Annotated in this window: 60 protein-coding genes and 1 tRNA gene (1 of these 61 running past the window's edge); 29 read left to right on the forward strand and 32 right to left on the reverse strand. The window is 51.5% G+C overall.

All coding sequences use genetic code 11. From position 1 onward, the window contains the following. Window positions 1–40: 40 nt before the first annotated feature. Window positions 41–126: transfer RNA gene (locus AB1K62_RS13785), tRNA-Tyr, on the reverse strand. 175 nt (window positions 127–301) lie between these two features. On the opposite strand from AB1K62_RS13785, the gene rlmB reads away from it, so the two are divergent. Further along, window positions 302–1,054: a 23S rRNA (guanosine(2251)-2'-O)-methyltransferase RlmB gene (gene rlmB / locus AB1K62_RS13790; protein WP_367004389.1), complete on the forward strand. Its 753-nt coding sequence runs from the start codon at window positions 302–304 to the stop codon at window positions 1,052–1,054. Further along, window positions 1,055–1,975, forward strand: coding sequence for a hypothetical protein (locus AB1K62_RS13795; RefSeq protein ID WP_367004392.1), 921 nt, complete (start codon window positions 1,055–1,057; stop codon window positions 1,973–1,975). 80 nt (window positions 1,976–2,055) lie between these two features. On the opposite strand, the gene AB1K62_RS13800 is transcribed toward AB1K62_RS13795, so the two are convergent. Beyond that, window positions 2,056–2,373 carry a 2Fe-2S iron-sulfur cluster-binding protein gene (locus tag AB1K62_RS13800; RefSeq protein ID WP_367004394.1) on the reverse strand — a complete coding sequence of 106 codons (318 nt, stop codon included), beginning with the start codon at window positions 2,371–2,373 and terminating at the stop codon, window positions 2,056–2,058. Window positions 2,374–2,476: 103 nt separating this feature from the next. Between AB1K62_RS13800 and AB1K62_RS13805 the strand changes: the two genes are divergently transcribed. Beyond that, a complete protein-coding gene (locus AB1K62_RS13805; RefSeq protein WP_367004395.1) occupies window positions 2,477–3,094 on the forward strand; it encodes a DNA-3-methyladenine glycosylase 2 family protein in 618 nt (205 codons plus the stop codon). Between the two features lie 4 nt (window positions 3,095–3,098). Here AB1K62_RS13805 and AB1K62_RS13810 read toward each other — a convergent pair whose 3' ends face one another. From AB1K62_RS13810 to AB1K62_RS13820, 3 genes are read right to left on the reverse strand one after another with little or no spacing between them, the layout of a single operon-like run. Further along, complete coding sequence (locus AB1K62_RS13810; protein ID WP_367004398.1) at window positions 3,099–3,626, reverse strand: hypothetical protein; 528 nt, start codon at window positions 3,624–3,626, stop codon at window positions 3,099–3,101. A gap of 3 nt (window positions 3,627–3,629) precedes the next feature. After that, complete coding sequence (locus AB1K62_RS13815) at window positions 3,630–5,231, reverse strand: ABC transporter permease/substrate-binding protein (protein WP_367004400.1); 1,602 nt, start codon at window positions 5,229–5,231, stop codon at window positions 3,630–3,632. After that, complete coding sequence (locus AB1K62_RS13820; protein ID WP_367004402.1) at window positions 5,228–6,022, reverse strand: ABC transporter ATP-binding protein; 795 nt, start codon at window positions 6,020–6,022, stop codon at window positions 5,228–5,230. The genes AB1K62_RS13815 and AB1K62_RS13820 overlap by 4 nt, the downstream gene beginning before the upstream one ends. Before the next feature lie 127 nt (window positions 6,023–6,149). On the opposite strand from AB1K62_RS13820, the gene AB1K62_RS13825 reads away from it, so the two are divergent. Next, entirely contained in the window at window positions 6,150–6,983 is an 834-nt protein-coding gene (locus tag AB1K62_RS13825; RefSeq protein ID WP_367004403.1) for an SDR family oxidoreductase, read from the forward strand. Window positions 6,984–6,999: 16 nt separating this feature from the next. Here AB1K62_RS13825 and AB1K62_RS13830 read toward each other — a convergent pair whose 3' ends face one another. Then, entirely contained in the window at window positions 7,000–7,323 is a 324-nt protein-coding gene (locus tag AB1K62_RS13830; protein ID WP_367004553.1) for a 4a-hydroxytetrahydrobiopterin dehydratase, read from the reverse strand. Window positions 7,324–7,374: 51 nt separating this feature from the next. Between AB1K62_RS13830 and ccmA the strand changes: the two genes are divergently transcribed. Together ccmA and AB1K62_RS13840 are read left to right on the forward strand one after the other, a co-directional pair. Continuing rightward, window positions 7,375–8,013 (forward strand): heme ABC exporter ATP-binding protein CcmA, encoded by a 639-nt coding sequence (gene ccmA / locus AB1K62_RS13835; RefSeq protein ID WP_367004405.1) that lies wholly within the window; start codon window positions 7,375–7,377, stop codon window positions 8,011–8,013. After that, on the forward strand, window positions 8,010–8,660 hold the full coding sequence (locus AB1K62_RS13840; RefSeq protein WP_367004407.1) for a heme exporter protein CcmB: 651 nt from the start codon (window positions 8,010–8,012) through the stop codon (window positions 8,658–8,660). Before ccmA ends, AB1K62_RS13840 begins: the two co-directional genes overlap by 4 nt. Window positions 8,661–8,663: 3 nt before the next feature. Here AB1K62_RS13840 and AB1K62_RS13845 read toward each other — a convergent pair whose 3' ends face one another. Further along, complete coding sequence (locus AB1K62_RS13845) at window positions 8,664–9,422, reverse strand: molybdopterin-binding protein (protein ID WP_367004408.1); 759 nt, start codon at window positions 9,420–9,422, stop codon at window positions 8,664–8,666. Between the two features lie 157 nt (window positions 9,423–9,579). Between AB1K62_RS13845 and map the strand changes: the two genes are divergently transcribed. From map to glnA, 4 genes are all read left to right on the forward strand, one after another. Next, a complete protein-coding gene (gene map / locus AB1K62_RS13850) occupies window positions 9,580–10,407 on the forward strand; it encodes a type I methionyl aminopeptidase (protein ID WP_367004411.1) in 828 nt (275 codons plus the stop codon). Window positions 10,408–10,498: 91 nt separating this feature from the next. Beyond that, window positions 10,499–12,691, forward strand: a complete 2,193-nt coding sequence (locus tag AB1K62_RS13855; RefSeq protein WP_367004413.1) for a PQQ-dependent dehydrogenase, methanol/ethanol family — start codon at window positions 10,499–10,501, stop codon at window positions 12,689–12,691. Between the two features lie 384 nt (window positions 12,692–13,075). Beyond that, window positions 13,076–13,414, forward strand: a complete 339-nt coding sequence (locus AB1K62_RS13860) for a P-II family nitrogen regulator (protein ID WP_367004414.1) — start codon at window positions 13,076–13,078, stop codon at window positions 13,412–13,414. Window positions 13,415–13,567: 153 nt separating this feature from the next. Further along, window positions 13,568–14,980: a type I glutamate--ammonia ligase gene (glnA, locus tag AB1K62_RS13865; RefSeq protein ID WP_367004416.1), complete on the forward strand. Its 1,413-nt coding sequence runs from the start codon at window positions 13,568–13,570 to the stop codon at window positions 14,978–14,980. Between the two features lie 60 nt (window positions 14,981–15,040). Here glnA and AB1K62_RS13870 read toward each other — a convergent pair whose 3' ends face one another. Further along, a complete protein-coding gene (locus AB1K62_RS13870; RefSeq protein WP_367004418.1) occupies window positions 15,041–16,261 on the reverse strand; it encodes a CoA transferase in 1,221 nt (406 codons plus the stop codon). Window positions 16,262–16,354: 93 nt separating this feature from the next. Here AB1K62_RS13870 and AB1K62_RS13875 point away from each other — a divergent pair, with 93 nt between their 5' ends. Next, on the forward strand, window positions 16,355–17,860 hold the full coding sequence (locus AB1K62_RS13875) for a hypothetical protein (protein ID WP_367004421.1): 1,506 nt from the start codon (window positions 16,355–16,357) through the stop codon (window positions 17,858–17,860). Window positions 17,861–18,185: 325 nt separating this feature from the next. Here AB1K62_RS13875 and AB1K62_RS13880 read toward each other — a convergent pair whose 3' ends face one another. The 6 genes from AB1K62_RS13880 to AB1K62_RS13905 form a co-directional block, all read right to left on the reverse strand. Beyond that, on the reverse strand, window positions 18,186–19,196 hold the full coding sequence (locus AB1K62_RS13880) for a fumarylacetoacetate hydrolase family protein (protein WP_367004423.1): 1,011 nt from the start codon (window positions 19,194–19,196) through the stop codon (window positions 18,186–18,188). An 81-nt stretch (window positions 19,197–19,277) separates the two neighbouring features. Then, window positions 19,278–19,829, reverse strand: a complete 552-nt coding sequence (locus AB1K62_RS13885; RefSeq protein ID WP_367004424.1) for a VOC family protein — start codon at window positions 19,827–19,829, stop codon at window positions 19,278–19,280. Continuing rightward, complete coding sequence (hppD, locus tag AB1K62_RS13890) at window positions 19,829–20,929, reverse strand: 4-hydroxyphenylpyruvate dioxygenase (protein WP_367004425.1); 1,101 nt, start codon at window positions 20,927–20,929, stop codon at window positions 19,829–19,831. The genes AB1K62_RS13885 and hppD overlap by 1 nt, the downstream gene beginning before the upstream one ends. Window positions 20,930–21,099: 170 nt before the next feature. Beyond that, window positions 21,100–21,384, reverse strand: a complete 285-nt coding sequence (locus AB1K62_RS13895; RefSeq protein ID WP_367004428.1) for a DUF1971 domain-containing protein — start codon at window positions 21,382–21,384, stop codon at window positions 21,100–21,102. A 5-nt stretch (window positions 21,385–21,389) separates the two neighbouring features. Beyond that, window positions 21,390–21,854, reverse strand: a complete 465-nt coding sequence (locus AB1K62_RS13900; RefSeq protein WP_367004429.1) for a hypothetical protein — start codon at window positions 21,852–21,854, stop codon at window positions 21,390–21,392. Then, window positions 21,844–22,320: a group III truncated hemoglobin gene (locus AB1K62_RS13905; RefSeq protein WP_367004430.1), complete on the reverse strand. Its 477-nt coding sequence runs from the start codon at window positions 22,318–22,320 to the stop codon at window positions 21,844–21,846. Before AB1K62_RS13905 ends, AB1K62_RS13900 begins: the two co-directional genes overlap by 11 nt. Window positions 22,321–22,401: 81 nt before the next feature. On the opposite strand from AB1K62_RS13905, the gene AB1K62_RS13910 reads away from it, so the two are divergent. After that, window positions 22,402–22,845 (forward strand): Rrf2 family transcriptional regulator, encoded by a 444-nt coding sequence (locus AB1K62_RS13910; RefSeq protein WP_367004432.1) that lies wholly within the window; start codon window positions 22,402–22,404, stop codon window positions 22,843–22,845. Between the two features lie 24 nt (window positions 22,846–22,869). Here the strand turns inward: AB1K62_RS13910 and sugE are convergent, their stop codons facing one another. The 5 genes from sugE to AB1K62_RS13935 form a co-directional block, all read right to left on the reverse strand. Further along, entirely contained in the window at window positions 22,870–23,187 is a 318-nt protein-coding gene (gene sugE, locus AB1K62_RS13915) for a quaternary ammonium compound efflux SMR transporter SugE (RefSeq protein ID WP_367004433.1), read from the reverse strand. A 115-nt stretch (window positions 23,188–23,302) separates the two neighbouring features. Further along, on the reverse strand, window positions 23,303–23,722 hold the full coding sequence (gene ribH / locus AB1K62_RS13920; RefSeq protein WP_367004434.1) for a 6,7-dimethyl-8-ribityllumazine synthase: 420 nt from the start codon (window positions 23,720–23,722) through the stop codon (window positions 23,303–23,305). Window positions 23,723–23,780: 58 nt separating this feature from the next. Next, the gene (gene ribB, locus AB1K62_RS13925; RefSeq protein WP_367004436.1) at window positions 23,781–25,076 is read right to left on the reverse strand and encodes a 3,4-dihydroxy-2-butanone-4-phosphate synthase; all 1,296 of its coding nucleotides are present in this window, start codon (window positions 25,074–25,076) and stop codon (window positions 23,781–23,783) included. Between the two features lie 163 nt (window positions 25,077–25,239). Beyond that, the gene (locus tag AB1K62_RS13930) at window positions 25,240–26,112 is read right to left on the reverse strand and encodes an alpha/beta hydrolase (protein WP_367004438.1); all 873 of its coding nucleotides are present in this window, start codon (window positions 26,110–26,112) and stop codon (window positions 25,240–25,242) included. Between the two features lie 126 nt (window positions 26,113–26,238). Beyond that, window positions 26,239–27,477: a potassium/proton antiporter gene (locus AB1K62_RS13935; RefSeq protein WP_367004440.1), complete on the reverse strand. Its 1,239-nt coding sequence runs from the start codon at window positions 27,475–27,477 to the stop codon at window positions 26,239–26,241. 169 nt (window positions 27,478–27,646) lie between these two features. Here AB1K62_RS13935 and AB1K62_RS13940 point away from each other — a divergent pair, with 169 nt between their 5' ends. Beyond that, complete coding sequence (locus AB1K62_RS13940; protein WP_367004442.1) at window positions 27,647–28,381, forward strand: TorF family putative porin; 735 nt, start codon at window positions 27,647–27,649, stop codon at window positions 28,379–28,381. A 15-nt stretch (window positions 28,382–28,396) separates the two neighbouring features. Further along, entirely contained in the window at window positions 28,397–29,242 is an 846-nt protein-coding gene (locus tag AB1K62_RS13945; protein WP_367004444.1) for a hypothetical protein, read from the forward strand. Window positions 29,243–29,551: 309 nt separating this feature from the next. Here AB1K62_RS13945 and AB1K62_RS13950 read toward each other — a convergent pair whose 3' ends face one another. Beyond that, entirely contained in the window at window positions 29,552–31,210 is a 1,659-nt protein-coding gene (locus tag AB1K62_RS13950) for a SpoIIE family protein phosphatase (RefSeq protein WP_367004446.1), read from the reverse strand. A 231-nt stretch (window positions 31,211–31,441) separates the two neighbouring features. On the opposite strand from AB1K62_RS13950, the gene AB1K62_RS13955 reads away from it, so the two are divergent. Genes AB1K62_RS13955 through AB1K62_RS13970 form a run of 4 tightly spaced genes read left to right on the forward strand, consistent with a single transcriptional unit; the run spans window position 31,442 to window position 36,861 of the window. Next, complete coding sequence (locus AB1K62_RS13955; RefSeq protein WP_367004448.1) at window positions 31,442–33,922, forward strand: MFS transporter; 2,481 nt, start codon at window positions 31,442–31,444, stop codon at window positions 33,920–33,922. Beyond that, window positions 33,912–35,243 carry a histidine kinase gene (locus AB1K62_RS13960; RefSeq protein WP_367004451.1) on the forward strand — a complete coding sequence of 444 codons (1,332 nt, stop codon included), beginning with the start codon at window positions 33,912–33,914 and terminating at the stop codon, window positions 35,241–35,243. Before AB1K62_RS13955 ends, AB1K62_RS13960 begins: the two co-directional genes overlap by 11 nt. Then, window positions 35,240–35,641 carry a Crp/Fnr family transcriptional regulator gene (locus AB1K62_RS13965; RefSeq protein ID WP_367004452.1) on the forward strand — a complete coding sequence of 134 codons (402 nt, stop codon included), beginning with the start codon at window positions 35,240–35,242 and terminating at the stop codon, window positions 35,639–35,641. The genes AB1K62_RS13960 and AB1K62_RS13965 overlap by 4 nt, the downstream gene beginning before the upstream one ends. After that, entirely contained in the window at window positions 35,638–36,861 is a 1,224-nt protein-coding gene (locus AB1K62_RS13970) for a hypothetical protein (protein WP_367004454.1), read from the forward strand. The genes AB1K62_RS13965 and AB1K62_RS13970 overlap by 4 nt, the downstream gene beginning before the upstream one ends. Here the strand turns inward: AB1K62_RS13970 and AB1K62_RS13975 are convergent. Further along, complete coding sequence (locus tag AB1K62_RS13975) at window positions 36,856–37,188, reverse strand: STAS domain-containing protein (protein WP_367004456.1); 333 nt, start codon at window positions 37,186–37,188, stop codon at window positions 36,856–36,858. The genes AB1K62_RS13970 and AB1K62_RS13975 overlap by 6 nt on opposite strands. A 141-nt stretch (window positions 37,189–37,329) precedes the next feature. On the opposite strand from AB1K62_RS13975, the gene AB1K62_RS13980 reads away from it, so the two are divergent. The 5 genes from AB1K62_RS13980 (at window position 37,330) to AB1K62_RS14000 (ending at window position 41,350) form a co-directional block, all read left to right on the forward strand. Further along, window positions 37,330–37,746 (forward strand): ATP-binding protein, encoded by a 417-nt coding sequence (locus AB1K62_RS13980; protein ID WP_367004457.1) that lies wholly within the window; start codon window positions 37,330–37,332, stop codon window positions 37,744–37,746. 90 nt (window positions 37,747–37,836) lie between these two features. Further along, window positions 37,837–38,334, forward strand: a complete 498-nt coding sequence (locus AB1K62_RS13985; protein WP_367004459.1) for an SET domain-containing protein-lysine N-methyltransferase — start codon at window positions 37,837–37,839, stop codon at window positions 38,332–38,334. 26 nt (window positions 38,335–38,360) lie between these two features. After that, complete coding sequence (locus AB1K62_RS13990; protein WP_367004462.1) at window positions 38,361–39,578, forward strand: diaminopimelate decarboxylase; 1,218 nt, start codon at window positions 38,361–38,363, stop codon at window positions 39,576–39,578. Between the two features lie 304 nt (window positions 39,579–39,882). Further along, a complete protein-coding gene (locus AB1K62_RS13995; RefSeq protein WP_367004463.1) occupies window positions 39,883–40,965 on the forward strand; it encodes an HWE histidine kinase domain-containing protein in 1,083 nt (360 codons plus the stop codon). A 37-nt stretch (window positions 40,966–41,002) separates the two neighbouring features. Beyond that, window positions 41,003–41,350: a hypothetical protein gene (locus AB1K62_RS14000; protein WP_367004466.1), complete on the forward strand. Its 348-nt coding sequence runs from the start codon at window positions 41,003–41,005 to the stop codon at window positions 41,348–41,350. A gap of 697 nt (window positions 41,351–42,047) precedes the next feature. Here the strand turns inward: AB1K62_RS14000 and AB1K62_RS14005 are convergent. From AB1K62_RS14005 to AB1K62_RS14025, 5 genes are all read right to left on the reverse strand, one after another. Continuing rightward, the gene (locus AB1K62_RS14005) at window positions 42,048–42,305 is read right to left on the reverse strand and encodes a hypothetical protein (RefSeq protein ID WP_367004468.1); all 258 of its coding nucleotides are present in this window, start codon (window positions 42,303–42,305) and stop codon (window positions 42,048–42,050) included. Window positions 42,306–43,022: 717 nt separating this feature from the next. Continuing rightward, on the reverse strand, window positions 43,023–43,652 hold the full coding sequence (locus tag AB1K62_RS14010; protein WP_367004471.1) for an SOS response-associated peptidase family protein: 630 nt from the start codon (window positions 43,650–43,652) through the stop codon (window positions 43,023–43,025). A 12-nt stretch (window positions 43,653–43,664) separates the two neighbouring features. Continuing rightward, window positions 43,665–43,916 (reverse strand): hypothetical protein, encoded by a 252-nt coding sequence (locus AB1K62_RS14015; RefSeq protein ID WP_367004473.1) that lies wholly within the window; start codon window positions 43,914–43,916, stop codon window positions 43,665–43,667. Next, window positions 43,913–45,157: a type VI secretion protein ImpB gene (locus AB1K62_RS14020; RefSeq protein ID WP_367004475.1), complete on the reverse strand. Its 1,245-nt coding sequence runs from the start codon at window positions 45,155–45,157 to the stop codon at window positions 43,913–43,915. Before AB1K62_RS14020 ends, AB1K62_RS14015 begins: the two co-directional genes overlap by 4 nt. Window positions 45,158–45,387: 230 nt before the next feature. Then, complete coding sequence (locus AB1K62_RS14025; protein ID WP_367004476.1) at window positions 45,388–46,065, reverse strand: hypothetical protein; 678 nt, start codon at window positions 46,063–46,065, stop codon at window positions 45,388–45,390. 302 nt (window positions 46,066–46,367) lie between these two features. Here AB1K62_RS14025 and AB1K62_RS14030 point away from each other — a divergent pair, with 302 nt between their 5' ends. Then, window positions 46,368–46,562, forward strand: a complete 195-nt coding sequence (locus AB1K62_RS14030; protein ID WP_367004479.1) for an excalibur calcium-binding domain-containing protein — start codon at window positions 46,368–46,370, stop codon at window positions 46,560–46,562. After that, window positions 46,553–46,696 carry a hypothetical protein gene (locus AB1K62_RS14035; protein ID WP_367004480.1) on the forward strand — a complete coding sequence of 48 codons (144 nt, stop codon included), beginning with the start codon at window positions 46,553–46,555 and terminating at the stop codon, window positions 46,694–46,696. Before AB1K62_RS14030 ends, AB1K62_RS14035 begins: the two co-directional genes overlap by 10 nt. 893 nt (window positions 46,697–47,589) lie before the next feature. Here the strand turns inward: AB1K62_RS14035 and AB1K62_RS14040 are convergent. Further along, window positions 47,590–47,883 carry a hypothetical protein gene (locus AB1K62_RS14040; RefSeq protein ID WP_367004482.1) on the reverse strand — a complete coding sequence of 98 codons (294 nt, stop codon included), beginning with the start codon at window positions 47,881–47,883 and terminating at the stop codon, window positions 47,590–47,592. Between the two features lie 142 nt (window positions 47,884–48,025). On the opposite strand from AB1K62_RS14040, the gene AB1K62_RS14045 reads away from it, so the two are divergent. The 4 genes from AB1K62_RS14045 (at window position 48,026) to AB1K62_RS14060 (ending at window position 50,593) form a co-directional block, all read left to right on the forward strand. Beyond that, on the forward strand, window positions 48,026–48,379 hold the full coding sequence (locus AB1K62_RS14045) for a hypothetical protein (protein ID WP_367004484.1): 354 nt from the start codon (window positions 48,026–48,028) through the stop codon (window positions 48,377–48,379). 452 nt (window positions 48,380–48,831) lie between these two features. Then, window positions 48,832–49,410 carry a hypothetical protein gene (locus AB1K62_RS14050; protein WP_367004485.1) on the forward strand — a complete coding sequence of 193 codons (579 nt, stop codon included), beginning with the start codon at window positions 48,832–48,834 and terminating at the stop codon, window positions 49,408–49,410. Between the two features lie 14 nt (window positions 49,411–49,424). After that, window positions 49,425–50,363 carry a nucleotidyl transferase AbiEii/AbiGii toxin family protein gene (locus AB1K62_RS14055; RefSeq protein ID WP_367004486.1) on the forward strand — a complete coding sequence of 313 codons (939 nt, stop codon included), beginning with the start codon at window positions 49,425–49,427 and terminating at the stop codon, window positions 50,361–50,363. Window positions 50,364–50,419: 56 nt separating this feature from the next. Then, a complete protein-coding gene (locus tag AB1K62_RS14060; protein ID WP_367004488.1) occupies window positions 50,420–50,593 on the forward strand; it encodes a hypothetical protein in 174 nt (57 codons plus the stop codon). Between the two features lie 354 nt (window positions 50,594–50,947). Here AB1K62_RS14060 and AB1K62_RS14065 read toward each other — a convergent pair whose 3' ends face one another. The 5 genes from AB1K62_RS14065 to AB1K62_RS14085 all read right to left on the reverse strand — a co-directional run. Then, the gene (locus AB1K62_RS14065; RefSeq protein ID WP_367004490.1) at window positions 50,948–52,117 is read right to left on the reverse strand and encodes a hypothetical protein; all 1,170 of its coding nucleotides are present in this window, start codon (window positions 52,115–52,117) and stop codon (window positions 50,948–50,950) included. A 587-nt stretch (window positions 52,118–52,704) separates the two neighbouring features. Continuing rightward, window positions 52,705–53,211, reverse strand: a complete 507-nt coding sequence (locus AB1K62_RS14070; RefSeq protein ID WP_367004492.1) for a tautomerase family protein — start codon at window positions 53,209–53,211, stop codon at window positions 52,705–52,707. Between the two features lie 237 nt (window positions 53,212–53,448). Beyond that, on the reverse strand, window positions 53,449–54,702 hold the full coding sequence (locus tag AB1K62_RS14075) for a serine hydrolase domain-containing protein (protein WP_367004494.1): 1,254 nt from the start codon (window positions 54,700–54,702) through the stop codon (window positions 53,449–53,451). Between the two features lie 146 nt (window positions 54,703–54,848). Beyond that, window positions 54,849–56,330 (reverse strand): dihydrolipoyl dehydrogenase, encoded by a 1,482-nt coding sequence (locus tag AB1K62_RS14080; RefSeq protein ID WP_367004496.1) that lies wholly within the window; start codon window positions 56,328–56,330, stop codon window positions 54,849–54,851. Between the two features lie 149 nt (window positions 56,331–56,479). Then, window positions 56,480–56,807 carry the final stretch of an NAD(P)H-dependent oxidoreductase gene (locus AB1K62_RS14085; protein ID WP_367004498.1) on the reverse strand. 347 nt of this gene lie beyond the right edge of the window, so the window shows 328 of its 675 coding nt (coding positions 348–675); the start codon falls outside the window, past its right edge; it ends in the stop codon at window positions 56,480–56,482.

Raw genomic sequence — 56,807 nt, forward strand, 5'->3', positions numbered from 1 at the left:
GCCGACGCCGATCCCCCGGATCGGCTCTACTCGGCAAAAATGGTGGACAGGATAGGATTCGAACCTATGTACGCTTACGCGGGCAGATTTACAGTCTGCTGCCTTTAACCACTCGGCCACCTGTCCATCTGGTTGCCTGTCTTCACCGTTTGACGGTGAGATGCGGCTCAATGACGAAAGCATCGCGATGTGTCAAGCCTGCCCGGCTGAAATTACATATTCGCTATGAAATCATCCGGAATCACATCAATAACCATGAAAAAATGGGTGTGTCTGCGCGGTCAAAGGGCTAAGGAGCGGTATGGCACGCAAAAATAGATCTATAAAAAAAACCGGCGGCGGTTTGAAATTCTGGGGCAGGCATGCGGTGGAGGCCGCATTGGCCAATCCGCACCGCTTGGTAAAGAAAATATCCGGCACACGCGAAGCGCTGGCGACACTGGACATTCCTGATGGATTACCCGTTGTTTTCAGCGATGTTGCCGATCTGGGCCGGGTCATTCCGCGCGATGCGCCCCATCAGGGCATGGTGCTGGATGTAGATCCATTGCCAGACATCTGGTTAGGCGACATGCTGGACAAAGCCGCTGATACCGGACGGCCTATTCTGGTATTGGATCAGGTCACTGATCCCCATAATGTTGGTGCTATTCTGCGCTCTGCCGCCGCTTTTGATGCCGCTGCGATAGTGACACAGGACCGTCATGCACCACCCGAATCCGGAACATTGGCGAAATCGGCGTCCGGAGCTCTGGAAATTGTACCTTGGGTGCGGGTGGTCAATCTGGCGCGGGCGCTCGACGACATTGCGGCTGCTGGCTATTGGCGCATCGGAATGGACGGCGAGGCGCAGGATACGCTTGGCGATATCATGGGGCAAAGCAAGCTGGCGTTGGTCATGGGCGCAGAAGGTGAAGGCTTACGTCAAAATGTTGCCGCCCATTGCGATGCACTGGCGCGGCTGCCAATGGCACCCAAAATGGAAAGCCTGAATGTATCAAATGCGGCAGCCATTGCTTTATATGCGGAATATACCAGAAACTTGGGGGGCTAAATGAAACAATTAACCAGATTTATAGCGGCCATGGCCGCACCCTTGTTATTGACAGGATGTTTTCTGTTACCAGGGAAATTTGACGCTAATCTGAAAATCCTCGACGGCGAGCGCTATGAATTCGCTTATACCGGGCAAATTCAAATGGTTATGCCGGATGATGACAAATTGAAAAAACCGAGCAATGAACCATTTGATCCGGCCAAATTGAAATGCCGGGATTTTGTGTATGAAAGCAGCGGAAAGATTGATCCTCAGCCACCAGTCTACGGGGACGAATATGACCCCTATGGGATAGACGCCGAAACGGATGTCGACGACCAGCCCTATATAGTGACGGAACGAGCCTGCAGCGAAGAAGAAATTGCGACACGGCAGAAAAAATATGAACGCAAACAGGCGCGCAAACAAAAAAACTATGCAGAAGAATCAATGATGGCTGGTGCGTTTTTTGGCGGACCGATACCCGGCGATGTTGCGAGCATGCGCGCCTTTGCTAAAAAGCTGCAAAAATATCATGGCTGGAAAAAGGTCGAATATGCTGGTGGCAGTATTTTTGACGTAGAATACCAGCAAACCGGCCCGATCGGCAGCTATTTCAGCTTTCCTGTTCTGCCGGACGCACAGATGCAATATCCGTTTTTCCAGATCGTCCAGCGCGCCGATGGCGCATTGGAACTGCTCGCCCCTGCAATTGCAGGACAGGGTGGTTTATTTAATATGATTATGAAAGAAGGCGACAAAACTGCCTCAAATCTAGCAGAGATTGACGGCATGTTGACGGTGGAAACCAATGGCAGAGTTGTGACCAATAACAGCGCCGACGGCTTTACCGAAAAAGGCGACATGAAAGTGATGAGCTGGAAAATCGGAAAGGGCGCTGTATCTGACCAGGAACCACGCGTACTGATCCGCTTTTGACAAGCAGCTTCTGTTTAATAGCCATAAAAAAAGGGAGCCCGATAAGCTCCCTTTTTTTACATCAGAATTATTTGGGCCGTTTAGTCCTCGTCAGCGATCCTCACCTTTAATCCGTCAAGATCGTCACTTAATTCAATCTGGCAGCTCAGACGTGATGATTCATTACGATGGTCGCTGCTTTCCAGCAAATCATCTTCATCTTCGCTCATTTCCGGCAGCTTGCTTGTCCATTCGGCATCGACATGAACATGACAGGTGGCACAAGAACAACAACCCCCGCATAGCGCAAGCAATTCGTCAAACCCGTTGTCGCGAATCGCTTCCATAACGCTTATGCCATTATCAACGGTAACGGCCTTTTCTTCACCGGATCTGTCAGTAACATGAATTGTCGGCATCTTAACCCCTCAAGCTGTGTTATTTTAGAATCCGGCACGCTATGTCTGGTGGAACAAAAATAATCAAGGCCGGAAACGGCGAATTACACAAGGGACTCCCGCAATGGGCCTATCAAAAGAGACGATCAGGGCAAGTCTGGATATGATTCGCAAAGTCGAACCGCGCTTTGAAAAAGCAATTGCTGCTGCCGGTTATCCGGAACCCCGAATCAATCCACCCGGTTATCAGACGTTACTGCGAACGATTGTCGGCCAACAGGTAAGCGTGGCTGCGGCGACATCTGTCTGGAACAAGCTGGAGGCTTTATTGGGGGAGGGATGCCCGGCGGAAAAACTGATCGCAACCGATTTTGACGCGCTGCGCGCTTGTGGATTGTCTCGCCAGAAGCAGGGCTATGCACGCAGTCTGGCGGAGTTGATAATGTCGGGAGAGCTTGATCTCGACAATCTGCCGGATGGTGACGAAGAAGCGATTGCGCTGCTTACAAAAATAAAGGGCATTGGCCGCTGGTCAGCAGAAATTTACCTGCTCTTTGCTTTGGGTCGGCCCGATATCTGGCCCGCAGGAGATTTGGCGATTCAGGCGGGCGCAGGCAGCATATTGGGCCATGACACACGGCCATCGGAAAAGGAATTAAGGGAAATTGCTATCCCCTGGTCCCCGCACCGGGGGGCTGTCGCGATTTTCATCTGGCATCATTATAATACAACTGTGATGTAGCGGATTATTTCTTTAACCCCGGATTTAGCTTCAAAACTTCTTCCATAAAGGAACGCGGCTTTTTCCAGAAATCGGTTTTCGGGTTGAACCGATAACCCAGTAACGCAATGGCCTCGCTGGCAAAATGCACGCAATTGCGTTTGTTCAGGCTATAGCTTTTCTGAGGCATATTACGCCATTTGGCGACCAGAGCCATAAGATCACGATATTTATCATCCGCCACGGTGACGGTGAAATGCGGATTGCTGTTGGCAATATATTTGGGCTTTGCCGTTTCCACTTTGCCTTTTACCGATCCCCATAAAATACCGGGGGAAATATTCACCGCAGTGAAACCGAAACTGGTATCAACGTTTTGGCCGTTCGACAATTTTCCCTTCAGCACAAAAAAAGCATGGGGGAAATTCTTCCCGAAATCATGGGAATAGAAGGTTACATTTACTTGCGCCTGCGCTGGCATGGTGGCCAGAAATAATGGTAACAGGACTGCAATAAAGCGCAGCCGCAACATCACAAAAAACTGTTTAGCCACTTATTAATCTTTCTTATTCCTGATTTGCTGATCCAACCAGAGCGCAGCCCGTCCGGGCGAACGTTTGTCCGTTTTACGGTCCACCATATAATTGGCTTTTCGCATATTCTCTACGGTGATCGCACCGATCAAGGGCTTGATTGCGCCCATGAAATTTTTATCATCGCTAAATCCCTGCGCTATTAAAACCATCGCATCATAAGGCGGTATTGCTCCTTTTGGATCATCTAGTACGATCAGACCATTGGCAGCTATCCGCCCGTCAGAGGAAAAAGCCGAAATAACATCCACTTCACCGCTTGATAAAGCGGGGTACATGAAGGTCGGATTAAACGACCGGGTTTCCTTGAACCGGATCGGATAGGCTGCTTTGACCATTTCCCACTCCGGTCGTTCCAGAAACTCCAGATCCGTTCCGAAAGCAAAACCGGACGACACGCGCGCCAGATCATCGAGCGTCCTGAGCTGTTTGCTTGCTGCATCTTCTGACCGAACAGCAAAAGCATAGCTATTTTCAAAGCCCAGCGCTCCGGCCATGGCAACACCATGTGTTTCTTTGCTCCATTTAGTGATTTCCGGCAGCATTTCATTGGCTGGAAGTGGATCATTACGTTTCATCTGGTTGGTCCAGATAGTGCCGGAATAATCGACATATATATCAATATCACCCGCCGCCACGGCCTGAAACACCACTGCCGACCCCAGACCGTCCTGATATTCCACTTCATAGCCTGCTTCCTTCAGGCGCAATCCGATCAGTCTGGCTAATATAAACTGCTCGGCAAAGCTTTTTGAGCCAATCACAACCACATTATCGCGGGTAGCCATCATGGGTAGCAGCGCGGCTCCCAATCCGACACAAAGCAGTGCGGCTGTGCCCCATGCGATAATTTTGCGCCGCTCGAGAATTGCCCGCTCGATCAGACCAAGTAACAGGTCAACGATGATCGCCAATCCAGCCGAGGCAAAGCAGCCAGTCAGCACCAAAGTCCAATTTTGCGTTTGCAGTCCTGTAAAAATAAGGTCACCCAAACTGGATTGCCCGACCGTTGTGGATAATGTCGCTGCGCCGATGGTCCACACCGCAGCCGTCCGGATTCCGGCCATTATCGTTGGCGCGGCAATTGGCGCTTCGACCAGCCGCAGTTTTTGTGCAGCGGTCATGCCCAGCCCGTCCGCCGCCTGTCTCACCGCCGGATCAACGCCGATCAGGCCAGTTACGGCATTACGTAAAATTGGCAAAAGCGCATAAAGGGTCAACGCCAACAAGGCCGGTATAAAGCCAAGAGCGGAAATGCCTCCGCCGATCTGCTCTCCCAATAATGCCGACAAGCCCAGCAAGGCCGGATAGAATAAGGCAAGCAACGCCAGCGCCGGGATCGTCTGGATAAGGCTGGCAAAGCCCAGAACGATTGTTGCCACTTTCGTGTTACGCGCTGCCCATATCGCTAGCGGCAGACATAAAGCCATGGCCAGTAACAAGGCAGTAAAACTAAGCTGCACATGCGCCGCCAGCAATTCGGGGACACGGGCGAATGCTTGCTGCCAGACACCCGGCTGCCCGCCCGTTTGCAAGCCCGTCTGCAAGCCCGTTTCCGCGCTCATACCGTTTTTTCCAGTGCGATAAGATGCTCAGCCTGAGCCCGCGGGATTGCGACCAGAGCTTCGGCTGCCTCACCCGCATTGCCAGACAGCATCTCGGCCGGCGTAGCATCTGCCTTGATCTCTCCGCCCTCCATCACCAATATGCGATCGGCCAGATACAGCGCCTCGGCCATGTCATGGGTCACGATAATCGTAGTCAGCCCCAGCTTATTATGCAGCGCTTTATATTCATCGACCAGACTATCGCGCGTCACCGGGTCCAACGCGCCAAAGGGTTCATCCATCAACATCAACCCTGGCCGCGTGGCCAGCGCCCTTGCAACGCCCACCCGCTGCTGCTGGCCACCGCTTAGCTGGTGTGGCATCCGGTCTGCCATTTCCCGAGGCAAATCGACAAGGTCGAGCAATTCCGCTACCCGCTTTTGCCGGCCGGTTTTCGTGCCGGCCAGTTCCAGACCAATAGCGATATTGCGCGCGATAGGCATATGCGGGAACAGGCCGATATTCTGAAACACATAGCCGATCCGGCGGCGCAGAATATGTGGATCAACCGCCTTCACATTTTCACCTGCGATACATATCTCTCCGGCAGTCGGCTCGACCAGCCGATTGATCATTTTTAGAAGTGTTGATTTACCGGACCCCGACAAACCGACCAAAGCGACCAGACTGCCCGCCGCAATGTCCAGCGATACTCCATCCACAGCTTTGATAGCGCCGTAGCGCCGACCAAGATTGTGGAGACTGATAGCAGGTCCCGAAGCTGATGCCTTTACATTCATCCGGATCATTATTGCCGCGCTTTGACCAATATGTCCAATCGCACTTGACCTGAAGTTCAAAAACCGCTCGAATGAACAAAAATGTCAATAAGACAATGATTGCGGCTAGCAAAAATCACTAGGGTGGGGACAGAAAATGGCATATCAAAACGGACAGAAATCTATATTTATCACTGGCGGCGCATCGGGGCTGGGCCGCGAAGTTGCGCGCTATTTCGCTGATCGGGGCTGGTTTGTCGGACTAGCGGATATCAACGATATCGGCCTCTCCGAAACCGCAGCGATGCTACCCGATGGCATGAGTTCCACGCATCATCTTGATGTAACCAACCGTGGGCAATGGGCGTCGGTTGTCGAAGAATTTGGCGCCCTGACCGGCGGTCAGATGACCGTGTTATTTAACAATGCCGGCATCGGTACCGGCGGCGCTATTCAGGAGATGACCGACGAGGAGGTCGATCTGATGATCGCGATTAACCTTACCGGCGTGATTAGCGGAACACGCGCGTGTTTCGATCTTTTACGGGACACGCCGGATAGCTGTGTGCTTTATACCGCATCAGCCGCCGGTATATACGGTGTCGCGGACCTTAGCGTTTATAGCGCGACAAAATTTGCGGTTCGCGGCCTTGCCGAATCGCACGATATTGAATTCCGCAAATATGGGATCAAATCGCGCTCCCTCATGCCCGGATTTATAGATACCAATATTATTTCCGGAGTCGCTGATGGATCTAATCAAAGCGGTAAGGAAATGCTTGAATCCTCTGGAATCATGGTCAGTCCGGTGTCCATTATTGGCCCGGAAGCATGGAATGCGGTCCACGGCGAGAAAGTCCACACACCTGTCAATAAAATGGCGAAACAACTGGCCTTTGCCGCGCGTTGGATACCGGGACGGCTGCGTAAACAGGCCGTCGCACGTGTTGACAGCCTAGGCGGAGTGCTAGCCGGTTCCGATCAGATATAAATAGACCACGCTATATTTAACAACTGGCTTCGATTATTTTCGCAAGCTCTATATCGCGCTGCGACAATCCGCCATTCTCACCGGCATCATGGGTCGTCAGCGTGATATCGACACTATTATAGACATTAAACCATTCAGGGTGATGGTCTGCTTTCTCGGCATGCAGGGCAACACGGGTCATAAATGCGAAGGCTTCGGTGAAATCTGAAAATTTGAACTTGCGGCTAATTGCATCGCGTTTGTCATCATATTTCCAGTCTTTTAGCGTGGCCAGAGCGGCTTCACGCTGTGCATCATTAAGTTTTGCGACCATATTTCGATACTCCTGCCTTGGCTTTATCGTTGTTTCATGGCTTAAGTCTCCCCCATGAACCAAGGGGCGTCAACCAAAATGCGGGAAGAAGGGGGCAATTGTTTGCGCGCCACAGCCCTGTCGTGTGTGCGCGGCGATAAATTGCTGTTCCGTGACCTCACCCTTGCCTTGATGCCGGGAGAGGCAGGATTGATTACCGGACCCAATGGCGCGGGTAAATCCAGTTTGCTGCGGCTTATTGCCGGATTGCTCGATCCATTTTCGGGATCAGTCCATGTCCCTGAATCCATCGCATTATGTGATGACCGGATGGCGCTGGATGAAAATCTGCCGCTGTCATCCGCGCTGTATTTCTGGGCGAAACTGGATAGTAAAAGCGATCAAGATGTTGCGCGGGCCATTAACGCCATGGATATGGGACATCTAGCCGAAGTCCCCGTTCGTTATTTCTCCACAGGTCAGCGGCAACGCGCTCGATTGGCCCGGACTTTCCTGAACAACGCCAAGCTGTGGCTGCTCGATGAACCGGCCAACGGACTTGACAGTGCCTCGGTAGAACAATTGGGCCGGGCCATGCAATGTCATCTAGGCAGCGGCGGCATCATATTGGCCGCCAGCCATATCGCTTTGCCGGTCGCATTTGATACGACGTTACGCCTTTCGAGAAAATTATCTGCGCCCTTGGCACATCAGGTTCACCAGGAATCCGCTCTATGATCGGTGCGCTCAAAACACTGATCTGGCGAGATGTCCGGCAAAGCTATGCCAGCGGCGGGACGTGGCTGCCGGTCATATTCTATTTGTCGGCAGCAACACTCTTCCCCTTTGCCGTGGGACCGGATCGTGATTTGCTGTTACAGACAGGTGGCGGGATATTATGGATTGCCGCTTTACTGGCGACCTTGCTGCCGCTGGACCGGCTGGTTCAGCCTGATCTTGATAACGGGCTTTACGACCAGCTATTGGTGCGCGGCATTACCGACGAGTGGATCGCCTTTGCCCGGCTTATTTCGCATTGGTTATCTTTTGGGCCACCGCTGTTATTGGCCGCCTTGCTAGCCAGCGGTTTGATGGGGCTGGAAGGGCCACCGCTCGGCCTTTTGCTGTCCAGCCTAGCGATTGCAACACCGGCGCTGGCAGGTCTGGCAGTCATGATCGCAGCACTGACTTCCGGCCTGAAAGGAGCGGGGGCACTGGGCGGATTACTGTTGGTACCGCTCGCCATCCCGTTGCTTATTTTCGGGGCAGGTAGCCTGTCGGATCAAAGCAGCAGCGCGCTGTTGTTCCTGAGCGCGGTGTCGTTACTACTCGTCGCTATTACACCATTTACGGCAGGAGCGGCGCTAAAAGCGATGCGGGAGTAGCCCTTAAATCCCTCCGTCAGTAACCTCGTAACCCGCTTTTTCCAGACCGGCTTTCAAATCCGCTGTGCATGCTTTCAGCGCGTCTTTCTCTGTCGAGCGAATAACGAAATTTGCGCCAACCTTGCCGGCACGAAAAAAGGGATAGCTACCAATCTGGCAATCGTCATGGGCTTTTTCCGCCGCGATCAGGACATCGGCAATCTCGCTCTCAGGCGCCCAAGCACCAAGCGTTTCAGACAATAATGGCGCGCCGCCTTCCAATGTCCCGGTTAATCCGTCCAACATTCCTGCCGTAATATGCGGCACACCGGCCATCAGATAGAGGTTGTCGATCACAATCCCCGGCGCACCGGACATGCGATTTTCGATCAGCTCTGAACCCTCTGGCACCCTCGCCATACGCAAGCGACCTTCATTTAGCCCGCCTTTATCCGCATAATGTCTTTCAAGCATCGCGCGTGCATCCGGGTGAATGACAACATCCACATCCAGCGCTTTGGAAATGGCATCCACCGTAATATCGTCGTGGGTCGGGCCGATACCGCCGGTGGTGAACAGATAATCATTGCGCGCACGCAATATATTCACCGCTTCGCCAATAGCATCTATGTCATCGGCAACCACCCTGACTTCTGCGAGCCTGATACCCTGCACATTCAGCCATTTGGAAATTTGCGGAATATTTTTGTCCGCTGTCCTGCCCGAAAGGATTTCATCTCCAATCACGATCAAGGCAGCGGTATAAATGCGGGAGTTGCTCATAGCATCCGGATATAGAGCAGTTCGCCAAATCATCAACGGCGATTTTATGGCAGACTATATGATGGATCGGGGGCCATGGTTATAATTTGCCATGCGAAACAGATATTCCCTCTGATTGCCCCTCGTCAAACGGGGATAATGTCCATATATACGGGATATGACTGATTATCTTACTGTAGAGGAAGCCACTCCGCAAAGCCGGACCGGCGCGATCAAACTTCACGGACCCGAAGGTTTTGAAGGCATGCGTAAGGCCGGACGGCTGGCTGCTGAGATTCTCGACGCGCTGGTGCCGCATGTTGTGCCGGGCGTGACCACAGGTGCGCTTGACGATATGGTCCGTGAACATGCGTTTCGCGAAGGCTCCGTGCCCGCGACTCTAGGCTACCGCGGTTTCACACATAGCTGCTGTATCTCGGTCAACCATGTGGTGTGCCACGGGATTCCCGGCGATAAAATATTGAAAGAAGGCGATATCGCCAATATTGACGTGACCGTCATCGTCGATGGCTGGCATGGTGATACCAGCCGTATGTTCCTGATCGGTAAAACGCCGGTTAAAGCCAGAAAGCTGGTGCAGAACACGTATGAATGTTTGATGCTGGGCATTGAGCAGGCCAAACCCGGCAACCGAATGGGGGATGTTTCCCACGCCATTCAAACCCATGCAGAAAGCAACCGATATAGCGTCGTGCGTGATTTTTGCGGCCATGGTCTGGGACAGATGTTCCATGATGCTCCCGAAGTCGTCCATGCCGGACGTCCCGGCACAGGCCCTGAACTGCGCCCGGGAATGTTTTTTACGATTGAACCGATGATAAATATCGGGAAATATGCTGTAAAAATGCTGGACGATGGCTGGACCGCCGTGACGCGTGATCGCTCGCTGTCGGCACAGTTTGAACATAGCATCGGGATTACCGAGGACGGGTGCGAGATTTTCACGAAAAGCCCTGCTGGCCTCGACTGTCCGCCTTATAGCTAAGCATCAGACTTGACCGAACGGCCTGAATTTAGTTAGTCAGTTAATATAAGGGCAGGCCCATGCAGGTTTGACCGGTTCGGGAGAAGTGAAGATGCGTCGTTTGGGATTGTTTTTTGCCACCTGTTTGCTGGCCGCCTGTCAAAACCAGAGCGCAGAGCAAAAGATTGCATCCGCCACTCAGGAAGATCACGGATGGAGCAATATCGGTTATGATGCCAAGGAACAACGCCACAGTCCTCTCGACCAGATAAACGACAACAACGTCGATAAACTGGGCATTGCCTGGTTCAAGGATTTACCCGACGCACGCGGTCAAGAAGCCACACCCGTAATGGTTGATGGAAAACTGTTCATCACGACTGCATGGTCCAAAGTATTTGCCTATGATGCGAAAACCGGCAAGGAACTATGGTCTTTTGATCCACAGGTTTCCGGTGACAAAGCGGTTGATGCCTGCTGTGACGTTGTAAATCGCGGGCTTGCCTATTCGCGTGGCCGATTATTTTTCGGGACTCTTGATGGCCGCCTGATCGCACTGGATGCCAATACCGGCGCGCGTTTATGGGCAACCCAGACCACCGATAACAGCAAGCCATATACGATTACCGGCGCACCGCGGGTGGTAAAAAACATGGTGATTATCGGAAATGGCGGCGCAGAATTTGGTGTGCGCGGTTATATCACCGCCTATAATATCGCTGATGGAACGCAAAAATGGCGTTTCTACACGGTCCCTAATCCCGAAGGGAAAGCCGACGGCGCTGCGAGTGACGAGATTTTTGCCAAGGCCGCCAATAAAACATGGGGCGACGGGGAATGGAAAGAATCCGGCGGTGGCGGCACCGTATGGGACAGCATTGTTTATGATGAAGAGCTTGACCAGCTTTATTTCGGAGTCGGCAACGGAAATCCGTGGAACCACGGGCTACGCTCGGGTGGTGAAGGGGATAATTTGTTCTTATCCTCAATCGTTGCGGTTGAGCCTGATACCGGAAAATATCTCTGGCATTATCAGGAAACACCTGCTGAATCATGGGATTATACGGCTACCCAGTCTATCATCATTGCCGAAATTGACTGGCCGGTAAGCAAAGAGCAACCCGCCGGTGAGGAAACGGATGAAGATGCCGACACGCAAAAAAATGCGCTCACCAAGAAACGCAAAGTGCTTTTTCATGCGCCGAAAAACGGCTTTTTCTTTGTTATTGACCGCACCAATGGCCGGTTGATGAGCGCGGAGCCTTTTGTCGAGAATATCAACTGGGCAGAGGGCTATGATCTGGAAACCGGGCGTCCGATTGAAAATCCCGCAGCGCGTTTTTATAAAACCGGAGAGCCTTTTGTCGCCATTCCCGGCGCTTTGGGCGCGCATAACTGGCATCCAATGAGCTATAACTCCGACACCGGGCTGGTTTATATTCCGGCACAGCAAGTCCCGCAGGGTTATGAAGTGCCGACATCCAAACTTGACAAAACCCGGGAGCGGCTCGGTTTCAATGTTGGTATCGGCTGGGCGATTGGCCAGCTTCCCGATGACAAAGATGTCTATAAAGCGGCTATCGCAGCGACAACCGGACAGCTTGTCGCCTTTGACCCCAAGAAAGGCGAAGTCGCATGGTCGGTTGATTATCCCGCTGCCTGGAATGGCGGCACCATGACCACGGCAGGTAATCTGGTGTTTCAGGGAACCAGCCTTGGCCTGTTCAAGGCATATGCGGCTGACAGCGGTGATGAGCTATTGAGTATGGATGTGCAATCTGGCGTTGTTGCCGCGCCTGCCACTTATATGATTGACGGGGAACAATATGTTGCTTTCCTGACCAGTAAAGGCGGGGCATTTCCACTCGCCGGCGGCGTTGCTGGCGGAGCATCGCGCAAGATTCCCAATATCCCGCGGCTGATCGTGATGAAGCTGGGCGGTAAAACTACTCTGCCGCCGCTGCCAGAAAAAGGCGAAGTCGTCTGGAATCCGCCAGAACCAACCGGCACGCCTGAACAGGTTGCCGAGGGTAAGGCAGTCTACGGTCGCTTTTGCATGGTCTGTCATGGTGACAGCGGCGTGGGTAACGGCTTTACACCAGACCTACGCATATCAGCCACTCTGGACAGTGAAGAGGCATGGGCCTCCATCGTGACCGATGGCGCATTGAAACAACACGGGATGGTCGGTTTCTCTTCCCAGCTAGATCCCGCTCAGGTTGAATCGCTACGTCATTATATCATTGACCGTTCCAACTGGACGAAAGCCAATGTCCCCAAAATTACCGCGCCCGTCGCGCGGTAATTGCAGCGGCTCTCCATTGATTGCGCCTTAATGCTCCAAGCAGAAGATCGCCGGTCCATAAGGTTTTCGTGAAAGTCTATCGTGCTGTCACGGCTCTAATGTCCGTTACTCCCGTATAGACGGGAGCTCCTGGAACCGGAAATATCTGTCACCAATATTGCCTAAACATTAGGCTTATGTTTGTAATAATGCCCGTTTTTTGGGCAGCATTGAAACAGCTTTCATTTGCCTATAGCAATTATTTGGCGATTCCTTGCACGATTCCAATCTGGCATGGTAGTTGAATAGCAAAGGGCAAAAGCGCCCGGCGTTGGTGCCGCATCCACTTGTTCAAGTCTTAAGGCAAAAACAAAAGGAGAAGGCAAAGCGATAGGAACGAATGAAATGAAAAAAGTCGAAGCGATCATCAAGCCTTTCAAACTCGATGAAGTGAAAGAGGCCCTGCACGAAGTGGGTGTCTCGGGAATTACCGTTACCGAAGCGAAAGGCTTTGGCCGTCAAAAAGGCCATACCGAATTGTATCGCGGAGCCGAATATGTCGTGGATTTTCTACCCAAGGTAAAACTGGAGGTGGTGGTCGACGACACTTTGGCCGAACGCGTTGTCGAAGCGATATCCACCGCTGCCCAGACTGGCCGTATCGGCGATGGCAAAATCTTTGTTATCCCGGTTGAATCAGCACTGCGTATCCGCACCGGCGAACGGGACAGCGATGCAATTTAGGGCAGCGCCATTAAAAACGATGCAATTTAGGGCAGCGCTAACAAAAACGATGCAATTTAGAGCAGCGTTCTAAATATCCGATAAAATTAAAGCAGACTATAGACTCCTAACATCCAGCATAATCATATCACCGACTAACCAAGGGACAAAATAATGGCCAATACTGCTGCAGACATCATGAAATTGATCAAGGAAGACGAGATCGAGTGGGTTGATGTCCGCTTCACCGATCCGCGCGGCAAATGGCAGCATCTGACGATGTGCGCCAATGTTATTGATGAAGATATGCTTGAAGAAGGCTTTATGTTCGATGGCTCTTCAATCGGCGGATGGAAAGTCATCAATGAATCGGACATGATTTTACGACCCGATCTGGATGCCATGTATATGGACCCGTTTTCAGCCACGCCGATGATGATATTGGTCTGTGACATTGTCGAACCCGGCGATGGTTCGCTCTATGGCCGCGACCCGCGCTCTACTGCAAAGCGGGCTGAATCCTATCTCAAATCCACCGGCATTGGCGATACTGTTTATGTCGGACCGGAACCGGAATTTTTCATGTTCGACGACGTGCGGTTTGAAGATGGCTATGACCGCTCCGGCTTTAGAATCGATGACATCGAACTGCCGACCAACTCTGGCCGCGAATATGAAATTGGTAACATGGGCCACCGCCCGCGCATGAAGGGCGGCTATTTCCCGGTTGCGCCGGTTGACAGCGCCATTGATATCCGCGGCGAAATGGTGGCCACAATGCAGGAAATGGGTCTGCCGATGGATAAACACCATCATGAGGTTGCCGCCGCGCAGCATGAGCTGGGCATGATGTTCGGCACATTGGTCGAAACCGCAGACCGGATTCAGGTTTATAAATATGTCGTGCAGCAGGTTGCCCATGCCTATGGCAAAACCGCAACTTTCATGCCCAAGCCGATCAGGGATGATAACGGTTCCGGCATGCACACCCACATGTCGATCTGGAAAGACGGCAAACCGCTTTTCGCCGGCAATGAATATGCCGGATTGTCGGAAACCTGCCTGCATTATATTGGCGGCGTGATTAAACATGCCAAGTCGTGCAACGCGTTCACCAACCCGACAACCAACAGCTACAAGCGCCTTGTCCCCGGCTTTGAAGCGCCTGTACTGCTCGCATATTCCAGTCGCAACCGCTCTGCATCATGCCGGATTCCTTATGGAGCAGGTGACAAAGCAAAACGGGTAGAATTCCGTTTCCCCGATCCGCTCGCCAATCCCTATTTGTCTGCTGCTGCCTTGCTCATGGCCGGGCTCGACGGGATTGAAAATAAAATCCATCCCGGTGAAGCAATGGACAAAAACCTCTATGACCTGCCACCGGCAGAACTGGCCGATGTGCCTACGGTTTGCGGATCATTGCGCGAAGCATTAGAGGCATTGGAAGCCGATCATGAATTCCTGCTTAAAGGAGATGTGTTTACCAAGGACCAGATTGAGGCTTATGCCGCGCTGAAGTGGGAAGAAGTCAACCGCGTGGAAATGACCCCAAGTCCGGTTGAATTTGATCTCTATTATTCAAGCTGATTACAGCGTGATTTGCTTGTAAAAAAAACCGGGGCAATGGCTTGTCCCGGTTTTTTGTAGCTATGACGTTTTATCGACCTGGTTCTTTGGGTCGATAGCGTCTTTTATCTCTGCATTATCCGCGCCCAATGTTGGTGGATCGGCATATATATTTGCCGGACTGGCGGAATAATGGACCGGATGCTTGATTGTGCGATATTTACCGATTTTCTCGCCTTCCCGCTCGGCCCAGAAGCCCACCTGCTGCAAATGCGGGTCCTTGAGCACATCGGCAATCTGGTTATAGCGCATCGCTGGAATATTATGCTCATCAAGCAGCGCAAGCCATTCATCGGTAGTTTTGGTCGCCGCGATTTCTTCGATCAAAGCATAAAGAGCGGTGATATTCTTTGTGCGTTCGGAATATGTAGCAAAGCGCGGTTCCTGAAACACTCCGGGTTTTCCGCCCAATTCAAAAAATGTTTCCCATTGCTGGTCGCTATAGGGGACCAGACCGATATATCCGTCTTTGGTAGGATAAGGTTTGCGATTGGGATTGACCGACCGTGTATAAGCAAGACGGCCATTGCCGGGAATGAAGGTTTCACCCCACAGGTTTTCGACCATGTTGAACCACGTAAAGGCTTCAAACATCGGCACTTCGACAAACTGCCCTTCGCCGGTTTTTTCCTTGTGATACATGGCGGCGAGCGTCGCATTAACCGCGAACAATCCGATAGTTTTATCCGCCACAAGCGACGGCGCATATAAAGGACGGCCACTGTCGCCGCGCATTTCAAACAGGGATGCAAAGCCCGATGAACATTGGATCAGGTCGTCATACGCCTGCCGGTGGGAATATTCTCCGCCTTGCCCGAAGCCCGCGCAATGTACATAAACAATCCCGGGGTTAATCGCTTTCACCGCTTCATAATCAAGCCCCAGACGCCCCATGCCAGCCATCCGGACATTGTGGAAAAATACATCGGCATGTTTCAGCAGTTCCACAAGCACCGCTTTATCGGCTTCTTCCTTGGCATTGAGGGTGATTGATTTCTTGTTGCGATTCAGCGACGTGAAAATCGGACCGAGATCGCCGGTCGGACTGTCACCGGCATGGCGCATCATATCACCGGCAAATTTGCCTTCGTCATTTTCAACCTTGATAACGTCCGCGCCCATGTCCGCAAAATTCAGGGTAGCGAATGGCCCCAGAACAACTGTGGACATATCAACAATTTTCAAACCCTTTAGCGGACCCGTTGGTTCAACATCCCATTTCAGCTCTGGCCATCCGTTCATCTTTCAATCCTTAAATTATTAGGTGCATCAATTGCCATGTCTGTTATCAGTTTTAACTGATTGATGAACTGTTTATTTGAAGGATATGCGAGCATGGGTATTTCTGACCGACAAGCGCCGGTTTTAATTGCTGTAGGGGAAGCCAGCGGCAAGTCATTAGGACTGGAATGGCCTTCTCCGGTCGACCTTGCTTCGGGGGCAGTAAAAACCGCACTGGCGGATAGCGGCAATACGGAAAAGCTCGTCGATTCGATTGATTGCCTGCTCGCGACGCGGCTTTTCTATGACAGCGGGGTCGGACATCAATATGGCTCACCCGACAATCTGCCCGACGCGATTGCCCAGGCATCGGGCCTTAACCCCGCTCAGCTAATCTATGGTGATGTGGGCGGGCAAAGTCCCCAGAAATATGTCAACGAACTGGCGGTTCAGCTTCATGAAGGTAAGATCAAGGCAGCCGTGATTTGCGGAGCAGAATCCGTTGGCACAGTAAAACGTGCGAAAAAAGCCGGACATGACATGGACTGGAACCAGCCTTCCGATCGTGATTTTATTGATAAGCGCTCCGACTTTGCCGTGCTCACCATGTACGAGATCCGTCACGGTATTATCTCTATGCCCATGGCTTATGGTTTGCTGGAAAATGCCCGGCGCAAAAGGCTGGATATGGACCGGAATAGCTATGCCGCAGATATGGCACAGCTCTGGTCGGCTTTTTCCAGCGTTGCATCCACGCGTGAACATGCGCAATTTGCGAAACATTGGAGCAAAGAGGAATTATTGCAGGATGGCGGCGGCAATTACCGGCTTAACGATCCCTATCGCCGCTGGATGGTGGCACAGGATGCCGTTGCACTGGGCGGCGCGGTCATCATGACGACCGCTGGCCATGCCGCGGATATGGGCATTGCCGAGGACCGGATGATTTACCTGCATAGCGGCGCGGATTCCAGCGCGCCAATCATTAGCGAACAGATGGACCTCTCCCGTTCACCGGCAATTGATTGGGCGCTCGCGCAGGCGCTGGACCTTGCCGAAATGCAAGCTAGCGATATTGGTCCGATTGATATTTACAGTTGTTTCCCGGTCGCTGTGTCACTGGCGATAGAGGCTTTGAACCAGCCAGACCGCCCTCTATCCAGCTATACACTGACAGGGGGGCTGAGTTTCTTTGGCGGTCCAGGCAACAGTTACAGCACCCATGCTATTGTCGCTCTGGTGCAGGCGCTAAGAAAAGATGGCAGCAAGCCGGGCATGATTTCTGCTAATGGCGGTGTGATTAACAAGGAATCAGTCGGCATATACGCAGCGCAGCCCGTCGCGGGTGGCTGGACGCCGGACCGGATTGCTACGCCCAATATCCTGCCGCCGGACAAGGGCACAAAGCCCGCGCATTTTGCTAGCGGAAACGGCGTTATCAAAAGCTATGCTATACCTTATGTCAAAGATGTGCCCGGAGCCGCAACCGTGTGGATGACAGATGAAAATGGCACCCCGTGCTTCGGAATGCTCGAAAATGCGCCCGTCGATACGGATTTGATCGGCGCGACGGTGACGATTAGCTCAGACGGGAAACGAAACCACGCCGTTTTGAAATAGGGTAGAAAAGGGTTTTCGGGGATTCTTTTTTAGACCTCAAGCGCCGGGCGCGGGCATCCGCCCGCTTGGCTTTCCTCGCATAAGCTCGGGCGCGCGGTCGCGCTTGCCTCCGCTTCGCGTCGGTTTGGCGCTCCCTAGAGATGGCGCACCAGGGCGCAACCTAAAGAATATTCACCAGTCCGGGCGCAGCGAGGCAAGGCCGCCAAAAATATACTGGCGTCCGCCGCGCCTTATTGGCGCGTAGCCAAGGGCGCGGATGCGCCCGCCCGGCGCTTGAGGTCCAAAAAAACTTCCGCCGCTTGAGGTTAAATAAAAGAATCCCCCCTTAAACAGCAACCACTTCCTGTTTTATCGCGCCGAATATAGAATTTCCGTCCTCATCCAGCATCTGGATTTTGACGACGTCTCCTGCGCTCATAAACGGTGTTTTGGGCTTACCTTCCGCGATAGTTTCAATCATCCGGATCTCCGCAATACAGCTATAGCCATGCCCGCCTTGGGCCACAGGTTTTCCGGCTCCGCCATCGGCATCCTGATTGGACACGGTGCCCGATCCGATAATAGTGCCCGCACACAGGGGGCGGGTTTTTGCAGCATGGGCGACTAGCTGTGCGAGGTTAAATGTTGCATCGACTCCGGCATTAGCGCGACCAAATGGTTCGCGGTTATAATCGACTTGCAGCGGCAAATGTATCACCGAGCCTTTCCACGCATCGCCCAGTTCGTCAGGCGTTACGCACACCGGAGAAAAGGCGCTGGGCGGTTTGGACTGGAAAAAACCAAAACCCTTGGCAAGTTCGCCGGGGATCAGACCGCGTAGCGACACATCATTACACAGCATGACAAGTTTAATATGATCCGCTGCATCCTGCGCGTTGACACCCATCGGCACATCGTCGGTGATAACGGCAATTTCGCCTTCCATATCACAGCCCCATTTCGGATCACCCAGCGGAATCGGATCACGCGGGGCCAGAAAAGCATCGGAGCCGCCCTGATACATCAACGGGTCACTGTAAAAACTTTCCGGCACTTCTGCACCGCGCGCTTTGCGGACCAGTTCAACATGGTTGATATAGGCGCTGCCATCGGCCCATTGATAGGCGCGGGGCAGCGGAGAATGGGCTTCGCGTTCGTGGAATCGCTCGCATGGAACGCTTTGATGCTCCACATCGCGGTATAAAGCTTCAAGTTTGGGGGCGCAGTCCTCCCAATTGTCGAGAGCCGCTTGCAATGTCGGTGCAATGTTACTGGCTTCACAGCAACGCGTCAGATCTTTGGAAACAACGACCAACCGGCCATCACGTGTGTCGTTTTTAAGCGTTGCTAGTTTCATAATCTTCCCGTTTGCTGTTCGAGGTAGAGTGATTGTGCGCCTTTATGCGGTAACAATCAACAAGCGCGAATATATGCCGCGTTAATGGTCATCGCGTGCTTTTTCATGCAGCCACGCCGCATGTTGCGGTGCTTTTTTCGTGCGGCTCCATTCTTCCAGCATGTCCGGCGCAACCCGCTTCAACTCGGTCATTTCTTCTGCTGTTCCGGTATCATAGGCCAGTTCGAGCCGGTGGCCATTGGGATCAAAGAAATAGATAGATTTGAAAATACCGTGATTGGTCGGCCCGATCACTTCGATCCCTTCTGCCTCCGCACGCGCTTTTACGTCCATCAGGTCATCCATGGTCGGGGCCTGAAACGCAATATGCTGCACCCATGCCGGTGTATTGGGATCTTTGCCCATTTCCGGCTGCTCGGGCAGTTCGAAAAATGCCAGTATATTGCCGCCACCTGCATCAAGAAACACATGCATATAGGGGTCATATTCCCCGGTCGAGGGCACATGGTCTTCAGAAAAAGCAACGGTGAACGGCATATCCAGCACACGCTGGTAAAAGTCGACCGTTTCTTTGGCATCCTTGCAGCGATAGGCGACATGGTGGATACCGTTTATTTGAGGTGCTTTGGCCATTATGCCGACTCCTTTGTATCGAGCACACCGCGGGCCACCTGGTCACGTTCTATGCTTTCAAACAGGGCTTTGAAATTGCCTTCCCCGAAGCCGTCATCACCTTTGCGCTGGATAAATTCAAAAAATACCGGCCCGATTTGCGGTTGGGCAAAAATTTGAAGCAACAGGCGCGGTTCGCCCCCTTCGGTGGTTCCATCGAGCAGGATACCGCGGCTTTTAAGGGTCGAAACATCCTCCCCGTGCCCGGGCAGGCGCTCGTCTAACATATCGTAATAAGTATCAGGCGGAGCCGTCATAAGCGGAACGCCGAGTTCTTTCAGCCGGTCCCAACTGGCAACAAGATCATCACAGATTAGCGCAATATGTTGAATCCCCTCACCATTAAATTCGCGTAGAAATTCCTCAATCTGGCCTTTGCCGCCCTCACCCTCTTCATTGAGCGGTATGCGGATTTTGCCATCCGGAGCGGTCAGCGCCTTGGACGTCAGGCCGGTATATTCTCCTTTGATATCGAAAAAGCGGATCTCTTGAAAATTGAACAGGCTTTCATAATAATCCGCCCAATAGGCCATTCTGCCGCCATAGACATTATGGGTAAGATGGTCGATTATATGGAACCCGGCTCCAACAGGATTACGATCGACACCGGGCAGATATTCAAAATCTATATCATAGATGGAAAGCGCATCGGGATTATTGTCATCCGCATAGCGGTCCACCAGATATAGAATCGCACCACCAATGCCGCGAATTGCAGGAATGCGTAATTCCATCGGGCCGGTTTCAATCGCCACTGGCTCTGCGCCTTTTTCAAGCAACTGGTCATAAGCCTTGCGCGCATCATTCACGCGAAATGCCATGCCGCAGGCCGATGGTCCATGCTCACGCGCGAAATACCATGCCGCCGACCGGGGTTCGTAATTTATAATCAGGTTGATTTGCCCCTGCCGCCACAGATGCACGTCCTTGCTGCGATGTTTGGCGATACGGGTAAAGCCCATCACTTCAAAAACAGGTTCGAGTATATTTTTTTCAGGCGCGCAAAATTCGACAAATTCAAAGCCATCCAGGCCTATCGGGTTTTCAAAAAGATCAGCCATGTGTAAATTCCTTGCGAGCGGCACTTAATTAGTTACAGATGTAACTATAGCGATTTGCCGCACGATTGGCAAGGTTTCTTCATTTTGTCGCCAAGTGGTATGTTAGAAAATATCGATAAAGCCCATTGTCACCCGCAATCTTCCGGGCGTATGTTCAGCAGCCTATGGGCTCAGCCGCCAACATCCGGTTTTTCCCGATAAAAATGGACTTGCATCTGCATCGGGCCGGTTAATTCGACATGATGCAATTGTTGCGGCTCGATCAATTGCAAGTCACCTGTAACCATCAGGCGGCTATCCCCGCTCTCTTCAATTACATATCTCAGGCTGCCGTCTAAAACCTCCAGCACCCCCCACGCCCCCGCTTTGGTGCTATGAGCCGCTTGCAAGGCAGAGGGCAGGCTGTCTTCGTTAAAGACCGGAGTGGATTTATAGGGAGCGGGATTTCTTGTCATAAACTTTAGATCACAACATGACGGATGATTATCATAGCAATCCCGAAAATTGCGAACAGGATAGGCAGGATCAGCATCTGGCCAAAAATTGCACCAAAGCTCATCGGTCCGCTCTGGGTCTGGAACTTTCCTTCGACCCACTCGCTTTTCTGGTTCTTACGGCTTGCTGCACCTATGCTGTTGAGCACAAAGCCGGTGCCAAAATACATCAGGGCGAATAATCCACTAACCACGAGAACAAATATCGCGCCGCCATCATGTCCCATTGCCACGGCCAGAGCGCCAAAGAAAATAGCATAGCAAGTCATCATGATGCTCCAGACAGAGCGTGGCAGACCAAAGGTCCGCGATTCATGTTTTGCCGTAATCCCGTGATCTTCGGGCGAGGACACTGACTTGGCGTCCTCTTTTGCATCATCATGATATATATCATTCACTTGTGCAGCCATATTATGTTCATCAAGAAACATTTTCGGTCTCCTTCTTTTCCGAACCGGCAGCTAATCCTTCAAGTTGACCATCGCGGTGGATGGAAATGCCGGTCATCAAACTATCGGCAATACGTGCAGCGCGTTCGGACAGAAACTGGCAAGCGGCTGCACTGGGCATTACTTCCGGCAATGTTTCGTCAAACAGTTTGAGCCAGTGGGTAAAATGGGGCCGCGCGATATCGGGAATAGCCAGATGTTTAACCATCGGGTTGCCGCGAAACCGGCCTGATTCAATAGCGATAGATGTCCAGAAGGCTTTCATCCGCGCCAGATGTGGCGGCCAATCGGTGATGATTGCATTGAATACAGGACCCAGCATCTCGTCTTCGCGTATTTTTTCATAGAAACGCTCAACGAGCTGCGAAATCCGCTCTTCGGTAATCCCCATAGCAGCTGCATTGGCAGCTTTCTCTTCTCTGGCGGCAATGGTATAGGAATGGGTCATAACAGAATCTTCTAAAGAGGTATATAATATACTCTTTATAGCTGCCTTGAAATTAAAAGCAATATATAATATGCATGTTTTATGAGATTAACTACGCAAACCGATTATGCGCTACGCACGTTAATGTTTCTTGCCGCTCATGACAGCAGCCAGACCATTGATGATATTGCGACCGGCTATGGTATTTCCAAAAACCACCTGATGAAAGTTGCCCAGCGTCTGGCCGGTGCGGGTTTCATTATCAGCCAGCGCGGACGCGGTGGCGGCTTGCAATTGGCCCGTGAACCTGCGTTGATTAACATCGGCACTGTCGTCCGCACGATGGAAGAGGTGAACCAGTTTGTCGAATGTAGCCCCGGCTCGTCAAATCAATGTGTGATCACGCCGGTTTGCGGGCTTACGCACATATTGGCCGATGCGGTCGAGGCTTTTCTGGCTCATCTAGACAGATTTACACTCGCCGATGTCATGGGGAAAAAGGAAAGATTTGCCGAGATATTTGCGCTGGAAAGAATCGACGGCTGACAGGCTGTGCTCCATCAAATAATTTCAAGGGCTTGATAGCTTCATCAATATTAATCCTGAAACAATCAATGTTGCAGCGGATATTCTCATGGCATTGACTGGCTCACCCAGCAATATGATGCCGACAAGGAAAGCTCCGACCGCGCCAATCCCGGTCCAGATTGTATAAGCGGAGCCCAGCGGAATGGTACGCATAGCGGCGGCTAACAACCAGAAACTGGCGACCATCGCAACCATCGTAATCACCGATGGAACCAGCCGGGTGAAACCTTCTGACTGTTTCATCGCGTAAGCCCAGACCACTTCAAAAATACCGGCAATGAATAAGTAAATCCAGGCCATCAGCCCTTCTCCTTTTTTCGGGCCAGGTCGTCCTGGAAATATAATCTCGATATGAGGGAGGTCGTCCTCCAAATATGGTTCTAATATCTAACAGTGCATTGGCACGTTCAGCCTATCAGGCATATTTTTGCGCCAGCTCCCACATGGCAACCGCGGCTTTTGCAGCTTCTCCGCCTTTGTCCTTTTGTGATTTGTCGGCACGGGCCAGCGCCTGATCTTCATTTTCCACCGTGATGATGCCATTACCGATTGCTGCGCCATCAAGAGTGAGCGCCATAATGCCACGCGCACTTTCGTTGGAAACAATTTCAAAATGATAGGTTTCCCCGCGCAGCACAACGCCCAGTGCGACAAATCCGTCAAACTGGCCACTGTCGATAGCCAAAGAGATCGCTCCCGGCACTTCCAGCGCACCGGGAACAGTCAGCGTTTCATAGCTATGCCCGGCGGCGTCCAGCGCCGCTTTAGCGCCATCGAGCAACATGTCGTTCAAATGGTCGTAAAATCGCGCCTCGACGATCAGAAATTTAGCCATATTTTATCTCGATTCTCGTTGGTTTGATAAGCTGTTTAGGGCGAAACTACGCTCTGTACTATCCCCCGGCAGTATCGCCGCCGGGAATCGCGCGCTGGCCAGTGATTCGCAAGCCATAAGCATCCAGTCCGACAAGATCATGACTGGTATTGGACAGCAATTCCATATCGCTCACCCCTAGTTCGGTAAGGATTTGCGCGCCCACGCCATAATCACGCAACTGGTCCATATGCGGCCCCTCTTCCCCCGCAAGTTTACGCACCTGATTCGACAGAAATTGCTTGTTCTGCTGGGTAATGAATACGATGAGGCCTGCACCTTCCTCGCCAATGATTTTCATACATTCGGACAATGTTTGTGCCCCCGGGCCGGTTCCGCCGAAAATATCGCTGAAAATTGTCATGGCATGCATACGCACCAAAGTCGGCTTATCGGGATCAATATGTCCTTTTTGTAGCACGATCTGTTCGGTTTCCGTCGCCTTGTTATAATAGGTGATGGCCTTCCATTCACCGCCCCAGCGGCTCTCGAAGGTTGCTTCTGCCCGCCGCTTGGCAAGGTGATCATTTTGTAGGCGATAGGCGATAAGGTCGCGGATTGTGCCGATCTTCATGCCGTGATGCTGGGCAAATTCAATCAGGTCATCAAGCCGCGCCATTTCGCCATCATCCTTCATGATCTCGCAGATCACACCCGACGGGTTCAGCCCCGCTAGACGGGAGACATCGACCGCTGCTTCGGTATGGCCAGCACGCACAAGAACACCGCCATTGCGTGCTTGCAACGGAAAGACGTGGCCGGGGGTTACTATCTCGTCCTTGCCCTTGGTTCCGTCTATCGCAACAGCCACTGTGCGCGCGCGATCAGCGGCGGAAATACCAGTGGTCACCCCTTCGCGGGCCTCGATCGACGTAGTAAATGCAGTTTCATGAGCCGTGCGGTTATTCTGGCTCATCATATCAAGGCCAAGCTCTTCGACCCGATCCTTTGCCATCGCCAGACAGATCAGCCCGCGTCCATATTTGGCCATGAAGTTAATCGCATCGGGCGTTGCCATCTGCGCCGGAATGATGAGGTCGCCTTCATTTTCGCGGTCCTCGTCATCAACCAGAATATACATGCGGCCATTGCGCGCTTCGTTGATGATTTCTTGTGCGGTGGCCATGACGCCGCTACCGCCGCGGGCAAGATATTTTTCCAGCTTGCCAAGTGTTTCAGCTGTCGGATTCCAGTCCGGCTGCCCCAGTGCACGCAGGCTGTTAGCATGAAGTCCAGCCGCGCGGGCCAGACCGGCACGGGTTTCTGCGCCGGATTCGATCAATTCGGTCAGTTGCTCTATCAATATCTTGCTCATGCTTGTGCCTCCATCAGGTTTGGCTCGCCAATATCACATTGCGGTGTGAGGCGTCTACCGTTATGTGATATTAAATGTGATAGGGCCGTAACAACTTCAAGTCTTATAGCCGGATTTCACCTGAAACTGGCACAATCAGTAGCGTTTGCAAAAACATTAAAGTTTATAGAAACGCTTTTAACTCACCGACAAACTGGTCAAACTGGTCATGGTGCAGCCAGTGCCCGGCATTGGCGAAAGTTTTTACGCTCACATTGTCACCAAAATGCTTCATGCGCCCGTCCTTCTCCGGATTGCTGGCCCAGCTATCGTCACCATAATGCAATTGGGTCGGGCAGGTGATATTGCCCCAAAGTTTGTGGATGTCAGATTGTTGCAAATCCACAGAATCCCAATGCTGCACATAAGGGTCGAATTTCCAGCTATAGCTACCATCCTCGTTCCTAATCACCGCATAGGTGGTCAGGTGACGGGCCTGCTCATCGGATAAATGGCCATTGGCTTCCTGCATCCGTTTCAGGGCGTCATCGAAAGTCGCATAGCGTTTGACCTGACGACCAGCGGCGTTGCGTTTTTCCTCTATCGAGTTGCGTAGTCGCTGGAGCTGCCCCACCTCCTCACGCTCGGCGAGCATTTCGGGACCCGGGCCAAGCCCTTCGATCGCGACCAGCCGCCGGACCGTATCGGGGTAAAGGCCCGTATAGCGCAGCGCAATATTTCCGCCCATGCTGTGCGCGACAATCGACACCGGAGACAGGTCAAGCTGATGAATGAGCTGTGCCAGATCCGTCACCATGGCCATTATTCCATAATTGCCGTCTGTGCTCCACTGGCTATCGCCGTGCCCGCGAATATCGGGGGCAATGATATGCCAGTCATTGCACAATTCCTGCGCCACCCAGTCCCAGTTGCGGCAATGGTCCTTGCCTCCATGCAACAGTATCAGCGGCGGCTTATCCGCATTACCCCAATCGACATAGCGCAGCCGGAGCCGCTGGGAAAAATAGCTTTGCGATGCGGGGCCGACCATATTCATTCATCTGTCCTGTTTATTTATGAGCCGAGGGCGTTGAACCCTGCCGTAAGCCTTGAAGAACCATGATGTCTCTATCGCCGCAAAAGCCATTCGACAAGCGTCTGCATCTGGTTATGATTTATGTGGCTAAGCATCGAGCGCTGATGCCGCGGACTTGGTTTCGTCCGCTTCTTCGCGTTGCCCGACATTAAGCCGCGCGGCTACCCAATTGATTGTTGGCCCTTGAATAAGGCTGGAGAGCAGCACCACAAAAAACACAATATTAAAAATTGCGAACGCGCCGGGAACACCGGCAACCACAGGGAATGTCGCCAGCACGATCGGCACCGCCCCGCGCAGCCCCGCCCATGAGACAAACAGCTTCTCCCGCAAGCTAAACTGGCGAAATGGGGCAAGACAGAGAAAAACACTCAACGGGCGCGCGACCAGCATAAGAATGAAAGTGATAGCAAGCCCCGGCACGATAACATCGACAAGATCGGTCGGCGCGACCAGCAAGCCAAGCGTCAGGAACATCACCACCTGCCCAAGCCAGGCCAGACCATCCTGGAATGTCGCTACAATTTTTTTGGTGGCATACGTGCGATTCCCGGCAACGATACCCGCAAGATAAGCCGCCAGAAAACCGTTACCCCCCACAACTTCTGCGAAACCATAAGCGATAAGCGCCCCTGCTATCGAAACCACAAAGGCCAGACCACCATGACGATAAGGCGAGCGTTTGAGCACTTCGGGGATTAGCCAGCCGACAGTCAAACCGATTGCCCCGCCCATCGACATTTGCAAAAGATAATCCGGCACAAGGTTTATCACCGGAGCCTGCGGCACAGTTATGAGCAACAGCACCGCACCGACAAGAAAAATAGCCGTGGGATCATTCGCCCCGGACTCCAGCTCAATTAAAGAGGGCACATCCCCGTCCAGATCCAGCTTGGATGCGCGCAATATCGCAAAAACCGCAGCAGCATCGGTAGAGGCTACCACCGCGCCTAGCAAAGCCCCCTGTAACCAGTCCACGCCAAGGATTAACACAGCCGCCGCCGCGATTGTGCCGGCACTGATTACAACGCCAAATGTTGCCAGCACCAGCGCCGGCGCGGCCACCCTTCGCACAATGCGCCAGTCGGTATCGAGCCCACCGGAAAAAAGGATGAATATAAGGCAAGCGACGCCCACCCCTTGAGTGAGAAGATAGTCACTAAATGCAATTCCGCCCGGCCCGTCCACTCCGGCAACCATGCCCAGACCCAGAAATCCGATCAGGGCCGGAAGTCCGAACCGGCTCGACAAGGTGCCAGCGAACACCGTCGCCAACAATAAGCCGCCAATGACAAGTAATGCGATTTCCGGGGAATCTGGGACCATCTAGCTTTTATGAATATCCCGCTGCGTCATAGCAACAGGTCTCTGAAAAATATGTGCAATACTTATAGAAGCATCCCCTCTCTTCCGTTCACACAGAAATCATTATTTACGCATATTTATCTTATTTATCTTATGATACGAACCTATTACAGGAGCGGGACAAATATTCATGATAAAACGGCCAATGAAAAAGAGCTGCAATTTCAAGGCGTGCGGGGCATTGCTTTTATTCCCGCTTTGCTGGTCAGCCGGTGCCAATGCCCAGGAAGCACGCCCCTTAACCGCGCCTCCTCCCTCTATAGATGTGTCTTTCAATATTGGCGCGGTGAGCGATTACCGTTTTCGCGGGCTAAGCTTTTCCGACCGCGATCCTGCCTTGCAGGGCGGGATTGATATTTATCATCAATCCGGGCTGTTTGCCGGGGCGTGGGCGACTACCATCGCGGAGTATAGCGGCTCGGATATCGAGCTGGACCTTTATGGCGGCTATGCAGGCGAAGCAGGCGGACTGGAATATACCGCGAGCGCTTATTATTATGTCTACCCCGGCGGTAAAGACGCAAATTATCTCGAGCTTCAGGGCATTATTGGCAAAACCATCGGGCCGGCCCAATTGGAAGTGGTGATGGCTTACACCCCGGATCAGGATAATGCCGTCGATAATCTTTACCTTGGCGCGGGGGCAAATGTCGCTATTCCGAACACGCCTTATACCGTCAAACTACGCGGTGGCCGCGAGAACGGCGCCTATGATAACAAATGGGACTGGCAAGCCGGAATTACCTATTCGCGGGACTGGCTGACTATCTCGGCAAGCTATATCGACACCGACTATTCCGGAATTACCGAGGCGGGCCGCAATGGACGGGCCGGATTTGTGGCTTCTGTAACAGCAAGTTTCTAAATCGCTGATACTTATATGCCTAAAATGGGAACACCGGACCAGATGACAGGAAAAACAGCAAAAGACCAATCCCCGCCGCGCCTGTTTCTTTCGGTCGACATGGTCGGGTCAACGCAGTTCAAAGCCCGCTTTACCGGCAAGGATAGCGCCGACTGGCTTGACACATTCCGCACATTTTTCACCAATTTCCCGCTGATGCTGGCCGGTCAGGTCGGCTTTGAATTTCTGGACGACGAAGGCTCCACACCTGCGGTTGATGTCTGGAAAGTCATGGGGGACGAGATGATCTTTGTCGCACAGCCCTCCAGCCCCGAAGAAATGACCGCAATCCTCTGTGCTCTGCTTCGCACCATGCAGCTTTACGAGGACCGTCACTATGAAAAATTACCATTGCGCCTGAAAGGCACGGCATGGCTTGCCGATTTCAATGGCCAGAATATCGAAATAGATATTCCCGAATTAAGCGATGACGGGGGGCAGCATATCGACTTTATCGGTCCGGATATTGACCTTGGCTTCCGCTTATCAAAATATTCGCGGCCCTCTTCGCTGGTGCTGTCTATCGAGCTGGTCGATATATTGCTGACCGCGCAGAACAGCAGCATGGCCGCGCTATATCTCGTTGGCAGCGAGATATTAAAGGGCGTGATGTTTGGCCGCCCCTATCCGATATTCTGGATGCACCTTGCCGATGAGGAATTTATGTTCTTTCCGTGGGAAACAGAAGCCTGTTCGCTCATGGACAAAGCCATGAACATGACGCCGACCCCCGAGCCCGAATTATTGCAAGCCATAGGCGATATGCGCCATTATCTCAAAAAAATGCAGGGGATTGAGCAGCCCGTAATGACGCTGGGTTAGGGGCATGGGGGGCAAGTGTTGGAATACCCTAATCATCCCAGCACCGTCATTCTCGCGAAGGCGGGAATCCAGCTAGGCCGCGTGGACAAATTCGATAGGTCGTTTCAACGTTTGTTATGCAGCCCATAAGGTCGGTTTGGGAGGACCGACGCCACAAGTGGGTCGAAATTCCTACGGCCATGCAGCATTTCCCACGTGCGAGGGTCGACTAACAAAGCGGCGTCGGACAAGGCCGCAACCTACTGAATTAGAATGCTGAATTCCCGCCTGCGCGGGAATGACGAGTGGGGGTTCTGGGGTGACGATGCTTTAGGAAATTTCAGGTTCACTCTGCGTCGCCGCGCCTTCATAACAGATCACCAATATCGCAATATCATCGGATTGCGGCACGCCGCCGGCAAAGCTGTGGACGCTGCTCACCAGCCCCTCGGCCACGAATTTTGCTGATGGTTTGGCCTTCGCCTGCGCCAAGGCCGTATTTATTCCGTCCGTGGTGTAAAGCGCCTGATCGGCATTTTCTGCCTCGGACACACCGTCGGTAAACATCACCAGCGCATCGCCCGGCTGTAGGGTGAAATGGTCGGTCAGATAGGACACATCGTCAAATACGCCCAATGCCATGCCCGGCTGTTTTGCCATGCGTTCCACCGACCCGTCAGCCCGCACGACAAAGGGGGCTTCATGGCCGCCATCGCTATATTCCACTTCGCCTGTCCGCAGGTCGAGTATGCCGCAAAAGGCCGTCACAAACATTTCGGCGGCGTTATCGCGGGAAAGCTCTGCATTGACCCGTTCCATGATTTCGCCGGTGCTCTTGGCATTCAGTGCAGTGGCTTTGAATAATGTCGTTGTCATCGCCATGAACAAAGCAGCGGGGACGCCTTTGCCGGACACGTCTCCAACCACGAAAAACAGGCGGTTGTCGTCGATAAGCGTGTAATCATAAAGATCGCCGCCGACTTCCTTTGCCGATTCCAGCAAGGCATAGACATCAATGTCATTGCGCTCTGGAAAGGGTGGAAATTTGCGGGGAAGCATGCCGATTTGAATGTCCCGTGCCGCGGATAATTCACCCTCGACCCGCTCGCGTGCCGCTGTTGCCGCCTCCACCTCGACCAGATAGCGTTGCAGCCGCGCAATCATGGTTGCCATAGCATCGGCAAGGGAACCAACCTCGTCCCGGCGCGATCCGCTAATTGCTTTAATCTCTTCCATCTCCTCCACATCCGGCTGAAAGCTGTTCCGCTCCATGTTGCGGGTGAAACTGGTCAGTTTCAACAATGGCCCGACAATCCGGGTAATCAACAACCACCCGACCAGCATCGACAGCACAAACATCGCCAGCCCGACGCGCACCGATCCGACCAGCGCGGCAAATAAACGGTCATCCAGTATCGCAAGGCTGACATCTGCGCCAATTACATACGTCCGGCCATCGGGCGCTTTAACCGGAAGGTAAATCGAGCGGAACCGGCCAAAGGAATCGTCATATTCATCAAAACGCACACGGCCATCACGAAAACTTTCATACAAGGCTTTTGGCGCGGTTTTATAATATGCAAAGTAACCAGTCTGTGTTCCCGCTTCGATTTCTGCTGGTGTCGCGCTGGTGGAAACAGTGTGGATTTCCTCGCCAAACAACATGTAACTATAGACATAATCAAGATCGGAACGCTCGGCAAAGCGCGACATGCGGTTTTGCAATTGATTAAATTCGCTGCTTGAGATCGAGTTTTCATCTTCGATGCGTTGATGATAGCCGTCAGGGATAATTTCACGCACGGCGTGGGCCGCTGTACGCAACCGACCGTCAATTCCTGCGACAATCTGTTCGCGGTCAACATAATATAATACCGCTGAATAGGCGATGGCCGCGACAAGATTCAAAACGAATAATAGCAGTAGAAGCTGTGTTTTTAGACCAAAGCGGTGGGTGCGTAGCGCCGCCGTTTCATCATTATATTTCATCTATATTGCCCCCGCCTAATCATCCGGTATTCATCGGTTCATTCCATACCGCCGCTATTAACCATATTGTGTTAAGAAATTCGTGCCATAGGAGCCAACTCTATCTGTGGTGATCTAATAATATCAAAGTAATTATGAGGCGAGGGGGAAATACAGATTCTTATTAACCGCCTTTTCCGTGTCCAGCCCGGGGAATGGGCAAAGCTATCACAATTCGGATTGCTTGCCTTATTGCTCAATGCGGGTCTGGGCGTCGGGTTCAGTGCCAGTGACGCTGCGTTTATCGGCAATGTCGGACCGGATAAGCTGCCTGTCATCTTCATCCTGACGCCATTGGTAATGCTCGTATACACCGCGCTTTTTTCCTATTTGATGGTGCGTTTCTCGATTGATCATGTTGTCGATGTGACATTGGGAATATTATTTGCGGGCGGCGTTATTTTATGGGCCTTGTTCGAAGCTGCCCTGTCGCCGCAATGGCAGATCATCCTATATTATGCCCTGAAACTCTATGTCGTCATGTGGTATATTGCGCTCTATTCGCTGTTCTGGAATTTCACCGACTCCTATTTTGATATTCAGGATGCAAAACGGTTATTCCCTTTATTTGCTGCTTGTTGTGCACTGGGCATGGCGATGGGCGCATCTCTTGTCGGTTTATTTGCCGCATCACTCCCCATGCATTATTTCATGCTGGTCTGGTCCGGCATTATATTGCTTACGGTGCCGGTTGCCCAGCTGTTGCGACGCAAGTGGAAGCGTATCGCGGATAGCGACATTGATATTGGCGGGGAAGAAATCAACGTGCGTAGCCAAATCGCGCTTGTTGTCTCTGCGTTTGGCCGGTCGCCTTATGTATTGCTGCTCACTCTCACGCTTTTTGCCACCCTGTTGCTCACCAATTTTATCGAGTTTCAATATTCCTCGGTCTTTGAGATCGGGCGCAGCGAAGCACAGCTAGCCGCCCTGTTCGGGCAGCTTTATGCCGGTGCCAGTATATTCAACCTGCTGGTTTGCCTGTTCCTGTTTAACCGCCTTGTCGGACGTATGGGTGTGCGTAATGTCGCGCTTATTTTGCCAATAACCTATTTCGCGGCCTTTGGTTTTTTCTTTCTGGTTGGCGGTCCGATGGCCGCTTTTGCAGCCTTTTTCGCCTATCATGGTGTCTTGACGTCAATTGAATATAATAACCAGAACCTGCTGTTTAACGCAGTGCCCACAGCGATAAAGCGGCCTTTGCGAACAGTGATTGAGGGGCTGGCCGAACCCTTGGCCAGTTTTTTGTCCGGCGGGTTTCTGTTACTGGCCGTGGTCAGCAGCGACATGCGGCAATTATCGGGCATTGGTGTCATTATTGCCGGCCTGCTGATATTTATCGTGCTGGCATTACGGCATTATTATCCCGCAGCGATGACGATCAACATGCGGCGCGGCTGGATGAACTTTGCGATGAATGCCGAAGCAAGCAAGGCCACAGATAATATTCGCAATAATCCGGCGACAGAGCCGGACCGGAACCGGACCAGAAAATTGATCAGCCTGCTAGAGCGGCTCGACCCCGCTTCACCGGACAAAACCAGTGAAACGATCAGCGCATTGCAAAGCCTGATCCTGCCGGGTGACACTGGCGTTGTTCGCCAACTGACGCGTATATTGCCACAGCTTGAACGGGCGCACCGCTTGGCGGTTATTGATATGCTTGAAATTATCAATGATGCCCAATCCATAGCGTTGATGGTCGAAAGCGCCGCGCAGCTTAGCCCGTTTGAGCGCCGCAAGTTTGAGGGGATATTGCTTAATTTCGGGGATATTGCGATTCCCGGACTGGCCGACTGCCTGTCCAATGCCGACATGTCCTATCGCACACGATCGCTTTCCGCCCGGGCTTTGGCGATGTTGTCCCCCGCCCAATTTGGCTCCCAGCTTGACCGGCTTGTCGAAAGCGAAGCCGCTTCTACGCAAAAAAGCATATTGATGGCGCGCAGACTTGGTGCGGAGGCCGATCAAACAACGGCACTGCGCCTTTTGGTAAAAGCGATTGAAGAACGCGTTGCAGAATCAGTGGATTTCATCCTTGAACTCTTGGCACTCAGTGGTCGGTTGCCAGATTTTGATCTGCTGATCGTTTCGCTACACTCGGCTAATCAAAAGGTGCGCGGCAATGCTATTGAAACAATCGAAAGCGGATTAAATTACCGCACATATAAAATGCTCAAGCCGCTGATCGAGCGTGAGGATAAAGCATCCCAATCGCTACCGCCGTATAATCAGGCCGGGATATGTGCATTGCTTGACGATATCCTCCAGACATCCCGGCCTTTTGAAGTCGCCGCCGCCGCGCAAGCGCTCTCTCGATATCTGGAAACATCCGATCTGGCTGGCCATTTACGAAAAGCGCTGATAGCAAATCCGGCGGAAATGGTGCGCTCGACTATTGCGATACTGCTGAATATCAATGCCGAGCCTACAGTCATTGATTTAGTGGCCGCTTTGCAGCAACGCCCCGAATTTAAGCATGCCTCGACACAGTCATTACTGGCATTGGTTGAGCATCTGGACCCTGCCAGAGAAGGTTCAGGCGATGTTGCAATTGACCAAGGTTCCGGGAGGCTATGGATAAAGCGCAAAAATATTGATGATGTCGCTTGCCGTTTCCCCGAGCTAGCGCTGATGATGTTGCGGATACAGGATGGGCGCGCCTATGCAGCATAAGCAAGTCAATCAGTCGGGCATCGCTATCCAGACCCTGTTACTGCGGTATTTTCTGCCGGCCATTGCCATTGTCGCCATTGCGCTGGCGATATTGGTTTATGACCGGATTTACGGCACAATATTGGAAGGTTTCGATGCCAAGCTGGAAACAACCAGCGCGCTTACCGGCGCTTTGATTGATCCGGCTGACCATGACTGGTTAATCCACGCAGCGCGCAAGAAACAGGCAGAGGGCGTATCGTCGGAAAATGACAGCGCTCATGCAGAGCAATCCCCGCAATATATTCGCAATGCCCTGCCGATGCGTAATATTCGTGAAGAACTGGATCTCACCTATCTCTATACCCAGCTAATAATAGGCGAGGGAGACATCCTCTATATTCTTGACGCCTCGGAAGGGGATGACCATTCCCCTCTCGGCTCGTCGGACCAGCTTCCGGCAGAGACGATGGACGGATTACGCAAGGTCGCAAAAGACGGTTCGGTCTATATCTCGCCGATTGAATATCAGGAACAATGGGGCTTGTTAAAAACTGCTGCGGCTCCGGTAGGCAGCATGGATAGCGACATCGCCGCCAGCGCGGGCGCGGATGTAAATATTTCGGTCATCCAGATTGCGACCCAGAATATCCTTTTTGTCAGCGCACTGATCGGACTTGCTTCTTTGATCATCTGCGGGTTGGTGACATTGATTCTGGTGCGGCGGATCGCCCTGCCAATCGCGCAGCTTAAAAATGATGCGTTAAAAATAGCAGCGGGCAAACTTGCTCCGCCCGAACAGCCTGGCTCGCCGCGTGAAGCGGCCATTTTGGGCGATAGCCTTACCAAAATCACCCGCAAAATTACGGGCATGAGAGACAAAATCCAGACCGAGATAAAACACTCCAAGCGCGAGCATGATAGAGCTTTTATCGACAATATTTTGCCCGTGGAGCCACAAGACAGAGCCGTCCGGCTGGTTGATAATGAAAGGACCTTGGCGCTATGGGTAGCCCGAACCAGCCCCCTGCCCGGGATGAACCTTAAGATATATGCCATGAAGATGCTGTCACAACGCATCGCAGAAGATAGCGAACTGGCATCCAACTGGAAAAATCTTGTTGATACCGCGCAGGACATTGTCATCATATTGGACCGCACCACGGGCACAGCAAATGTAACAGGCGAGACAGCGATTACCCTGTATAAGGACAAGGAAAGAACAAAGCCCGTCCTGTTATCACCGGGCAACAGCATCGACCTTGACGGCACAGGGCGCATCACTGTGCTTGTGGACCAGTGCGAAATATCACTGAACCTGCAAAGGAATGCGGCGCTATGAACCAGACTGACATAGCTTCCATCTGCTCGGCACTGCGCGCGCATTTGCCCTTTGCCGATTTGGCCCAAGGCGAGCTGGAAATCATCGCGCGCCATGGCAAAGAGCGGACTTATAAGCCCGGAGCGCTTATTCTGCCCAAGGGCAAAATTGCCGATATGCTTGTCGTTCAAACAGGCGGCGGCGCGATGATAAAACAGGGCGCAAGAAATACGCCCGCACCCGCGGTATTCGATGCCGCCGGACTATTATTCGGGCTGGCGACCGTCGGGGATTATATCGCCGGACCAGATGGCATGGACGCCCTGCTTTTCGCCAAGCCGCATGTCTATACCATGGCGCTGGAATGTCCGGCCTTCACCATCGGCGTGCTGCATATGCAAGAAAGCCACGCGCCATGAAGATCCGCACGACCATAATATTCTATACTGTGCCGTTGTTCATGCTGCTCGCCTGCGTCAACGGAGCGTTATTATATGTGCAGGACAGGGCAGAAATGGCCCGTGCCCTTGATGCACAGGCCATGGCAGCGGCAGTAACCACCGCGCAGTTTTTATCCGCCAGAAGCGATGCGGATATATTAACACAAGAAGATAAGAAACGCCTGTCCGGAGCAGCAGCAAATATTACCGGATTAAATCGGGTGATTTTCAAGCGGGATAATGCACCGGACATCAATTTGATAGGGTCATCTCGAAACAGCGGCCATTATGTTTCTGCGTCCACGCCAGCTGGGCCGGGCGCGTCTGTCGTAGCGCATATTGATGCAACACCTATGGATAGACAATTAGCCGCGTTAAAAACTCGCATAGCTTTGCTGATCTTTGGCGCGGGCTGTATTGGCGCTATATTGGGATGGTTTCTGGGGGGCCGGATAAGCCGTGAGTTCAATCATGTCATCACGTTGACAGACCATTTTTTTGACGAAAAAGCTGAAGCCTCCCGGACTAAATTGACAATTCGCGAAACAATCGACCTCTCCGGCGCGGTGCAGTTAATGCGGGCGAGCATGCGTGCCGCCCTGTCACGGCAAAGCAAGCAAATGGCATTTGTTGAAGATAATCGCAACGAAAGCAACAGCGTGCTTAGCTATAGGGATAGCTGCTTCCCGCCGATCATGTCAGAGATTTCAGGAACTGTGATTGCCATCAGGATGTTGGGCAATGCACCGGCAGGATGTTTCTATGCGATAGCGGAAAACGGACAGGAAGCCGCAGTCATTATCGGAGAATGTAGCGGCAACACCCCTGCTTTGGCATTGGCTAATGCTCTTGCTGCGCGGAGTTATTTTGAACGCAATATGTTACATGCTCCTACAGAAAACATAGTGGAAACAGGACGACGGGCATTTTCTATTGCCGAGATAAACCGGGTTTCATGGAGCATGGCTTCCCCGCCCGCGCAACAAATCATAGCATTGCTTAAAGACAATGATACCCGGCGCGCCCACGCCTATCATGCTCTAAATCCCGCATTGAGCCCTGATAAAATGTTAGAGGATTTGGCGGCTTTGCTAAAACCGCATGGGGTCATCGCTGTTCTTGGCGGCGAGCTTGACGCGGCTGGCAGGGCTGGCGAGGCGTTGAATCAGCCGAGCCATTGCCGGGAGCCAGCCCTATGACAGTGTGGAACGCGCGTCATCCACTGTTGGCGCGATAACAAAGATGCTTGTAAACCCGCTAATGTCAAAAACCTCCTGCACCGATTTCGCCAATCCCGTCAGGATCAATTTATGCCCGCTCGCTTTTGCGGTTTTCGCCCCTTTTAACAAAACGCGCAGCCCCGCTGAGCTGACATAGGGAACATTTGCAAGATCCAGTATCACCACCGGCTTTTCTTTCACCCGCTCAGGTAAAGCTGCCTCTAATATCGGGGCGGTATTGCTATCCAACCGGCCCGAAGCATGAAGTATATATGCGCCGTCTACGGCTTCTTCATTCAGGTCCATATATATTTTCTCTTTTTCAATCTGTGACGAATGAAGCCATTTGCAACCCGTCAGAATATTATTATTGAAATTGCGTTATATTTATACGTCGGTTAATTTTACATGGTATAATTCAGCAAGAGTCCGCTAGGGTCAAGACATATGGAAGCGCTTTTTTCCCGGACATTAGAAAAAGATCGCGATGATTTTGCGGCTCTGCTTGACGCGATAGAAAGTTTTTTGCGGGAACAATATATTCCCGACAAGACGGCTCAGCGCATCATGATTTCCTGTGATGAGGTTATCAGCAATATTCTTAATCATGCTAAAACAAGTGAAATAGCTGTTATTTCGGTCAATGTGAGAACAACACCCGAAAATGTTTCTGTCGAAATTATCGACAATGGTCCGGAGTTTAACCCGCTCTCGGTCCCTCCTCCCGATACCGGCCTATCGCTTGAAGACCGTAAAGCTGGCGGGCTTGGAATATATCTGGTGCGGGAGTTAATGGACGATGTCCGCTATATTCGAGAAAATTCGCAAAACCGTCTACTTTTTAATAAGATTCTTTCGTTATAGAGATTCTCTATTAGACTATTTAACTATTCGATCGGGAGTATACATGTTAGCGGCAATAATAAGGCGTAATGGAGCATTTCGATACATTCCATGATAGCATCATCAGACCATCCGAAACCAGCGCAAACCAGCGGCGACCCACTCACTCTTTGTTACATTGACGAGAGAAAGGGTCTGGGCGTCCGCACGCTCGTGGATACTGAAGCAAATGAAATAATCCATCATTTTAGCGGCGAGATTAGAACCGAGATAGAGCAGCACAGCCTTCAGATATCACATGACAGTCACATCTGTGGCACGGAATATATCGGCTTTCTCTTACATAGCTGCGCGCCGAATTGCCGGTTGGATATGACTGGTTTCAGCTTGATTACCATGCGCGATATCTCTGCCAATGAGGTGCTGACCGTCGATTATGCCGCGACCGAGGATTATTTGTTCCGCCAATTTGCCTGCCATTGCGGCGCATCCGATTGCCGCAACTGGATCACCGGACGACGCGAAACAATCTCTCCCGATGGCAAATCCTATCTTGAAACGCTAAAACGCGGACCCGTAATATCCTGCACCGCGCCACCCGCAATGTGACTGTCACCGAAAATCCGGATAGAGCTTTGAAAAACGGACTTTGGTGGGAACGGGAAGATTTGTGCTATCTTGATGGCCGCCTGCAATTTGCCGGTCAGGATGTCAGCTCATTGACAAGCCAAACCGCCGGGCCATTATATCTTTACAGTGCGGAGCGGGTTACGCGCAATCTTCGGCGCCTGACCGATGCGTTAAAACAAACGGGCAGCGCCCATCAGATATATTATGCAATGAAGGCCAACCGGTTTGTACCGCTTTTGGAAATGATAGCCAGAACCGGGCTTTGCGGCGTTGATATTTGTTCCCCCGGTGAACTGGACCGCGCGCTGGCATCGGGCTTTGCACCATCGCAAATCAGTTTTACCGGAACAGGTGTATCGGGTGATGATCTGGACCGGCTTTTGCAATATCCCGATGTCCACATAAATTGCGACACAATTGGCATGATCCGGCGGATTGGTGAACGCAAACCAAACAGCAGCATCGGCATAAGGGTCAATCCCGCCATGGGAACCGGATATGACGATAGCGAAAAGCTGATCTATTCGGGTGGTGGCACGACAAAATTCGGCATCTATCGTGAACAATGGCCCGAAGCACTGGCGATGGTCCGCAAATACGGGCTAATGGTCAATACACTGCATTTTCATGTCGGTTGCGGCTATCTTTCGGGGCAGCTTGACCGCTGGGAAAATGCAGTAAAAGCCTGTGCATCATTCCTGAAAGATCTTCCCGATATCAAAACCGTCAACATTGGCGGCGGCCTTGGCCTTCCTCATCGCAAGGATGATGAACCGCTGGATTTCGGGCAATGGGCAGACATATTGTCACGCCATATCGGCATTGAAAGTCCGTATGCCGGCCTGACCATTGCGGTTGAGCCGGGTGATTTCATCGTCAAGGATGCGGGCATGCTGGTCTTGACCGTCAATGATGTGGAAATGAAACGCGGCACATTATTCGCTTATGTCAACGGCGGCTTTAATCTCGCTCCCGAACCGGCATTTTATGACCTGCCGTGCGAACCGGTCGCTTGCATCATGCCTGCGGCTAATGACGACCCGCTAATTCCGGTAACAATTGCCGGAAATATTAACGAAGCGCTTGATATCTGGGCAATAGAGCATCCCATGCCAAATCTGCACGAGGGTGATTTTATCGCATTTATCAATGCGGGCGGATATGCAGCCTCAATGGCGTCAAACCATTGTATGCGCGGCGCGGCGACCGAATTTCTGGTATAATATTGCCACTGACAAAAAACTTTGCATCACTGGCGCCCTTCCGTCGCTATTGTTGATGCAACAGTCATCTACCCAACGAAAAACCACGGCCCCATGACGAAAACAAGTCGATCTGCTCGTCCAAAGCAGCGATCGCAAAGTCATCATATATCTGTACTTGCAATGCTGGCAGCTAACGGTCAAACATCTATCGCTAAAAAATGCACAATATATATTTTTTCAACCGGGACTTGCCTCAACTTGTCAACCAAAGCTCAATACTGACAAATATTAGTAACAGCCACATCATTAGAAAGTCATCGTTTTGCCACACAGATCAAAAGAAGTGCTTCTCGAAGAAATATTCAAGCTTCAGACGCAGCTGGCTAGCGCAGAGAAGGCTCGCAAACATGACGCGGAATATGCTGACGCAACCGCGGAACGGCTCCAGCTTCTTGAGTCTGTTCTGGACGTAGTACCGGTGGGCGTCGTGGTAACGGATACTGACGGCAAAATATTCATGGGCAACAAACAGATTGAAAATATGCTCAAACATCCCGTCTTTCATTCCGAAAGCGCGGATAACTATAGCGATTGGGTGTCGTTTCACAAAGATGGCAGGAAGGTTGAAAGCAAGGAATATCCGCTGTCCAAAATTATCCGGGACGGTGAGGAAGCCGCCGAAATTGAGGTGCTTTACCAGCGAGGTGACAATAGCAAATTCTGGGTCCGCATCATCGGCAAGCCCGTATCGGATGCAAACGGAAAGCGAATAGGAGCAGCAGTAGCGATGATCGATATAGATCAACGCGTTAAACTGATGGAGCAACAGGATCTTTTGATTGGCGAACTCAATCACCGGGTCAAAAACGCGTTTAGTGTGGTAAAAGCTATCGTCAGCCAATCTCTTAGAAGTGCGGAGGTTGAAGAAAATATTCGCGAAGCCATCGATAATCGTCTGCAAACATATGCGAACGCGCATGCCCAGCTTGTGGGTTCTGATTATGACAAGGCATCGGTAAGCGCAATCTGCGATAATATTTTATCACATATCTCGGAACAAAGGATTGAAACGAACGGACCTGATTTTCAAATACCGACCAGACAGGGCATGGCACTGTCGATGGCTTTATATGAACTGGCGACAAACGCTGTCAAACACGGCTGTCTGTCCGACCCTAATGGCAAGGTCCAATTGGTCTGGAATATTTCCGGCTCTGAAGGTGCCCAGCAAAATATTATTTTTAATTGGCAGGAACGGGGAGGGCCAGTGGTAGTTAAACCTGTAAGAGAAGGTTTCGGTTCCTTGATAGTCAAGCAAGCTCTTGAAGCGGAAACCAGCGGGCAAGTATCAATTGAATATAAGCCGGAAGGCCTGGAATGGACACTTGCCATGCCATGTGCATAGGAGCGACGTCATGTGTATAGAGACGACAAACGACAATATGACTGAAAAAATTGAACATGTCCTGATCGTTGAGGACGAGATATTTGTTGCTATGGAAATGAGAGCGGCACTTATGGATATTGGCGTAAAATATGTGGAAATTTGCGGGCAACTCAGGACAGCGATTGATTATGCCGAAAAGAACGAAATTGACTTTGCTTTAGTGGACGTAAATCTGGGGCCTAACCAGACATCCAAGACCGTGGTGGATATTCTTCGCAGCCGGGACGTCCCCTTCGCCTTTGTCACCGCATATGATCCCGATCAAATTGAATTCCGGGATCAAAATGATCTTGTTTTCAGGAAACCTGTATCCCGCCGTTGTCTGGATAAGGTATTCCATTAAATAATATTCCGATCCGTCGCTCGTCTGCGTCAGGCTTCACAGGCCATGCACCAATTAAAACCAGCGGCACGGCCTGTCCTTCGCAGCCGCGGCCTGCCAATGGATTGCTCCGAAAAAAATAATGGCGGAGACGGAGTCCGCTTAGTATCTGATATAATAAGTTGATATTATTGAAATAAATATTTTCTATATTTATTTTCCCCACATCCATCCCCACAATTCTGATTTGAATATCGCGTGTTGCAATATATCTAGAGGAGATTTCGTAACTTCCAGCTCTAGTGATCAGAGATGATTACCCTTCATTTTAAGCGTGCCAGCGCCCTATGAGGCTGAAGGACTAACGGAGAACTATTCGCAAATATTTCAGCATCCGAGCTATACTATTCCCGTATGAGGCTTCTTAAGTAATGTTATAGTAAACGGGAATGTAGACAGCTTTACGTGACGCGTAAGGAAGTTCTCACGGGCGAACACCCCAACTGGATGCCAGAATGCTGTCAAATAATTACTCTAGACACGTAGGGGGCTTATAGAGCAGCGTTACATGAAGCCGAAATTCAAAACTGCACCTTTTCCATCATGAATTAATTTAGCTAAGTATCGAGTTATCAAGCTTTCTAAAACCCATTGTCCCATAAAAAATACTGCTATTGCGAGCAAGCATAACAACCCCAAAGAAGTAGAGCCAATCTTACTAAATGCGGCCAATATTTTTACGATAGCCATGTTTGAAAGTTTTCAGGTTTTCGGCAATTACATCGTTACACGTCAATAATGCCGCATCGATTGCGGGTGCTGTCGTAAGAAACTCCAGAATTTGTTGCGCTTCCTGATCAGAGATAGCTGGGTATTTTCCCAGCAGGATTTCAATATACAAGTGTCCACTCTCTGCCACTTGTATGGCAGGTTTATTAACGAGTTCATTCATATTATGCATTTCAATTTCAGTCACGGCTAGCGAACTGGAAAACAGTCCTCTTGGTGATGTCGATAAAAGGCTCACTAGGAACCTGTTCATTTTTTAGCTTGAAAAATGCTTAGGGGGCGCGCGCACTGATATGGCATTATAGCCATTTCTCAAAAGAATATGTTCGGCGATAAACGCAGAATATGTAAGGCGTGAAGAAGGTTCTGTTCTTCCATGGTATGAGGGCAAGTCGCTGAAGGACGGCACTTCCGGAAGTGTGTCGGGGCCTCCGCCTTTCGTACCTTTCTTTCTGGTATTTTTTAATGTGTGGGATGATTTTTCCAATGCTGCGGTGACGGAGCCTGGCGCTGATGTCAGATGAAAAGTAATTTCACTATTACTAGAACCTGGAGCGTCCGGTACCGTAAATTGCAATACGAACGACAGGCTAGCGGCGACGAAAAGACAGCGGAGTAACAGCTTCAATATCCACTGTGGATTATTCCGAAAATCATTTTCCGACATTACCATAATGCGACCTAGAAAATTTCATCCATAATGCAATGGAATTACCAAGAATGGCATAAACTTTGGGAGGCTCGGGCTACATTCCCCAATGAAGAGTGAATGAAATTACGTATAAATTGAAAAATGGTGGTTAGCTTCATAAACAGATGCCAAGTGAAATCTTCATAGCGTTATCATATCCGCCGTGGAAGAAATAACTAATGTAACTAGCCGCAACATCCGCTTAGTTGCTGCTTAGCGCGCCCATGATGTCTCGCTCCATTCAATCTGAACGTCACCCTGCCATGGACGGCATAGATCGATCGCTTGCTCCACAGGATCACTTAACCACGCCGATACGTTTTTCTGGTCAAGGATTACCGGCATTCGGTTATGCACCTCTGCTGCCTCACCAGCCGCGTCTGTCATAACCATGGTATAGCAATTGCCCCATTCATTGCCTGGCCGCCATAACCCCGCTACCGGGATTAGCTCTTGATCCGGTATGGATACCCAAACCTCTTTCATTTTTCCCTTGGGTCCATAGGCTTCAGCGTAACGCGTAACCGGGATGATGCAGCGATACTCTGGCTGCGTCCATCGCTTCCAGAACGGCGATGATAGCTTATCTGTGCGTGCGTTGTTGACCGGCTTGGGTTTGGGATGCTTGCCCTGTGCTTCGGCTCGTTTTCTTGCGTCCGCCAATATTAGTGGAAAGCCCCACGTCATCTGGCTGATTGTGCGCTTGCCGTTTATAACCCTCATAATCTCACCTTGCCCTTGCGGGTGGATGATAGGCCCAGCGCTATTGAACACTTCAGCTTCCAATGCAGCCAGCGCTTTTTTTGCTGCTGCTGTTTCAGCTTGTTGGTAACGATTGCACATGAAATAGGTTTATCATGCAATACCGCCGATAAATCCAGAAGTTTCACCTTCTCCGGGCATCGCCATACGCATAGTTCCCCTACATCCGCGTTGACGGCATCTGGCTCGCCGCTCGATATCTTCAAGATATAAAAATTTGGCTGTTTGGCGCTTTAGCAATTCTTTACCCGTCAGCCAACGCAGCTTTTTACACTTACGGCAGACCAGTTCCAGTCTGATATCTGGATCCAGATCAAGCACCTGTATATTGCGTTTCCAGTTCACCAGAAATCCTCGCCGCTGGGAATACGGGTGAATGCTATCTTGCCGCCTACATTACCGCCCTTGGGTGGTTCCCAGAAGCCAATGCTGGCAACGGTTTTGCCATATTTAATGTTAAGCTGGTCGAGCGCCATGCCTAGTCGCTCCCATCTTTGTCTCTCTGTGTCGTCATTGAGCAGAAAATCGAGTTGGAGGTGGTTTGCAGGCGTTAAATTGCCAAGAGTGACGCCAACCCGCAGAACCTTTGACTTGGCTTTCATGCGACGTTCTGCGCGTTCCCACAGCGTCTTCAAACCAGTGAGTATCGCTTGATCATCATTGACCTGTGGCAACGAGAGAGTTTCTGCAAAGCCATCGTCATAACATTGCAGCCAAAGCATTAGCGATTGGCAGTAAAATCCGGCGCGGCGTAACCGTCTGGCCGCTTTGACAAGCAGGATACGCGCTATTGAGCGTGCATCTACCATGGTTCTGGCATCTGGCGGTAAAACACGGGCATGACCATACATGCCGCGCTCGGTTGGCGGCGGCTCAATCGCATAGCCATGCAGCGCATACCACAGGCGTTCCCCGGTGACATTGCGCCATAGGGCACGCATCTGTTTGGGTTGAAGTTTCAGAAGCTCTGCGGTGGTAAATACGCCAGCTTTACCAAGCCTGATGCACATACGCTTTCCAACGCTGGGGATATCATCAAGCGCAACCTTTTCTAATGGCCCCGGCATTAAATGTGGATGCCATATTGTCAGACCATCCGGCTTTTGTGTTCCACCGGCGATCTTAGCCAGATGACGGTTTGCTGCAAAACCGATACTGCACGTCACGGTGGCTCCGATATTATACCGGATTGCCCGCTTGATCTGCTCGCCGACGCTTGCAGGATCGCGCTGCTGGCGCTCATCCAATCTGCATGAGAGCTCATCTATGGATTTAACCTGGTCTATCGGCACAACCGATCCGATCTGCGCCACCAATGCATTGTGCGCGCGTCTGTAAAGATCTGGTTTCTGTGGCACGAGGATAAGGTCACGGCAGATACGCCGTGCCTCGTCTACCATCATGATGTTCTGGACCCCCATTGCTTTCGCTTCGCGGCTGCATGCAATGATACAGGTCTTTCCCCCTTCATAGGGGACGACGCCTATCGGACGTCCCCGCAGCGAAGAATCGCGCAACTGCTCGACCGACGCAAAGAAACCGTCAAAGTCGAGATATAGGTGCTCTGTGGTGGTTGGTTTGCGCATGTTGGTCTCTGTGATTCGGGGGATGATCACATGAGAACATTAGGGGAACATCTGTCAAGCTGTGACTGATTTAAGAGAGAGATTGCTGTGGATAAAATCCATCATAGACCGTTAGGCGCGTCTTTGAGTACCAACACAAAAATATGCCGGGAGGATGAAGCGCGATCAATGAGAATCAGATAGTGTGATTTGGACCGAGACATCCAAGGAGCCCCGGCCCACCTACCTACTTATTCTCCAACTTGAGATTCAATTAAGGAATCTTCCTCAACCTTTGTGGTAGTGTTAGCGGCAATTGCATTGGGTGCCGCAGGAGCAGTTATCTGCATTGGCTTAGGTGCAGTTTGCGCGATGGCTAGCTCAACATCTTCATCAATAAAGCCTTTTACAACGCCGCCCATTGGCAACACTGCGCTAGTGCCGGTGGTAAAAAATCCAGCGATAGGGACGAAAGCAATAGCGCCCACAACTGCCGCAGTTCCTGTGACACCTTTATCATCAAAAGCCCCGGTCAGGCGGATCTGACGACCGTTAACGCGAGTAAATAGTAGCTTGGCTTCAAGTTTACCGGACTTGCCCCACATTCCTTTATTCCGAACACTGATCAGTTCACCCCAAGCCGGAGAACCAGCCGGGATAACGATCACTCCGTTGACTTCGACGGGGGCCGATACTTCAAGCTGGAAGCGCTGACCAACTTTGGCCAATTTTTTCTTAGTGGTGATTTCTTCAGACATCGTGAGTGAAATAGGTGTTCCCGCACGAAGCACGGCGTTTGTTGTTACCAGCGCTGGCAGTGCTGGATTTTCTGCCACAGTAGGTACAGCGGGAACAATTGTTGTTTCTTGAGCATAAACGGATGACGCTGCCAGCGAAATGCTGACAGCTAGCATTGTAATTTTCTTCATATTAGCCCCAATTTTAAGCCTGAACTTCCCTCAAGTCAGGTGCGAAGGTATAACCTCCGATCAAAGCCTAGCGTATATTTTGTGAAAAAGTCGTTGAGAAACTGATTATAATGATTTGATATATTCGGCCATACCTAGAAGAATTTCGACTCTTTAACTTTTGTGGTCCATATCATTACAGGTAGGGGGCTGCATGCGCATCTGTGAGTTCATTTTTGCATTCATCATTCTTGTAATGATGATCGTAGGATATCAATCCGCTTTTGCGCATGGAGGAAGGACAGGAGCTGATGGTTGCCACAATGACCGAAAAAAATGGCGGTCGACACTGTCACGGGAGCAATACAAAGCCGCAAGCGGTACGACGTTCAAATGGAACCATCTATTATCCTAACTGCACTGCTGCGCGAAGTACCGGAGCTGCACCTGTCCGGCGAGGGCAACCCGGTTACGGAACACATTTGGATAGGGACAGGGACGGTATCGGATGCGAATAATTCCACTACTTAAATGGGTAGAATTTCCTCAATTGAAAAAGAAACTTAAAGACTTGCTGATCGGTGTCGCGGCGACTGCGTTTATCGTTCTGATCATTGCCTGGCCAATTCACGGACTGCTGACAGGTTATTGAAAGATCATTAGCTGATGATTTCTCAATTATAGGCTATCGTTGCCGCCAAGCAGTCATTCACCTGCACGCCGGTGAGAGTGTGGGCCGATTTCGTGTACAAAAGGTCCGTTTATTCGTTTATGGGTATCGCAGCGCGTGAGATAGATGGCAGTTTGGTGTAGCTCTCCAAAATCAGGTGATTTATTTTGTACAATGGTCAAAAGCGGCAAAGCTGCACAAAAGATGCGTTAATTGAACAGTAATTCTTGTGAGTGAATTAATCGCGACCAATGATGCTGCCAAGTTCAATAACCTTTTCCGTCACTATATAATTGGATATCGAATGTTCACATCGAGCTGTTTTCCGACGTCACCATTTGCACCGTTAAATGATTGAAAGTTGGGTGGATAGCAGCTGTTTGAAAAGTTATAAATTAACGACGCGTATTGGGCCGATGAACGAACCCGCTACGCGGGAGATGCTGGCGGGTGAAAAGCCGCCCATCAGCTAACGGCCCATTTCCTGCTGTAGGAGGCGATGTCGTCTTGCTTTGGCTTTTACGCTCTCACCATTGCCATGTAAATGTCTGATGTTGGGTGAAAGCGGACATTCAAGATACGCGATTCAAACATTAGGAATTGGGCAGATTCCGGACCGTCGGCTTTCGACCTGTAAAACCGAGGAACAGACATATGGGGAGTAAATCGGCTCCTTTTAAATGAGAGACTCGGATGCAAGTGCGCCGCTACACCACTTATCGCATTTGATGGTGATTTTGTTATGAGGAACAATGACCAAAGAATCAAAAGATGTGCACGCATCAAAAAAATGAAAGGCCGTCGCACGCCGAGCGACCTCTTGAAACACGCGAAGTGTTTCTCGACACACAAGTTACCGCAGGCTGAATTACGACCTAGACATTAGCACCCTGCCCGCACTGTTTGGCCACATCGATGCCGATCGATTGCGCTTGCATATTACAGACATCACGCTGGCCGAGATAAAAAGTCATGTCGCGGCAGACGCCGAGGCTGCCGTCAAGAAGATCTCCGATGCTCGAAACGTGGCAGCGCATTGGAGCAAACGGGCCCCCAGAGCCTTTGGCAAGTCGAAAGGCAAAGCCAAGAAACTCAATGCCGAGACGGCCGGAAAGCTGGCCTATGATAATTTTCAGGCTGGCCTGCGCGGACGCGGCTGCACCAAGCACGCAGCGGTGATCAGTCTGCTATACCGGTTCTGCGCGCGTATTTTGCACGGGAGGCACCGTTTGCTTCCCCCAATCGAAAGAGTTTCCGGACACCTTTGCTATAAAGAAGCTCTCGCCCTGGTGCGCTGAGAACGACGCGGCAATGTATGTTATCACAGCAGATCAGGCCATGCTGCGCGCCGCTGAAACAAAAGAGCCGCTACGCGAACTGAATAGTCTTCCGGCGCTGCTCGAAATTGTTACGATCAGTCACTCACCGCAGGTCGAAAGCGTCAATGCAATCGTGGAAGACGATAAGTTCGTTGCTGCGCTGGAGACGGAATTGGAGGTACGGATTTTAGAACTAGGTATCGTCTATATGGGGGACTTGGCCGATGGCGAGGCCGAAGAAGTGGCGGTTTCCAGTGCGCCAGTGATAATTAATTGGACCGTCATATTCGCAAGCGAGGCCGATTACGGAATTATAGTGGAATTCGATGTTGATATCATCGCGTAGGTCTATTTCGAAGACCGGTCCATAGCGAGCTATGACAAGGAAGGTGACGTCTATTTTGTTGCCGAAACCACACTTGCCGAGATTGAAGATCGCGTTTCCATAAAGATGTTCGGGCGATCCGATCATGATGGAGCAATTTCGCAGCCGGAAATGCTGCCGCGCGATATCGACATTTATGGCCCAAGCGATTTCTATTAGGGCCAGTCTGATCTAGCCGGGACACCAAGATTGCGCCGCAGTAACGAGTCGAATTCCTCAAAATTGTATTTGAACCAATATGAGTCTAAGAAGAGGATTCATATTCACTAGATACTTGATATTCCCATGTATTTAAACGTGATACATTTTGACGGGATAACAGATGGGTCTTTTTTGAAATATAAATTTGCATGAATTTTTAATGAAATTCATTGCATAGTAAGATATTTGCGTTTACCTAATGAGCGCAGCCCATGACAGCTTTGAGCAATCTTAAACGCCACCTGCGCCCAGGTCAGGCTTATCGTCGCAAGGACCTCGCCAAATGGTCCACTGCGGTCGACCGGCATGTGCGCCAGCTTATAGACGAAGGCCGCCTCGAAAAGGTCTCGCCAGGGCTTTATATGACCCCGCGTAAAACCAAATTCGGAACTGCGTCTGCAAAGCCAAAAAAACTTGTCAAAGCCTTTTTGGGCGACGATCGTTTTCTGATGGTCTCGCCGAGTGCCTATAATGGTCTCGGCGTCGGCACGACGCAGCTTTATAATGAGCCGGTAGTCTACAACCGCAAGCGCCACGGTCGTTTCAAGCTCGACGGCCGCATGTATGATTTTCGCATGCGCTCTTCAGTGCCCAAGTGCCTATCCGAAGAGGTGCTGCTGGTCGACTTGCTGCATAATCTTGAACGCTTGCCGGAAGACGAAAAGGCGGTTCTTTCCAGCGCCCTCAAGACAGCAAAACAGATGGATCGCCGTCGTTTGTCCCGCGCTGTCGATGATTTTGGTTCCGCTCGCGCCGAACGTCTTTTGGCGCCGGTTCTAGCTCCCGCATAGGCGGGACTACGTTAATGTTGCTGCACGAAAGCGAAGATTTTGGTGATCTTATCGATGTCTGTTCTCGCGAGCTTGCGATTGATCAGGGCCTAATCGAGAAAGACTACTGGATCATGCATTCGCTTTGGGGCCTTCAGCAGCTTGGCTTCCAATTCGAACTCAAAGGCGGAACTTCGCTGTCCAAGGGCTTTGGTGTGATCCACCGCTTCTCGGAAGATATCGACATTCTTATTCATCCGCGCAATGGCGATGTGCCTTGTGGAAAGAACCAGACTAAATCCAAGCATGTCGAAGTCCGCCGTGACTTTTTCGACACATTACCCGACCAACTCACTATCCCCGGCATCACATCAGCTCAGCGGGACGAGCTGTTTGACGATCGCTATATGCGCAGTGCGGGGATCCGGATGCAATATGCGTCGCAAAATGATCTTCCTGACGGGGTAAAGAGCGGCATCCTTCTGGAAGCCGGCTTCGACCAGGTGTCACCTAATCGTCCATGCTCGATCAGCTCATGGGCTTACGATAAAGCGGAGGCCGAAGGGCTTGATGATCTAACCGACAATCGCGCAGTGGATGTCGCCTGCTACGAGCCTGGCTATACTTTCGTCGAAAAGCTGCAAACCATCTCGACAAAGTTCAGGCGTCACCTAGAAGACGGAAGCATGCCAACCAACTTCATGCGCCATTATTATGACCTCTACTGCTTGCTCGACTGCGCTGAGGTGCAAGCGTTTATCGGCACGGAAGACTATTTCGCGCACAAGCAAGCCCGATTTCCCATATCTGACGAACAAAACATAAGAAAGAACCCGGCATTTACACTGAACGATGAGGATATTCGTGCCAAATTGGAGGCGGCATATGCGAAAACAGTCGCGCTATATTACCGCCAACAGCCGCCTTTGGCGGATATCATCGCCCGCATACAGAAAGAAGCCACAAGACTCTAACAAAACTAAAGAATCGACTGCTTGACTGTTTGTGCGATAGTCTTCCATCTACCGTCATGAATAATGATTTTGCATTGCTGTCTCCAACGCATTTCGAGGAGCTGGCGCGCGACTTGGTGGGGGCCGAGCTCAAAATCCGTTTTGAGGCTTTCGCTGAAGGCCTCGATGACGGCATGGATGGACGCCACTATGCAGGCGAGGCCTCGACTATTTTGCAGGCCAAGTATTAGCACCGCTCCGGTTTTTCAAAACTGAAGTCGACGATTGTCGCAGAACGGGTCACGCTCGACCGGCTGGTGGGCGATGTCCTTACAACGGGATCGGCAAAGGGCGAAGAGAAGCAGCCTTTCAGGTTTTACGTCTGATGTGAACGCCGACCGACTTCAAATTGCAAGCAACTCTCGGAAGCGTATGCTTTTAAGGACTGAGAAATTGCATGTTGACGTCTAGGGCTGGGCGCAAATCTGAAATTACAGTTTGTCACTAGTGTACCAATTTCGAATTTGCACCTGAAGATACTTGAACTTTGGGCAACGCGTGATTTGAACGCGGTCGTTGTTGAAACTGTATTTTCAATGGTACGCCTAGGATTGATGCGAGGCAGTCCCGCTGCGCTGATCTATTGCGATCTTGCGAAGGATATAGCTTATGAATTCTCGCACATTGATGGTGTTGTCCAATCCTGCGGGTCGTATACACCCTGACTGTGCGCTTGGGTCTAATTGTGGCCCAGCGCCGGCCCTGAGATCAGTCTTGCCGAGAACGTTGCCTGTATGGAGATAACCTGAGCGAGCCCGATAGGCTTGATCAATAATTTTCTCAGCTGCTTCCCCCAAATAACGCGAGGTGACGTCTCTTACTCGCTTACGAATTGAGTATATAGATTGACCGCATTCAACGCATTTGTTGGGGTTTTGTTCAGGTGCGCTCGCAGCCTCCAACGCCGAAAGGTAAAGCATTCTGGCAGCGTCTTTCATCGTCAGACTTCCCTCGTTATCAAGTTTTATAGCTTGGTGGAAAAGCCGGGCGGCGTGGACGGCACTGCTATCGCTACTTTCAATTGTCAATTGGTCTAAGTACCTGAGCTGAGATGAGCTTATCGACAGTCGACCGCGCATGAGTGGGAAGTCATCGAGCCAGTCAGGGGGGCACCAGCGAACATTGGGCTCTTCAGAAAATTCTTCATGCCCAGAAGTTGTGCAATATTGATAGCTGCAGTTCGTAAAGACAGAAAGGGCGTCGAGAATAGGTGCTGCGGTATTGTAAAACTGGGTTTGCCGATCAATTCGGTCATATCCCGGGATATTTAGGCTGAGCGCCACTGCACCGCTTGTTAGCCCTGTTAACTTTATATAATCGGCAGTATAGTTCGCCATTTCCACATGGGGGAACACCGAAATCTCTACAGTGTACCATTCAGATCGTGGATGGTGTAAGATCCTCCGAGCGTTCTCTACGCTTTCAGAGACACCTTCACGAAGAGATTCGTCGTCTGTCTCAGGTCGGCACCACAGCTGGTCGATCACACCGCGCCGATCATAGCTGATACCGAACTCCACCACGGTGGACTCGCTGAAGCTAACTCGGCCAAATCTAACGATTTTATTCTCGCCATTTTTATAAGGCTGAAAGAGCCAGGCGTAAGGACCTAAATAATGCCGCAACGCGGCCCAGAATGCTCTTAAAAAGCGATTTGAGTTCGCTACATTATCAGCATTTACTTCGTACCACGTCTGTCCTGGTCGGCCACTCACGAGCTCAACGCCATATTAGTAAATTCCCGGTCTGATGGTTCAAGGTAAGTCTAAAGATCCCTTGGCTAGTCAGCAACCCCAAACGAACCGCACTCAGGCGAGGATTATCAAACGTGACCTTCGACCAACTTTGAAACGAGTAGCCAGCGCCTTTGGGCTTTTGACTGGCAGGTTTTAGGGACGCTAAAAGCGAACCGGAAAGTTAGCAATTGAGGCTCATTTAGAACCGACAGTAGTTGGGCCGATTGAGGGTTGCCCGCTATTGGATGCCGGAAGGGATAAAGCGGACCTAAGGCTAACCGCCCAGAAGCAGACATTTCGAACTATTCTCAGATGAATGCGACTATTCCTTAAAATACATCGTGTATGCACTCAATTCGATCCAATCGCTGAGGCATGGCACGCAGCCTTACCTTGACCCAAACTGCCAAAATATCTCGCTAGATCGTATTAGCCACAGGGCAAAGTCTCGCCGTCTCAAGTTATCTGGACTATGTCCATCTTACTACAATCGGAGACAAGTTATCGTTAAACTGACAACACCTTCTCCCAGCTGTAATATTTCGGATGTCAGCCATGGATCGGTCTCAGGGGTCCTGTCGTGTCTGAAAGGCGTCCTGCTCACCGTCGAGAAGTGGTAGGGGGACAGGGCGATTGTGCTCAATCCAGCAAGACTCTCCCTTACTGCCTGGCAAAGGTGGGCGCATGCCTTGAATTAGCCAAAGATCAAATGGAGTTTCGTCTACATGGAGTTCCCAGTCTAAGCCGCGGTCAACAGTGAATGGTTTGAGTGTGCTTGTGACCATTCTTAGCCATTTTCTCTTTAACACTTCATCCCCTTCAAACTGTCGTGCGATATGATCAACAGACACACGCACAAATTTTTCGGCAGGCTTACCTCCGATGAAGAAGTTTTGCGATGACAAGGCATGAAATACAATGCTAACATAAAATTTTGGTAACACAGGATATAGCTTCACAAGTTGCGCTGACAGCTCCTGTTTTTCTAGGTCAGTGTAAGTGTCTTGTGAATGATAAATGGTCCAAAGAGGCATTTTCTTTCCTTTCAATTTCTGTTCTCGGATCGTCGCCAAGAACCTTCCAATTCAACTTAGTAGATGGTTTCAAGATCGCCGCGAAGACAAGGTTCTTCGACAGCTTCAACCTCTTCCTCAGTACTCGCCACAAACTTGCTATCAGTCGTTGAGCGCATAGCAAGCGCAGCTCAATATCGTGAGCAACAAACTCCAGCACGCTCGCTTTCAGCATGAAATCCACTGAAGCGACACGACACAATAGCCGGCACAATATACGGTCAGCAGCTTAATCCGTCAGCGCTTGCGGCGCCTCCAGCCCAGTGCGATCCCCATCAACAGTATTGAAAATGATCCCGCTCCTGCCCATAAAAGCCAGGTAGGAATGCCCATTGCGAAAGCTAGATTGTCGACCCTACCGGTCTTCCAGAAAACCCACTCGCTTGCTAGGCGGGTTGCCAACAGCTCGCTTCCGGTTTCGAATACAACAATTCCGTTGCCGGTATCCGGATCGAGTCTAACAGCCGTGTTGATCGCCGGTTCGTTGTTCCCGTCGTGGCCGAAAATGAAATCTCCCGCATTATTCGGTGTGTAGAGCATCGTTCCCAAGCCCCATATATTAGCGCCCATCTTGGACGCGTGCGGCTGGCGCATCAATCGCATGCTGGCTTCAGACAGGACGCTATGCCCTGATCCCGGACCTTGTACTGCCAGAAAAAGAGCCATGTCCCGGCTGCTGGTAAAAAGGGAAGTGGACGCCAATGAACTATAATATTGCAGGGGCTCTACATTCCCCTTGAGATCGAAAATTTCTGCGAGACCCAGTCCTGCGGCTTTTTTATGGTCAAAACTGCTCTGCGACATGTTCAACGGTTCGAATATACGTTCTGCCATATAATCGGTAAATGGCTGGCCCGATACTTCTTCGATCAACAGTTGAAGAAGCGTGTAGCCGCCGCCGGAATAGTTCCAGCTGGTGCCGGGTTCGCTGCCGACCTTAACGACGCCGCTTTTCCCCGGAGATGCATCCATCGCTCGACTGAGCGAGCTTTCAAGGGATTGCACCGCGCTTTCGGAATCGAAACCTGCATAGCCCAGGCCGTCGTCCAACCCTGCTGTATGGCTGAGCAGCCGCCGAGTGGTTACACCATCATTGTCGAATGGGCCGGAGGGCAGCTGCCAGCCAGTGATATAGCGTGATACCGGTTCGTCCAGGTCTATGACACCATCTTCGACAAGAGCCATGACGCCCCATGCGGCGAGCCATTTGCTCAACGAAGCGACCTGGAACACCGAATTCTCGTCAACCGGCTTCCCCGTGGAAGTGTGATAGCTTGCAGCAACCTCGCCGCCTTCGATCACAAGCATGCTCAGATTGCCGCGATGTTCCTGCTCAACGATATCGGCGGCCGCCGCAATGAAAGATTGAGCTGAGGCATCAGCGGCGATTGGCCGCTTAAACCATCCCTCGCTGCCGATGACAAAGATCAACCCGGTCCAAATGATGATAGACGATAGTGTTAAGGCTGCTATGCCGATCATTCTTTTCATAACATTCTCCATTCACTTGCAGAATATGCCGCGCCCGCCGAATTTTACGGTGAGGTCTTCTGGGTGTTGAGGTCGATGGCGGCCGATTCTGCCCATAATTTGTCTTGCAGCGGAATCTTCATCATCATTCCGCAAAAGCCCGTGGATCAGGCTCCTGGCCCGCAATCGATGCATCTCTGCGGAGGATTGGGACCAAATCCAAGAGCATGGTTCAGATTTCTGAAGGCTGTGCGCACGCCCTCTTCCAGCACCGGGTGGTAAAACGGCATTTGCAGGATCTGCTCTACGGTCATGTTGGCCTGAATGGACCACGCCAGCAGATGCGCGATATGTTCAGATGAAGGGCCGATCATTTCAGCTCCGAGGAACCGTGCGCTGCCATGCTCTGCGTAAACCCTAAGGATTCCCTTGTTGACACCCATAACGCGGGCACGGCCCTGTTCCTCGAACGACACTTCGCCGGTCGCGAAGTGGCATCCTGGACCTGTCATGAGCGAGGCATGGCTGGCCCCAACCATCGCGATTTGGGGATCAGAGAAAACGATGCCTATCGGCGTTCGGCGAAACCGTCTGTATGAATGCGGAAAGCGCGCCGCGTTCTCTCCGGCCAAACGGCCTTCATCAGCCGCCTCGTGCAACAGCGGTAGGTCAAGCGCAACATCTCCAGCGACGAATATGTGGGTGTCGCCAATGCGGCCGGACAATGGATCATATTGAGGCACGCCCATCTTTCCGAGCGGCAGGCTGGTATTCTCGATACCAATTTTATCAATATTGGGCCGGCGACCGGTGGCCGCGACCAGATAGTCGAAGCTTGATTCCTGATCCGCCCCTTCGCCCCAACGCACTGCGATCTTTGTACCTTTGCGTGAAATCTGGGTGTCAGCGTACCAGACGGCAGGAAACTCGCCAGAGAAAGTATCGGTTGCATATTTACGCACCACTGGGTCGGTAAGTGGCCCGACCAGACGGCCTCTTCCGAAAAGACGCACGCGCACCCCCAGCCGGTGCAGCGCCTGGCCCAATTCCAGCCCGATAACACCGGCACCGAAAACCGCGACCGAACCGGGGAGATCGGCCCAGTTAAATATATCATCATTGACGATCAGTCTTTCGCCGGCGGCGAATAGCGCTTGTGGTATGGCGGGTCGCGAACCAGTGGCGATAACGATCGTACGGGCATAAATCTTGCGCCCGCTGCTCAACCGAAGCGTGTGATCGTCTTCGAAGCGGGCATATTCCCTGATTATCTCGCCCTTGTCGAAGCCATGGACAGCTTCTGTGACAAATCCGACAAAGCGGTCACGCTCGCTGCGCACCCGTCCCATAACGGCTTTGCCGTCGATCTCTGGTCTTTCATAGCGGACCCCGAACAAGGGAGCCTTGCAGCCAGCATGCGCGGCCTCGGCTGCTGCGATCAAGAGTTTGGAAGGCATGCAGCCCACTCGCGCACATGTGGTGCCCAGAGGCCCGCCATCGATCAATGCAACGCGATCGCTATATTGCGAAGCTTCGCGATAGGCCGACATGCCGGCTGTGCCAGCGCCAAGGATGGCAACATCGAAATCAAATTCAGTTGCGCCAGATATAGGCCTGTAGCTGTGAGTGATTGCCTTTTGATTGGTCATGGAAAGAGATCCTGATGATTTTAGAGCGAGCCAGACGGTGAGAGCAAAAACCCGCGCACTTGGCTTTGCCGATCAATGCGTCGGAAGCCTGTTGTGGCCGTCTCCATCTGCCGCGCACGTCGAGGCCGCAATTTTTTCAGGCCGAGCGGTCATGCTGCCGACTTCCTTAGGTCTGAGTGTAGCCCGAGCTCACCAACTAATGTCTCGACCAATGGATCGAGCGTTGCAAAGGCTGCTTTATGCGAGGCTTCAAAGCGTTTGTCGCCAAACTCCTGATACTCGATCCCGATCTGGTAAAATGCCTCCACACCGAGATAGCGCGATGCCGTGCGCACATGCGGGGTCAAGCAGTCGTGTCCTTCATTGGGTTCTCCAGGGGCAAAGCCGAACTCACCCCAGGATGTGAGCAGGATGAGTGTCTTGCCCGCAAATATCGGTTCAAGCGGATCATCGCCGCGGGTGAGGTCGAAGGTAAAA

Origin of the sequence: Parasphingorhabdus sp. JC815 (genome assembly GCF_040717415.1) — a bacterium.
Lineage (GTDB): Bacteria > Pseudomonadota > Alphaproteobacteria > Sphingomonadales > Sphingomonadaceae > Parasphingorhabdus.

Bases quoted from the DNA above. Each gene is read 5' to 3' on its own strand.
- ccmA (WP_367004405.1), top strand. From the start codon at position 7,375: ATGCGGGAAGAAGGGGGCAATTGTTTGCGCGCCACAGCCCTGTCGTGT.
- AB1K62_RS14080 (WP_367004496.1), bottom strand. From the start codon at position 56,330: ATGACCAATCAAAAGGCAATCACTCACAGCTACAGGCCTATATCTGGC.
- ribH (WP_367004434.1), bottom strand. From the start codon at position 23,722: ATGGCTAAATTTCTGATCGTCGAGGCGCGATTTTACGACCATTTGAAC.
- sugE (WP_367004433.1), bottom strand. From the start codon at position 23,187: ATGGCCTGGATTTACTTATTCATTGCCGGTATTTTTGAAGTGGTCTGG.
- AB1K62_RS13900 (WP_367004429.1), bottom strand. From the start codon at position 21,854: ATGTTTCTTGATGAACATAATATGGCTGCACAAGTGAATGATATATAT.
- AB1K62_RS14000 (WP_367004466.1), top strand. From the start codon at position 41,003: ATGACTGAAAAAATTGAACATGTCCTGATCGTTGAGGACGAGATATTT.
- AB1K62_RS13970 (WP_367004454.1), top strand. From the start codon at position 35,638: ATGAAGATCCGCACGACCATAATATTCTATACTGTGCCGTTGTTCATG.
- AB1K62_RS13930 (WP_367004438.1), bottom strand. From the start codon at position 26,112: ATGAATATGGTCGGCCCCGCATCGCAAAGCTATTTTTCCCAGCGGCTC.
- AB1K62_RS14010 (WP_367004471.1), bottom strand. From the start codon at position 43,652: ATGTGCAATCGTTACCAACAAGCTGAAACAGCAGCAGCAAAAAAAGCG.
- AB1K62_RS14060 (WP_367004488.1), top strand. From the start codon at position 50,420: ATGAATAATGATTTTGCATTGCTGTCTCCAACGCATTTCGAGGAGCTG.
- AB1K62_RS13860 (WP_367004414.1), top strand. From the start codon at position 13,076: ATGAAAAAAGTCGAAGCGATCATCAAGCCTTTCAAACTCGATGAAGTG.
- AB1K62_RS13980 (WP_367004457.1), top strand. From the start codon at position 37,330: ATGGAAGCGCTTTTTTCCCGGACATTAGAAAAAGATCGCGATGATTTT.
- hppD (WP_367004425.1), bottom strand. From the start codon at position 20,929: ATGGCTGATCTTTTTGAAAACCCGATAGGCCTGGATGGCTTTGAATTT.
- rlmB (WP_367004389.1), top strand. From the start codon at position 302: ATGGCACGCAAAAATAGATCTATAAAAAAAACCGGCGGCGGTTTGAAA.
- AB1K62_RS13825 (WP_367004403.1), top strand. From the start codon at position 6,150: ATGGCATATCAAAACGGACAGAAATCTATATTTATCACTGGCGGCGCA.
- AB1K62_RS13910 (WP_367004432.1), top strand. From the start codon at position 22,402: ATGAGATTAACTACGCAAACCGATTATGCGCTACGCACGTTAATGTTT.
- AB1K62_RS13905 (WP_367004430.1), bottom strand. From the start codon at position 22,320: ATGACCCATTCCTATACCATTGCCGCCAGAGAAGAGAAAGCTGCCAAT.
- AB1K62_RS13965 (WP_367004452.1), top strand. From the start codon at position 35,240: ATGAACCAGACTGACATAGCTTCCATCTGCTCGGCACTGCGCGCGCAT.
- AB1K62_RS14050 (WP_367004485.1), top strand. From the start codon at position 48,832: ATGACAGCTTTGAGCAATCTTAAACGCCACCTGCGCCCAGGTCAGGCT.
- AB1K62_RS14055 (WP_367004486.1), top strand. From the start codon at position 49,425: ATGTTGCTGCACGAAAGCGAAGATTTTGGTGATCTTATCGATGTCTGT.
- ribB (WP_367004436.1), bottom strand. From the start codon at position 25,076: ATGAGCAAGATATTGATAGAGCAACTGACCGAATTGATCGAATCCGGC.
- AB1K62_RS14075 (WP_367004494.1), bottom strand. From the start codon at position 54,702: ATGAAAAGAATGATCGGCATAGCAGCCTTAACACTATCGTCTATCATC.
- AB1K62_RS14025 (WP_367004476.1), bottom strand. From the start codon at position 46,065: ATGAAGAAAATTACAATGCTAGCTGTCAGCATTTCGCTGGCAGCGTCA.
- AB1K62_RS14030 (WP_367004479.1), top strand. From the start codon at position 46,368: ATGACCGAAAAAAATGGCGGTCGACACTGTCACGGGAGCAATACAAAG.
- map (WP_367004411.1), top strand. From the start codon at position 9,580: ATGACTGATTATCTTACTGTAGAGGAAGCCACTCCGCAAAGCCGGACC.
- AB1K62_RS13880 (WP_367004423.1), bottom strand. From the start codon at position 19,196: ATGAAACTAGCAACGCTTAAAAACGACACACGTGATGGCCGGTTGGTC.
- AB1K62_RS13845 (WP_367004408.1), bottom strand. From the start codon at position 9,422: ATGAGCAACTCCCGCATTTATACCGCTGCCTTGATCGTGATTGGAGAT.
- AB1K62_RS13945 (WP_367004444.1), top strand. From the start codon at position 28,397: ATGCCTAAAATGGGAACACCGGACCAGATGACAGGAAAAACAGCAAAA.
- AB1K62_RS13800 (WP_367004394.1), bottom strand. From the start codon at position 2,373: ATGCCGACAATTCATGTTACTGACAGATCCGGTGAAGAAAAGGCCGTT.
- AB1K62_RS13940 (WP_367004442.1), top strand. From the start codon at position 27,647: ATGATAAAACGGCCAATGAAAAAGAGCTGCAATTTCAAGGCGTGCGGG.
- AB1K62_RS13950 (WP_367004446.1), bottom strand. From the start codon at position 31,210: ATGAAATATAATGATGAAACGGCGGCGCTACGCACCCACCGCTTTGGT.
- AB1K62_RS13875 (WP_367004421.1), top strand. From the start codon at position 16,355: ATGGGTATTTCTGACCGACAAGCGCCGGTTTTAATTGCTGTAGGGGAA.
- AB1K62_RS13840 (WP_367004407.1), top strand. From the start codon at position 8,010: ATGATCGGTGCGCTCAAAACACTGATCTGGCGAGATGTCCGGCAAAGC.
- AB1K62_RS14035 (WP_367004480.1), top strand. From the start codon at position 46,553: ATGCGAATAATTCCACTACTTAAATGGGTAGAATTTCCTCAATTGAAA.
- AB1K62_RS13815 (WP_367004400.1), bottom strand. From the start codon at position 5,231: ATGAGCGCGGAAACGGGCTTGCAGACGGGCTTGCAAACGGGCGGGCAG.
- AB1K62_RS13855 (WP_367004413.1), top strand. From the start codon at position 10,499: ATGCGTCGTTTGGGATTGTTTTTTGCCACCTGTTTGCTGGCCGCCTGT.
- AB1K62_RS13820 (WP_367004402.1), bottom strand. From the start codon at position 6,022: ATGATCCGGATGAATGTAAAGGCATCAGCTTCGGGACCTGCTATCAGT.
- AB1K62_RS13960 (WP_367004451.1), top strand. From the start codon at position 33,912: ATGCAGCATAAGCAAGTCAATCAGTCGGGCATCGCTATCCAGACCCTG.
- AB1K62_RS14020 (WP_367004475.1), bottom strand. From the start codon at position 45,157: ATGCGCAAACCAACCACCACAGAGCACCTATATCTCGACTTTGACGGT.
- AB1K62_RS14045 (WP_367004484.1), top strand. From the start codon at position 48,026: ATGTATGTTATCACAGCAGATCAGGCCATGCTGCGCGCCGCTGAAACA.
- AB1K62_RS13795 (WP_367004392.1), top strand. From the start codon at position 1,055: ATGAAACAATTAACCAGATTTATAGCGGCCATGGCCGCACCCTTGTTA.
- glnA (WP_367004416.1), top strand. From the start codon at position 13,568: ATGGCCAATACTGCTGCAGACATCATGAAATTGATCAAGGAAGACGAG.
- AB1K62_RS13975 (WP_367004456.1), bottom strand. From the start codon at position 37,188: ATGGACCTGAATGAAGAAGCCGTAGACGGCGCATATATACTTCATGCT.
- AB1K62_RS13935 (WP_367004440.1), bottom strand. From the start codon at position 27,477: ATGGTCCCAGATTCCCCGGAAATCGCATTACTTGTCATTGGCGGCTTA.
- AB1K62_RS13870 (WP_367004418.1), bottom strand. From the start codon at position 16,261: ATGAACGGATGGCCAGAGCTGAAATGGGATGTTGAACCAACGGGTCCG.
- AB1K62_RS13895 (WP_367004428.1), bottom strand. From the start codon at position 21,384: ATGACAAGAAATCCCGCTCCCTATAAATCCACTCCGGTCTTTAACGAA.
- AB1K62_RS13885 (WP_367004424.1), bottom strand. From the start codon at position 19,829: ATGGCCAAAGCACCTCAAATAAACGGTATCCACCATGTCGCCTATCGC.
- AB1K62_RS13985 (WP_367004459.1), top strand. From the start codon at position 37,837: ATGATAGCATCATCAGACCATCCGAAACCAGCGCAAACCAGCGGCGAC.
- AB1K62_RS13805 (WP_367004395.1), top strand. From the start codon at position 2,477: ATGGGCCTATCAAAAGAGACGATCAGGGCAAGTCTGGATATGATTCGC.